At 71.5% G+C, this 56,911-nt stretch carries 51 protein-coding genes and 1 tRNA gene (1 of these 52 cut by a window edge); 27 read left to right on the top strand and 25 right to left on the bottom strand.

What is annotated here, in order from left to right; translation table 11 throughout:
- The first annotated feature begins 228 nt into the window (after positions 1 to 228).
- The 7 genes from RR3_RS05300 to RR3_RS05325 are packed head-to-tail and all read left to right on the top strand — an operon-like array spanning position 229 to position 6,174.
- The gene (locus tag RR3_RS05300) at positions 229 to 1,326 is read left to right on the top strand and encodes an acyl-CoA dehydrogenase family protein (protein WP_040273911.1); all 1,098 of its coding nucleotides are present in this window, start codon (positions 229 to 231) and stop codon (positions 1,324 to 1,326) included.
- Between the two features lie 37 nt (positions 1,327 to 1,363).
- Entirely contained in the window at positions 1,364 to 3,022 is a 1,659-nt protein-coding gene (locus tag RR3_RS05305) for an AMP-binding protein (RefSeq protein ID WP_064066167.1), read from the top strand.
- 16 nt (positions 3,023 to 3,038) lie between these two features.
- A complete protein-coding gene (locus RR3_RS05310) occupies positions 3,039 to 3,890 on the top strand; it encodes an acyl-CoA thioesterase (RefSeq protein WP_040273916.1) in 852 nt (283 codons plus the stop codon).
- Positions 3,887 to 4,540 carry an HAD family hydrolase gene (locus RR3_RS05315; protein ID WP_040273918.1) on the top strand — a complete coding sequence of 218 codons (654 nt, stop codon included), beginning with the start codon at positions 3,887 to 3,889 and terminating at the stop codon, positions 4,538 to 4,540. Before RR3_RS05310 ends, RR3_RS05315 begins: the two co-directional genes overlap by 4 nt.
- Before the next feature lie 28 nt (positions 4,541 to 4,568).
- A complete protein-coding gene (locus tag RR3_RS24615; RefSeq protein WP_108754913.1) occupies positions 4,569 to 5,201 on the top strand; it encodes a nucleotidyltransferase family protein in 633 nt (210 codons plus the stop codon).
- Positions 5,198 to 5,464 (top strand): BON domain-containing protein, encoded by a 267-nt coding sequence (locus RR3_RS24620; protein WP_029539982.1) that lies wholly within the window; start codon positions 5,198 to 5,200, stop codon positions 5,462 to 5,464. Before RR3_RS24615 ends, RR3_RS24620 begins: the two co-directional genes overlap by 4 nt.
- Positions 5,461 to 6,174: a metallophosphoesterase family protein gene (locus RR3_RS05325; RefSeq protein WP_017682258.1), complete on the top strand. Its 714-nt coding sequence runs from the start codon at positions 5,461 to 5,463 to the stop codon at positions 6,172 to 6,174. Before RR3_RS24620 ends, RR3_RS05325 begins: the two co-directional genes overlap by 4 nt.
- A gap of 46 nt (positions 6,175 to 6,220) precedes the next feature.
- Here the strand turns inward: RR3_RS05325 and RR3_RS05330 are convergent, their stop codons facing one another.
- On the bottom strand, positions 6,221 to 7,237 hold the full coding sequence (locus tag RR3_RS05330) for an NADP-dependent oxidoreductase (RefSeq protein ID WP_017682257.1): 1,017 nt from the start codon (positions 7,235 to 7,237) through the stop codon (positions 6,221 to 6,223).
- A gap of 199 nt (positions 7,238 to 7,436) precedes the next feature.
- Positions 7,437 to 8,600: an RNA-guided endonuclease InsQ/TnpB family protein gene (locus RR3_RS05335; protein ID WP_064066171.1), complete on the bottom strand. Its 1,164-nt coding sequence runs from the start codon at positions 8,598 to 8,600 to the stop codon at positions 7,437 to 7,439.
- Between the two features lie 116 nt (positions 8,601 to 8,716).
- Between RR3_RS05335 and RR3_RS05340 the strand changes: the two genes are divergently transcribed.
- The 3 genes from RR3_RS05340 to RR3_RS05350 all read left to right on the top strand — a co-directional run bounded on the left by RR3_RS05340 (position 8,717) and on the right by RR3_RS05350 (position 12,212).
- Positions 8,717 to 10,441 (top strand): AMP-binding protein, encoded by a 1,725-nt coding sequence (locus tag RR3_RS05340; protein WP_017682255.1) that lies wholly within the window; start codon positions 8,717 to 8,719, stop codon positions 10,439 to 10,441.
- Positions 10,442 to 10,584: 143 nt separating this feature from the next.
- Complete coding sequence (locus RR3_RS05345; protein ID WP_017682254.1) at positions 10,585 to 11,976, top strand: lysine N(6)-hydroxylase/L-ornithine N(5)-oxygenase family protein; 1,392 nt, start codon at positions 10,585 to 10,587, stop codon at positions 11,974 to 11,976.
- Positions 11,973 to 12,212, top strand: coding sequence for an MbtH family protein (locus tag RR3_RS05350; protein ID WP_003936798.1), 240 nt, complete (start codon positions 11,973 to 11,975; stop codon positions 12,210 to 12,212). The genes RR3_RS05345 and RR3_RS05350 overlap by 4 nt, the downstream gene beginning before the upstream one ends.
- Positions 12,213 to 12,239: 27 nt before the next feature.
- Here the strand turns inward: RR3_RS05350 and RR3_RS05355 are convergent, their stop codons facing one another.
- Positions 12,240 to 13,703: a threonine/serine exporter family protein gene (locus tag RR3_RS05355; protein ID WP_010593736.1), complete on the bottom strand. Its 1,464-nt coding sequence runs from the start codon at positions 13,701 to 13,703 to the stop codon at positions 12,240 to 12,242.
- A gap of 129 nt (positions 13,704 to 13,832) precedes the next feature.
- Between RR3_RS05355 and RR3_RS05360 the strand changes: the two genes are divergently transcribed.
- Positions 13,833 to 13,907, top strand: a tRNA-Thr gene (locus tag RR3_RS05360).
- Between the two features lie 86 nt (positions 13,908 to 13,993).
- On the opposite strand, the gene RR3_RS05365 is transcribed toward RR3_RS05360, so the two are convergent.
- The 4 genes from RR3_RS05365 to RR3_RS05385 all read right to left on the bottom strand — a co-directional run bounded on the left by RR3_RS05365 (position 13,994) and on the right by RR3_RS05385 (position 17,223).
- Positions 13,994 to 14,227: a hypothetical protein gene (locus tag RR3_RS05365; protein WP_225222260.1), complete on the bottom strand. Its 234-nt coding sequence runs from the start codon at positions 14,225 to 14,227 to the stop codon at positions 13,994 to 13,996.
- Between the two features lie 73 nt (positions 14,228 to 14,300).
- Positions 14,301 to 14,822 carry a winged helix-turn-helix transcriptional regulator gene (locus RR3_RS05370; protein ID WP_010593738.1) on the bottom strand — a complete coding sequence of 174 codons (522 nt, stop codon included), beginning with the start codon at positions 14,820 to 14,822 and terminating at the stop codon, positions 14,301 to 14,303.
- A gap of 444 nt (positions 14,823 to 15,266) precedes the next feature.
- Complete coding sequence (locus RR3_RS05380) at positions 15,267 to 16,628, bottom strand: serine/threonine-protein kinase (RefSeq protein ID WP_017680573.1); 1,362 nt, start codon at positions 16,626 to 16,628, stop codon at positions 15,267 to 15,269.
- A gap of 130 nt (positions 16,629 to 16,758) precedes the next feature.
- Positions 16,759 to 17,223, bottom strand: a complete 465-nt coding sequence (locus tag RR3_RS05385; RefSeq protein ID WP_010593740.1) for a hypothetical protein — start codon at positions 17,221 to 17,223, stop codon at positions 16,759 to 16,761.
- A gap of 144 nt (positions 17,224 to 17,367) precedes the next feature.
- On the opposite strand from RR3_RS05385, the gene RR3_RS05390 reads away from it, so the two are divergent.
- A complete protein-coding gene (locus RR3_RS05390) occupies positions 17,368 to 18,150 on the top strand; it encodes a nuclear transport factor 2 family protein (protein WP_017680575.1) in 783 nt (260 codons plus the stop codon).
- Between the two features lie 5 nt (positions 18,151 to 18,155).
- Here the strand turns inward: RR3_RS05390 and RR3_RS05395 are convergent, their stop codons facing one another.
- The 3 genes from RR3_RS05395 to RR3_RS05405 form a co-directional block, all read right to left on the bottom strand.
- On the bottom strand, positions 18,156 to 19,010 hold the full coding sequence (locus RR3_RS05395; RefSeq protein WP_010593742.1) for a hypothetical protein: 855 nt from the start codon (positions 19,008 to 19,010) through the stop codon (positions 18,156 to 18,158).
- 64 nt (positions 19,011 to 19,074) lie between these two features.
- A complete protein-coding gene (locus RR3_RS05400; protein WP_017680576.1) occupies positions 19,075 to 19,284 on the bottom strand; it encodes a hypothetical protein in 210 nt (69 codons plus the stop codon).
- Positions 19,285 to 19,422: 138 nt separating this feature from the next.
- Positions 19,423 to 20,607, bottom strand: coding sequence for an Ig-like domain-containing protein (locus RR3_RS05405; protein WP_064066166.1), 1,185 nt, complete (start codon positions 20,605 to 20,607; stop codon positions 19,423 to 19,425).
- A 128-nt stretch (positions 20,608 to 20,735) separates the two neighbouring features.
- Here RR3_RS05405 and RR3_RS05410 point away from each other — a divergent pair, with 128 nt between their 5' ends.
- From RR3_RS05410 to RR3_RS05420, 3 genes are read left to right on the top strand one after another with little or no spacing between them, the layout of a single operon-like run.
- A complete protein-coding gene (locus RR3_RS05410) occupies positions 20,736 to 21,473 on the top strand; it encodes a response regulator transcription factor (protein WP_017680577.1) in 738 nt (245 codons plus the stop codon).
- Entirely contained in the window at positions 21,470 to 22,879 is a 1,410-nt protein-coding gene (locus tag RR3_RS05415; protein WP_017680578.1) for a sensor histidine kinase, read from the top strand. Before RR3_RS05410 ends, RR3_RS05415 begins: the two co-directional genes overlap by 4 nt.
- A gap of 53 nt (positions 22,880 to 22,932) precedes the next feature.
- Positions 22,933 to 24,033 carry an alpha/beta fold hydrolase gene (locus RR3_RS05420; RefSeq protein ID WP_017680579.1) on the top strand — a complete coding sequence of 367 codons (1,101 nt, stop codon included), beginning with the start codon at positions 22,933 to 22,935 and terminating at the stop codon, positions 24,031 to 24,033.
- Here RR3_RS05420 and RR3_RS05425 read toward each other — a convergent pair.
- On the bottom strand, positions 23,995 to 24,420 hold the full coding sequence (locus RR3_RS05425; protein ID WP_026137718.1) for an HIT family protein: 426 nt from the start codon (positions 24,418 to 24,420) through the stop codon (positions 23,995 to 23,997). The genes RR3_RS05420 and RR3_RS05425 overlap by 39 nt on opposite strands.
- A gap of 53 nt (positions 24,421 to 24,473) precedes the next feature.
- Here RR3_RS05425 and RR3_RS05430 point away from each other — a divergent pair, with 53 nt between their 5' ends.
- The 7 genes from RR3_RS05430 (at position 24,474) to RR3_RS05460 (ending at position 31,133) form a co-directional block, all read left to right on the top strand.
- Complete coding sequence (locus RR3_RS05430) at positions 24,474 to 25,169, top strand: nucleoside/nucleotide kinase family protein (protein ID WP_017680581.1); 696 nt, start codon at positions 24,474 to 24,476, stop codon at positions 25,167 to 25,169.
- 109 nt (positions 25,170 to 25,278) lie between these two features.
- Positions 25,279 to 26,535: a phosphoribosylamine--glycine ligase gene (purD, locus tag RR3_RS05435; RefSeq protein ID WP_026137719.1), complete on the top strand. Its 1,257-nt coding sequence runs from the start codon at positions 25,279 to 25,281 to the stop codon at positions 26,533 to 26,535.
- A gap of 146 nt (positions 26,536 to 26,681) precedes the next feature.
- Positions 26,682 to 27,860, top strand: coding sequence for a pyridoxal phosphate-dependent aminotransferase (locus RR3_RS05440; protein ID WP_017680583.1), 1,179 nt, complete (start codon positions 26,682 to 26,684; stop codon positions 27,858 to 27,860).
- Between the two features lie 84 nt (positions 27,861 to 27,944).
- On the top strand, positions 27,945 to 28,562 hold the full coding sequence (locus RR3_RS05445; RefSeq protein ID WP_003936779.1) for a TetR/AcrR family transcriptional regulator: 618 nt from the start codon (positions 27,945 to 27,947) through the stop codon (positions 28,560 to 28,562).
- A 24-nt stretch (positions 28,563 to 28,586) separates the two neighbouring features.
- Positions 28,587 to 30,008, top strand: coding sequence for an adenylosuccinate lyase (gene purB / locus RR3_RS05450; RefSeq protein ID WP_040273944.1), 1,422 nt, complete (start codon positions 28,587 to 28,589; stop codon positions 30,006 to 30,008).
- A gap of 112 nt (positions 30,009 to 30,120) precedes the next feature.
- A complete protein-coding gene (locus RR3_RS05455; RefSeq protein WP_010593755.1) occupies positions 30,121 to 30,699 on the top strand; it encodes a TetR/AcrR family transcriptional regulator in 579 nt (192 codons plus the stop codon).
- On the top strand, positions 30,696 to 31,133 hold the full coding sequence (locus tag RR3_RS05460) for an HIT family protein (protein WP_010593756.1): 438 nt from the start codon (positions 30,696 to 30,698) through the stop codon (positions 31,131 to 31,133). The genes RR3_RS05455 and RR3_RS05460 overlap by 4 nt, the downstream gene beginning before the upstream one ends.
- 17 nt (positions 31,134 to 31,150) lie before the next feature.
- Here the strand turns inward: RR3_RS05460 and RR3_RS05465 are convergent, their stop codons facing one another.
- Positions 31,151 to 31,336, bottom strand: coding sequence for a hypothetical protein (locus tag RR3_RS05465; protein ID WP_010593757.1), 186 nt, complete (start codon positions 31,334 to 31,336; stop codon positions 31,151 to 31,153).
- 324 nt (positions 31,337 to 31,660) lie between these two features.
- Between RR3_RS05465 and RR3_RS05470 the strand changes: the two genes are divergently transcribed.
- Positions 31,661 to 32,860, top strand: coding sequence for a serine hydrolase domain-containing protein (locus RR3_RS05470; protein ID WP_064066170.1), 1,200 nt, complete (start codon positions 31,661 to 31,663; stop codon positions 32,858 to 32,860).
- A 69-nt stretch (positions 32,861 to 32,929) separates the two neighbouring features.
- On the opposite strand, the gene RR3_RS05475 is transcribed toward RR3_RS05470, so the two are convergent.
- Together RR3_RS05475 and RR3_RS05480 are read right to left on the bottom strand one after the other, a co-directional pair.
- Complete coding sequence (locus RR3_RS05475; RefSeq protein ID WP_234420194.1) at positions 32,930 to 34,216, bottom strand: MFS transporter; 1,287 nt, start codon at positions 34,214 to 34,216, stop codon at positions 32,930 to 32,932.
- 257 nt (positions 34,217 to 34,473) lie between these two features.
- A complete protein-coding gene (locus RR3_RS05480; RefSeq protein WP_010593760.1) occupies positions 34,474 to 34,980 on the bottom strand; it encodes a MarR family winged helix-turn-helix transcriptional regulator in 507 nt (168 codons plus the stop codon).
- Positions 34,981 to 35,509: 529 nt separating this feature from the next.
- On the opposite strand from RR3_RS05480, the gene RR3_RS05485 reads away from it, so the two are divergent.
- Positions 35,510 to 36,943 carry a DUF1254 domain-containing protein gene (locus RR3_RS05485; RefSeq protein ID WP_017680587.1) on the top strand — a complete coding sequence of 478 codons (1,434 nt, stop codon included), beginning with the start codon at positions 35,510 to 35,512 and terminating at the stop codon, positions 36,941 to 36,943.
- 58 nt (positions 36,944 to 37,001) lie between these two features.
- Here the strand turns inward: RR3_RS05485 and RR3_RS05490 are convergent, their stop codons facing one another.
- The 3 genes from RR3_RS05490 to RR3_RS05500 all read right to left on the bottom strand — a co-directional run bounded on the left by RR3_RS05490 (position 37,002) and on the right by RR3_RS05500 (position 38,567).
- Positions 37,002 to 37,262 (bottom strand): Ada metal-binding domain-containing protein, encoded by a 261-nt coding sequence (locus tag RR3_RS05490; RefSeq protein WP_017680588.1) that lies wholly within the window; start codon positions 37,260 to 37,262, stop codon positions 37,002 to 37,004.
- Positions 37,259 to 37,981: a 2OG-Fe(II) oxygenase gene (locus RR3_RS05495; protein ID WP_017680589.1), complete on the bottom strand. Its 723-nt coding sequence runs from the start codon at positions 37,979 to 37,981 to the stop codon at positions 37,259 to 37,261. The genes RR3_RS05490 and RR3_RS05495 overlap by 4 nt, the downstream gene beginning before the upstream one ends.
- Before the next feature lie 148 nt (positions 37,982 to 38,129).
- Positions 38,130 to 38,567: a MarR family winged helix-turn-helix transcriptional regulator gene (locus RR3_RS05500; protein ID WP_010593764.1), complete on the bottom strand. Its 438-nt coding sequence runs from the start codon at positions 38,565 to 38,567 to the stop codon at positions 38,130 to 38,132.
- A gap of 76 nt (positions 38,568 to 38,643) precedes the next feature.
- Here RR3_RS05500 and RR3_RS05505 point away from each other — a divergent pair, with 76 nt between their 5' ends.
- The gene (locus tag RR3_RS05505; RefSeq protein WP_064066163.1) at positions 38,644 to 40,479 is read left to right on the top strand and encodes an ABC transporter ATP-binding protein; all 1,836 of its coding nucleotides are present in this window, start codon (positions 38,644 to 38,646) and stop codon (positions 40,477 to 40,479) included.
- Positions 40,480 to 40,486: 7 nt separating this feature from the next.
- On the opposite strand, the gene RR3_RS05510 is transcribed toward RR3_RS05505, so the two are convergent.
- From RR3_RS05510 to RR3_RS05525, 4 genes are read right to left on the bottom strand one after another with little or no spacing between them, the layout of a single operon-like run.
- Positions 40,487 to 41,140: an isochorismatase family protein gene (locus RR3_RS05510; protein ID WP_017680591.1), complete on the bottom strand. Its 654-nt coding sequence runs from the start codon at positions 41,138 to 41,140 to the stop codon at positions 40,487 to 40,489.
- A gap of 28 nt (positions 41,141 to 41,168) precedes the next feature.
- Positions 41,169 to 42,818 (bottom strand): (2,3-dihydroxybenzoyl)adenylate synthase, encoded by a 1,650-nt coding sequence (locus tag RR3_RS05515; protein ID WP_010593767.1) that lies wholly within the window; start codon positions 42,816 to 42,818, stop codon positions 41,169 to 41,171.
- 15 nt (positions 42,819 to 42,833) lie between these two features.
- On the bottom strand, positions 42,834 to 43,604 hold the full coding sequence (locus RR3_RS05520; RefSeq protein WP_010593768.1) for a 2,3-dihydro-2,3-dihydroxybenzoate dehydrogenase: 771 nt from the start codon (positions 43,602 to 43,604) through the stop codon (positions 42,834 to 42,836).
- Positions 43,601 to 44,815 carry an isochorismate synthase gene (locus RR3_RS05525; RefSeq protein WP_174557549.1) on the bottom strand — a complete coding sequence of 405 codons (1,215 nt, stop codon included), beginning with the start codon at positions 44,813 to 44,815 and terminating at the stop codon, positions 43,601 to 43,603. The genes RR3_RS05520 and RR3_RS05525 overlap by 4 nt, the downstream gene beginning before the upstream one ends.
- A gap of 175 nt (positions 44,816 to 44,990) precedes the next feature.
- Between RR3_RS05525 and RR3_RS05530 the strand changes: the two genes are divergently transcribed.
- Positions 44,991 to 52,727 carry a non-ribosomal peptide synthetase gene (locus RR3_RS05530; protein ID WP_064066162.1) on the top strand — a complete coding sequence of 2,579 codons (7,737 nt, stop codon included), beginning with the start codon at positions 44,991 to 44,993 and terminating at the stop codon, positions 52,725 to 52,727.
- Positions 52,728 to 52,979: 252 nt separating this feature from the next.
- Here the strand turns inward: RR3_RS05530 and RR3_RS05535 are convergent, their stop codons facing one another.
- The 3 genes from RR3_RS05535 to RR3_RS05545 all read right to left on the bottom strand — a co-directional run bounded on the left by RR3_RS05535 (position 52,980) and on the right by RR3_RS05545 (position 55,322).
- On the bottom strand, positions 52,980 to 53,444 hold the full coding sequence (locus RR3_RS05535) for a GNAT family N-acetyltransferase (protein WP_010593771.1): 465 nt from the start codon (positions 53,442 to 53,444) through the stop codon (positions 52,980 to 52,982).
- A gap of 165 nt (positions 53,445 to 53,609) precedes the next feature.
- Positions 53,610 to 54,494: a dihydrodipicolinate synthase family protein gene (locus tag RR3_RS05540; protein WP_010593772.1), complete on the bottom strand. Its 885-nt coding sequence runs from the start codon at positions 54,492 to 54,494 to the stop codon at positions 53,610 to 53,612.
- A 39-nt stretch (positions 54,495 to 54,533) separates the two neighbouring features.
- Positions 54,534 to 55,322 (bottom strand): aldolase, encoded by a 789-nt coding sequence (locus RR3_RS05545; RefSeq protein ID WP_010593773.1) that lies wholly within the window; start codon positions 55,320 to 55,322, stop codon positions 54,534 to 54,536.
- 157 nt (positions 55,323 to 55,479) lie between these two features.
- On the opposite strand from RR3_RS05545, the gene RR3_RS05550 reads away from it, so the two are divergent.
- A complete protein-coding gene (locus RR3_RS05550; protein ID WP_048772684.1) occupies positions 55,480 to 56,088 on the top strand; it encodes a helix-turn-helix domain-containing protein in 609 nt (202 codons plus the stop codon).
- Positions 56,089 to 56,424: 336 nt separating this feature from the next.
- On the opposite strand, the gene RR3_RS05555 is transcribed toward RR3_RS05550, so the two are convergent.
- Positions 56,425 to 56,911: the 3' portion of a LysE family translocator gene (locus tag RR3_RS05555; RefSeq protein ID WP_172603549.1), read on the bottom strand. It continues 134 nt past the right edge of the window; only the last 487 of its 621 coding nucleotides appear in the window; the start codon falls outside the window, past its right edge; the stop codon is at positions 56,425 to 56,427.

A 56,911-nucleotide genomic window follows, 5' to 3' on the forward strand; every position in this document is an offset into this window, starting at 1 on the left:
CCTCGTTCCACAGGAACCGGCAGCGATGCCACTCGTCGAGCAGGGCGCGTTCGGCGGCGCGGCCCGGCCGCAACCGGTAGTTGTAGCGCACCACCTCGTCCCCCATGTCCGGCACCGTAGCCGCACCCTCCGACACGTTCGCTCGACACCACCCCAGCCCGCCACCGAGGAAGGAGGACGGCGCTTGCGCTCCCTCGTCTACGAGGCAGTATCCGCGCCGAACACCAGATGACCGACCTGCTGTACTCCGACACCGAGGACGCCCTGCGCGACAGCGTCCGTCGCATGCTCGCCGAGCGTTGTCCTGCGTCCGTCGTGGTGACCGCGTACGACGCCGCGCCCGCCGACTTCTCGGGCGTGTGGAAGACCGTGGCCGTCGAACTCGGGCTGGCGGGGCTGCTGGTGCCCGAATCCCTGGGCGGCGCCGGCGCGGGCACCCGCGAGGCCGCGGTCGTCATGGAGGAGATCGGCCGGGCCGTCGCGCCGGTGCCGTACCTGTCGAGCGCGGTGCTCGCCACCGTCGCGTTGCTGCGTGCCGGCGACACCGGGACGGTGCCGGACCTCGCGGCCGGTGCCGTCACCGGCGCCCTCGCGGTCCCGCTGTCGGTGGGGCCGGACGCCGCGATCACCGGGGTGCGTCGCACCGGCGACGGCCTGACCGGCCGGGTCACCAGCGTTGCCGGAGCACACGAGGCCGACGTGCTCGTCGTCCCCGTCGCGGGGCCCGACGGCCTCGAACTGCACACCGTCCGGTCGGATGCGCCCGCCGTCACGGTGACCCCCGTGCTGTCGCTGGACATGACCCGGCCGATCGCCGACGTCGAGTTCGCCGGGGCCGCCTCCACCCGCATCGACGGCGGCGACGCGGCAGCGGCCGTGACCGAGGCGCTGCGGTGCGGGGCGGTGCTGCTCGCCTCCGAGCAGCTCGGGGTGGCCCAGTGGTGCCTCGAGACGACCGTCGCCTACGTCAAGGAGCGCCGCCAGTTCGGTCGCGCCGTCGGCTCGTACCAGGCGATCAAGCACCGGCTCGCCGACCTGTGGCTCGAGGTGGGCGCGGCGCAGTCCGCCGCCCGGTACGCGGCCGACGCGTACGCGCGCGGCGACGGCGACACCGCGATCGCGACCGCCGTCGCCCAGGCGTACTGCAGCGACGTCGCGGTGCACGCCGCCGAGGAGTGCATCCAGTTGCACGGCGGCATCGGGATGACCTGGGAATACCCGGCACACCTCTACCTCAAGCGGGCCAAGGCCGATCAGCTCGCGCTCGGCGTCCCGTCCCGGCACCGCGCCCGGCTGGCCGAGCTCGTCGACCTGCCGGTCGCATGAACCGCTGCAATCACACGAAAGGACGGGTGTCGCGACGATGAGCTGGTACGACGACAGGCCCTGGATGGCGCAGTACGATCCCCGCGTGGCCGAGGTCGGACCCGTCCCGCGACGGACCACCCTCGAGGTGTTCGCGGACGCCGTCGCGACGGCGCCGGACGGGCCGGCGATCACGTATCTCGGTGCGACGCTGACGTATCGGGAGGTCGACGAGCTCACCGACGGGGTGGCGGCGTACCTGCTCGCGCAGGGCTTCCGCTCGGGTGACCGGCTCGCCGTGTACCTGCAGAACGTGCCGCAGTTCGTCCTCGCGCTGTTCGGTGCGTGGAAGGCCGGCGGCGCGGTGGTGCCGCTGAACCCGATGTACAAGGACGAACTCGACCACATCCTCACCGACGCAGGCGTCGTCGCCGTCGTGTGCGGCGAACAGGCGTGGGCGGACCGGGTGGCGGAGCGGGCCGCCGGGGCGGGCGTGACGATCGCGTTGACGGCGAGCGAGCTGGACCTGCAGACCTCGAACGACGAGCGGCTCTTCGCCGGCGTCGAGCGCCGCCGGACCTCGGGTGTCCCCGATCTGCTCGAGGTCGCCCGCGAGTGGGCTGGCCGCCCCGTCCCCGACCCCGGCCTGGTCCCCGACGACATCGCGCTCGTCTCCTACACGTCCGGGACGAGCGGACTGCCCAAGGGTGCCACCAACACCCACGCGAACCTCACCGTCAACTGCGTACTGCTGCGCCTGTACGACGAGATCCCGGCGGGTTCGCCGATCTTCGCGCTCGCACCGCTGTTCCACATCACCGGAATGGTGGTGCAGCTGCTCACGGCGGTGGATCTGGCCGGTCCGCTGGTCCTGGCCTACCGCTTCGACGCCGGGGTGGTGCTCGACGTCCTGAAGCGGGAGCGGCCCGCTTTCATGGTCGGCCCGTCGACCGCGTTCATGGCGCTGCTGGCACATCCGTCGTTCTCGTCGGACGCGTTCGAGTCGCTGCTGACTCTCAATTCCGGTGGCGCGCCACTGCCGCCGGCCATCGTCGAACGCTTCCGCGAGCGGACCGGCCTCTACATCCGCAACGGGTACGGCCTGACGGAGACCAGTGCGCCCTGCGTCGTCGTGCCTTCCGGTCGTGAGGCGCCGGTGGATCCGGACTCGGGCACACTGTCCATCGGTCTGCCGCTGCCCACCGCGACGGTGCGCATCGTCGACGAGGACGGCAAGGACCTCGGACCGGGCGAGGTCGGGGAGATCGCCGTCGAGGGGCCGATGGTCGTCCCCGCCTACTGGAATCTGCCCGAGGCCACCGCCCAGTCCATTCCGGGCGGACGGTTGCTGACCGGTGACGTCGGCTTCATGGACGCACAGGGCTGGGTGTACGTCGTCGACCGCAAGAAGGACATGATCAACGCCTCCGGGTTCAAGGTCTGGCCCCGCGAGGTCGAGGACGTGCTCTACCGGCATCCGGCGGTCCGGGAGGCCGCGGTCGTCGGCGTGCCCGACTCCTACCGCGGCGAGTCGGTCGCCGCGTTCGTGAGCCTGCGCCCGGACCAGCAGGTCGACCCGGACGAACTGGTGACCTGGTGCCGCGAGCGGCTGGCCGCCTACAAGGCACCCCGGTCGGTCGAGATCCTCGACGAGCTGCCCAAGACCACCAGCGGGAAGATCCTGCGCCGCGAGATGCGCAGGGTCGCATCGTCCTGACCCGAGGAGGAGACACGTGCCGAGCATCGACGAGATCCTGCGCCTGCGCGAGATCGCCCCGGCGACGTTCCGCGCCGACCCGGTGCCGACCGAGATGGAGCGCACCTTCGGCGGTCAGGTCGCGGGGCAGGCGCTCGCCGCGGCGGCACGGACCGTGCCGCGGGAGTTCGGCGTGCACTCGGTGCACGGCCACTTCCTGCGCCCCGGCCGCCCGCTCGAGCCCGCCGACTATCACGTGGACGCCGTGCGGGACGGCGGCAGCTTCCGCACCCGCTACGTCACCGCCGTCCAGGACGGCGAGACGGTGTTCACCCTCACCGCCTCGTTCCACCGCGGCGACGACGGGCACACCCACCAGGCGGCCATGCCGCCCACGACCGGACCGGAGGAGGTCACGGAGAACGGGCGCCCGTGGGCCGCGTGGTACGACTTTCCGGAGTGGGACGACTGGGAACGTCGCTGGCTCCCTGCGGACGAGGCCACACCCGACGTGCCGGCGCGCCGACGGCTGTGGATCCGGCACCGCAGGCCGCTGCCCGACGACCCGGTCCTGCACGCCTGTGCCCTGACTTACTGCAGCGACATGGCGCTGCTCGACATCGCCGTCCTGCCGCACCCCGAACGGCCGATCCAGGGGGCGTCCCTCGACCACGCAGTGTGGTTCCTGCGGCCGTTCCGGGTGGACGAATGGCTGCTGTTCGATCAGGTGTCGCCGTCGTCCGACTCGGGACGCGCCCTGATCCAGGGACAGATCTTCGACACGGCCGGACGACTGGTCGCCGTCGTCACGCAGGAGGGCATGGTGCGGTTCCACGTCGAGCGCGGCGCGGCGGTCGGTGCCGGACGCGCCGAAGGGCGGGATCGATGAACCGCGCCGCGCCCGAACGCACTGCCGTCCTGGTCGACTTCGGAGGCGTGCTCACCACGAGCGTGTTCGCGGCGTTCGAGCAGTTCGGCGCGGCACTCGGCGATCCGGGACTGCCGCTGCGGCTGCTCGGCGGCGACCCGGACTCGCGACGGCTGCTCGCCGACCACGAGTCGGGGCGCATCGACGCGGAGGAGTTCGAGCAGGGCTTCGCCGGACGGCTCCGCGCCCACGGAGCAGCCGTGACCGCGGAAGGACTCGCCGCCCGGATGCAGGCCGGGCTGCGGCGCGACGACCGGACGGTGGCCCTCCTCGACGATCTGCGGGCCGCCGGCGTACCGGTGGCGCTGGTGTCCAACGCCTTCGGACGGGACTGCTACGCGGGCTTCGACCTGACCGCACTCGCGGACGAGGTGGTGATCTCCGCCGAGGTCGGCATCCGTAAGCCGTCGCGCCGCATCTACGCCCTCGCGTGCGAGCGCCTGGGGGTCGCCCCCGAACAGGCCGTCATGATCGACGACCTGCAGCAGAACCTCGACGGAGCGGCGCGGATCGGCATCGCCGGCGTGCTGCACACCGACGCCGACCGCACCCGCTCCGAGCTCGCCGGGCGATTCGGCCTCGTGACGGGAGGGGTGCCCGGTCAGGTGTGAGCCCCGTACGCGCGGGTACCCGCCACCCATGACCAACGCACATCCTCACGGCCTCGATGCCGCGCCGTCCGGCGCTGCGGGCTCGTCGGACGAGTCGGTCAAGGAGAGGCAGCTGCTGCAGGTGCTGACGAAGGCGGTGAACACCCTCGGTGAGGCCGGGGTGCGGTTCGCCGTCGGCGGCGGCTGCGCGGTGTACGCGCGTGGCGGCCCGGCGTCCGACCACGACGTGGACCTGTTCGTCCGCCCGCTCGATGTGGACGCCGCGCGGGAGGCGCTCGTCGCCGCCGGCATGCGTCCCGTCGACCCGCCCGAGAACTGGCTGAGCAAGGTCTACGAGGGTGATCACCTTGTGGACCTGATCTTCCGTCCCAACGACCGGGACGTCGACGATTCGATGCTCGCCCGCGCACAGTGGATGCGCATCGGTCCGACCGCGGCGCCGGTGATCAGCGGCACCGACCTGATGAGCGACAAGCTCAACGTGCTCGACGCCCACCGCTGCGACTTCGCGCCGTTGCTGCGTATCGCCCGCGCCCTGCGCGAGCAGGTGGACTGGGGGCAGGTGGCCACCGCGACGGCCGCGTCGCCGTACGCCCGCGCCTTCCTCGGCCTGCTCGCCGATCTGGGCATCATCGAACCCGACCCGGAGGCCCGACGATGAGTCACGAACACCCGGAGCACCCGCAATACGTGGTCGCGCACCTGCACCGCGCCCTGGCCGAGGACCCCCGCACCGCCGAACAGGGCGTGCGTGTCACGATCCGCGGCACCGACGTCTACCTGACCGGCGAGGTCGCCAGCGCCGCGCGTCGTGACGCGCTGACCGTGGTGGTGCAGGAACAGCTGCCTGGCGTCACCGTCCACAACGACGTGCACGTCGTCGACTCGCGCGACCCCGGAACTTCGGTGGAGGAACTGCGATGAGGATTGCCGCCGTCGGAGACGTCCACCTGGCCGAGGACGCCCGCGGTCATCTGCGGCCCGCCCTCGAACACCTGCACGAGCACGCCGACGTGCTGCTGCTCGCCGGTGACCTCACTCGGCACGGCACCGTCGACGAGGCGCGCGTCGTCGCCGACGAGTTCGGCGATCTACCGGTGCCCGTCGTCGGTGTGCTCGGCAACCACGACTATCACAGCGACGCCGAGGACGAGATCACCGAACTGCTCCGCGACCGGGGCATCGTCGTGCTCGAGGGCGAGTCGGTCGTCCTCGACGTGGACGGGGCCCGGCTCGGCGTGGCGGGAACCAAGGGGTTCGGCGGGGGTTTCGCGGGCAAGTGCGCGAGCGCGTTCGGTGAGCCGGAGATGAAACAGTTCGCCGGGCACACCGTGGAACTGGCCGACAGGTTCCGTGGCGCCGTCGCCGAGCTCGACGGTGCCGACGTCCGCGTGGCGCTGCTGCACTATTCGCCGATCAGCGACACCCTGCGCGGCGAGCCCGCCGAGATCTATCCGTTCCTCGGGTCGTATCTGCTGGGCGAGCCGATCGACGAGTTCCACCTCGATCTCGCGGTGCACGGGCACGCACACGCGGGGTGCGAGCGCGGCACGACCCCGGGCGGTGTGCGGGTCCGCAACGTCGCACAGCCGGTCATCCGCACCGCGTACGCGGTGTATCGGTTCGAGAACTGATCGCGCCCGGCCGCGCCGCGGGGCGACCCGGCCGGGCGCGGGGTTCTCAGGAGTCGGCCGTGGTCTTCAGGACGAGTTTGCCGGTGTTGGCACCGTCGAACAGCATGTTGAGTGTGCGTCCGAATGCCTCGACGCCGCCGGTCTCGACCTGTTCACGGGTCACCAGTTCGCCGCGGCGGATCCATTCCGACACGGCAGCCATGCCCTCGGGGAAGCGGTCGAGGTAGTCGAAGACGATGAACCCGGTCATGGATGCCCGGTTCACGAGCAGGGACAGGTAGCGGGACGGGCCCGGCTGCGGGTCGGTCGCGTTGTAGCCGGAGATGGCCCCGCACAACACGACTCGCGCGTGCTTGCGCAGCACGGCCAGCGCCGAGTCGAGCGTCTCCCCGCCGACGTTGTCGAAGTAGATGTCGATCCCGTCCGGTGCGGCGGCGTGCAGCGCCCGGCCCACGGATCCGGCCTTGTAGTCGATGGCGGCGTCGAATCCCAGCTCGTCGGTGAGCCACGCGCACTTCTCGGGTCCGCCGGCGATGCCGATGACGCGGCATCCGCTCAGTTTCGCGATCTGCCCGGCGATGCTGCCGACGGCCCCGGCGGCGCCCGACACGAGCACGGTGTCGCCGGGCTTCATCCGCCCCACGTCGACGAGCCCGAAATATGCCGTCATGCCGGGGAATCCGAGTGCACCCAGCCACACCGGCGGCGGCGCGAGGGACTCGTCGACCGCGACGACGCCGCTGCCGTCGGAGACGGCGTAGTCGCACACGCCGAAGTGCCCGGAGACGAGCTGTCCTTCCTTGTAGCCGTCGTGGCGGGATTCGTGTACCCGCCCGACGGCGTGGGCGCGCATGACCTCACCGATCCCGACCGGCGGGACGTACGACCGGACGTCGTTCAGCCATCCGCGCATGGCGGGGTCGAGGGAGACGTACTCGACGCGGACGGTGAACTCGCCGTCGGCCGGCTGCGGGACCGGGGCGCTGGTGACCTCCCATGTGGAGTCGTCGGGGCGGCCGACCGGTCGTCGTGCCAGTCGGACCTGCCTGTTCACGGACGCCATACGTCTTCCTTTCGGTTGCAGAAAAGCCCTGCTGCGGTGCGGTGATTCGGATGTGCGGCGGTCGTCCCGGTCAGTTGAATTCGACGCCGGATTCAACTATACACGGTGGGTGACCGGGATCACCCCGTCGCCGCCGGATGCCCCGAGAACGGAAGGTCGACTTAACGCCTCTCCTTCCCGAAGGCAGGAGATTCCCGGCTCAGACCGCAACCGCACCACCACCCGGAGGGAGGTGATCCGCTTGACTCACGTCGTCGACACCGATGTGGCCACGCTCCGCCACAGCCAGAATCACTCTGGCAGCGTTCCGGTCCCGGCACGCGGTATACCCGCACGCCCAGCACCGGAAGATACGTTCCCCGAGTCCGAGGCGTTGCTCGGCTCTCGCGAAACACCTCGAACACGTCATGGTCGTGTACGCGGGCCGCACCGACACCACCTTCCGGCCGGCCCGCCTGCCCCGCTCGAGCAACTCCCGTTTCACCGTCGCGATCGCGGCATCGGCGGCCGTGCGCGCCATCGTCGACCTCGACAGGAATTTGGGTCGGAAATCCTCCACCGCGACCAGATGATGCGCCTCGACCACGGCCCTGGCCCAGATCCGGCCGTCGTGCCGGTTCTGTCGGGCCGCTTTCTTCTGCACCTTCGCGGCCCGGGTGCGGGCCCGGCGATAGCCCCTCGAGGGTGGGTGCCCCGTGCCCCGGCGGCGCCGCGCCATCGTCCGCTGCGCTCTCGCCACCTGCGCCGCACACCGTTTCCGGTGCCCGTGCTGCGGCAGATCGAAACGCTCCTCGGTGGCCGTCGCGGTGCGGGCCACGCCCCAGTCGATCCCGACCGCGCTGTTCGGGTCGGCGGCCGGGATCGGCTCGGCGTCGCGGGTCACCACGAACGAGGCGTACCAGTGCCCCAGGCAATCGCGGGTGATGCGCACACTCGACGGCTCGGACGGCAGTGCCCGCGACCACACCACCGGCACACTCACGCCTTTGGGCAGCACCAACCGGCCGTGGCGGATCCGGAAGCCGCGGCGGGTGTACTCGAGCGAGGGCCGGGTCTTCTTCCGCGCCTTGTACCTGGGCCGGCCTCGGCCCTTGACCGTGCACGACGCGTCGAGCGCCTGCGCGTAGGTGCGCAGCATCTGCTGCTGGGCGACCTGGGAGCCGTCCCGCAACCACGACGAGCGTGCCCGGGCGTCGGTCAACTGCTTGGCCAGCTTCCCGAACGTCGGCCTGCGACCGGCCTTGTGTTGGTGCACCGCCTCGTTCCACAGGAATCGGCAGCGATGCCACTCCTGCATCAGGGCATGTTCGGCGGTGGTGCCCGGCCGCAACCGGTAGTTGTAGCGCACCACCTCGACCCCCATGCCCGGCACGCTGACCGACCCCACCGACAGGTGTGCCCGACACCACCACTCCCCCCGAAAGGAGGACGGCGCTTCCTCTCCCTCGTGAACGAGGGAGTATCCGCGCCGCACATCAGATGACACGCGAGCTCAACACGGTCCCCACCGACTCCGACGCCCTCGAGGCTGCACTCGGCGGGATCCGGCGGGTGCAGGAAGCGCACTGGCCGCCGGAGGTGCCGCGGACGGTGGAGTACCCGATCGACGAGCGCGCGCTCGTGGACTACCTGCGGCACTGGGCGCACGTGCGCCCGCATGCCCCCGCGATCGAGTTCTACGGTCGCACGGTCGGTTACGCCGAGTACGACGACCTCTCCGACCGGTTCGCCGGCTGGCTGCTCGCCCGCGGCGCCCGGGCCGGCGACCGGATCGGTGTCCACCTCGGCAACTGTCCGCAGTTCCACGTCGCGATGCTCGGCATCCTCAAGATCGGCGCCGTCCACGTACCCGTGAACCCGATGCTGCGCGAACACGAACTCGCCCACGAGCTCGCCGACGCCGGCGTCACGATCCTGCTCACGCAGCCCGAACTGCTCCCGCTGGTGGAGGTGGTCCGACCGCGCACGCCGGTGCGCCACGTCGCCGTGACCGCCCTCGGCGACATGCTCGCCGGTGCGAGGCCGGGGGAGGTGCCGCCACCCTTCCCGGTCACCGATCCCGCCGCCGGCGACTGGGCGAGCATCCTCGACAGTCCCCGCGCACCCGCCGTCGCGACGGACCCGGACGCGCTCGCCGCGCTGAACTACACCGGCGGCACCACCGGCATGCCGAAGGGCTGCGAGCACACCCAGTGGCACATGGTCTACACCGCGGCTGCGGCCACCGTCGGCGGCGGCCGGCGGGTGGGGGAGACCACCGTGGTGCTCAACTACCTGCCCGTGTTCTGGATCGCCGGTGAGGTTTTCGGCATCCTCAACCCTCTCGTCAACGGCGGCTCCGTGGTGCTGATGACCCGATGGGACGCGGACGCCGCGCTGGCTCTCGTCGAGCGGCACGGCGTCACCAGCACGGTCGGCACCGTCGACAACTATGTCGAACTCATGGACGCGCCCGGCTTCGACGGGAACCGCGCCGCCACGCTCGACAACGCCATGGCGGTGTCGTTCGTGCTGAAGCTCGACCCGGCGATCCGCCGGCGGTGGCGCGACGCGACCGGCCACACCCTGCGGGAGGCGAGCTACGGCATGACCGAGACGAACACCGCGGACACCTTCACCCTCGGCTTCCAGGACGGCGACTTCGACCTCGCGAGCGAGCCGGTGTTCTGTGGCCTGCCCGTGCCGGGCACCGACATCCTGATCGTCGACGAGGCGGGTGCCCCGGTGCCGCTCGGTGAGACCGGGCAGATCGTCGTGCGCAGCCCCTCGGTGACCACCGGGTACTACCGCAACGCCGAGGCTACCGCGGACGCGTTCCAGGGCGACTGGCTGCGCACCGGCGACGTCGGCCGGTTCGACGAGCGCGGTGCGCTGCACTATCTCGCCCGCAACAAGGAGATGATCAAGACCAACGGTATGAGCGTCTTCCCCGCCGAGGTCGAGGCGCTGCTGCGCATGCACCCGGGGGTCGCGACGGTCGCGGTGGTCCCCAGGTCCGATCCGGACAGAGGGCAGGTCGCGTTTGCGTTCGTCCAGCCGGTCCCCGGCGCGACCGTCACGGCCGGCGAACTCACGGCGTGGGCGCGCGAGAACATGGCGGGTTACAAGGTGCCGATCGTCGAACTCGTCGAGGCGATGCCCATGACGGCCACCGGCAAGATCCGCAAAGGCGATCTGTTTGCGCGGGCGGAGGGGAGTCACTAGGGAGCGGGGTTCCGGGCCGGCGGGTGACGCACCCCAACCGGCTGCAATGATTGGTAGGCTAACCAAACCAAGGGTAGCCTGAGCTATCTTCTTGTGCGATCGATCCATCCGCGGCTGCGGCCCCCGAGCACGGAAGAGCGACCATGACCGACCGCTCCTGCAACGACAGCGGTGACTCGCCGTCGCCGGACGGCGAACCACCGGAACTCCTCGACCTCGTCGGGATCGGATTCGGACCCGCCAATCTCGCATTGGCGATCGCCGTCGAAGAGCACAATGCCGAAGCCCCGCACGACCCCGTGCGGGCCCGGTTCTTCGACCGGCAGCCCGCGTTCGCCTGGCATCCCGGAATGCTCCTCGAGGGCTCGACCATGCAGATCGCCTTCCCGAAGGACCTGGTCACCTTCCGCAACCCGACGAGCCCCTACACCTTCTTCGCCTACCTGCACGACCGGGGCCGGCTCGTCGACTTCGTCAACCACCAGACGTTCTTCCCCACCCGGCACGAGTTCCAGGACTACCTGCAGTGGGCGGCCGCCCGCGTCGACGCCGACGTGCGGTACGGCACCGAGGTCGTCGCCGTCGAGGCCGTACGCGACCCGGCGGGCATCGCCGACCGCCTCGCCGTCCACGCCGCCGACGGCACCGTCGTACACGCCCGCAACATCGTCGTCGGCGTGGGGTTGCGGCCCCGCATCCCCCCGTGGGCCACCGAGACCGTGCGGTGCTTCCACAATCACCGGTTCCTGTTCCATCTGGCCGAGATGCCGGCGCCGGTGCACCAGCGGTTCGTCGTCGTCGGTGCCGGCCAGAGCGCTGCCGAGGTGGTGCAGTACCTGCACAGCCACTACCCGCAGGCCGAGGTGCACAACGTGTTCGCCCGCTTCGGCTACAGCCCCGCCGACGACAGCCCGTACGCCAACCGCATCTTCGATCCGGCCACGGTCGACGAACTGCACGCCGCACCCGCTGCGGAGCGGGAGCGACTGCTGGCCCTGCACCGCAGCACCAACTACTCCGTCGTCGACCCCGACCTCATCGCCGCGCTGTACGCGGCCGAGTACCGCGAGCGCGTCGGCGGCCGGCGGCGGCTGTTCATGCGGCGCGCCTCCGAGGTCGCCGCGGTCACCGAGACTGCCACCGGAATCGAGGTGGACGTGCGCAGCACGCTCGACGGACTCACCGACACCCTGACGTGCGACGCCGTGGTCCTCGCCACCGGATTCGACGCTGCCCCGCTGCCACCGCTGCTCGGCGCTCTCGCTCCCGCCTCGTCGCCGCTGCGTACGGTCGACCGGGACTACCGCCTGCCCACCGCGGGCGACGTCCGTGCGGGGATCTATCTTCAGGGCGGCACCGAGAAGACCCACGGGCTGACGGCCTCGCTGCTGTCGAACGTGGCGATCCGGTCCGGGGAGATCCTCGGATCCGTCCTCGAGCAGCGCGACGGAAAACTACCAGCGGGTCATGACCGGGCCCCGGAGCTTGCTAGGGTACGGGAGCAGCACACCTATGCGACAAGTGAGGCGAGATGAGCACGAATCCTTTTGACGACGAAGACGGCCGCTTCTACGTCCTCATGAACGACGAGGAGCAGTACTCGCTGTGGCCGACTTTCTCCGAGGTGCCGCAGGGGTGGCGCGTGGTGTTCGGGGAGGAGTCGCGTGCAGCGTGCGTCGAGTACGTGGAGAAGAACTGGACCGACATGCGGCCGAAGAGCCTGCGTGACGCCATGGAAGCCGACGAGAAGGCCCGCAACGCCGGCGCCTGACCGTCCGAGGTAACGCGTAGACGAGAGTCACGCCGCGGGTGCGCCACCCGCGGGGTGGCTCTCGTGGCGTTTCGCCCCCCGGTACGGACGGACCAGCCGGACGCGCCGCAACTGCGGCCGGCGCAGCGACCCCGCCCGCAGCACGCTGCGCGGATGCCGGACCGTGCGGGCCAGCCACTCGCCGAGCGTCACCCCCGCCGCCAGCGCGCACCCGATGCCGAACGCCGAGAACAGCGCGGTCAGTCCGAGCAGCAGTTCGTTGCCGATCACCGCATACAGGCCCCGGTACAACGACAGGCCCGGCAGCAACGGGGTGATACCGGCGACCGCCACCACCAACGGTGGGGTCAGCGCCCGTCGCGCCATCAGGCCGCCGGCGAAACCGACCACCGTCGCGGCCGTCGCCGACGAGATGATCGGACCCACCGCGAACTCCATCGACATCAGGAACACGAGGCTGCCCACCGCACCGCCGAGCGCGGCGGCCGTCAGCGCCCGCCGTTCGGCGTAGCACGCCAGCGCATAGAACAGTGCCGACGCCGCACCGGCGAGTACCTTCACCGGCAGGGCGGTCGCCGTGGGTAGCGCATCGTTGCTGATCACCGGCAGCTCCGCGCCCAGCGCCTCCATCACCTTCAGCGCCGTCGCCACGCCGGCGATGATCCCGCCCGTCATCATCACCAGTTCGAAGAACCGCGCCGACGCGGTGATCGGCGCTCCGGTGATCGCGTCCTGCACCGAGCCGACCAGCGACAAGCCCGAGAGCAGTACCGTCACGCCGGCCGCGATGATCAGCCCCGGCGGGGCGTCGACACCCAACGGTTCGCGCAGGTTGAACAACAGGATCGCGGGCGTCGCGGCGATGATGCCGCCGACGACGTGCTGGAAGAAGAACGGCAGACCCATGCCGTTGAGGATGCGGTTCGTCCGGTCGATGACCGCCGTCGACGCGAACGCCATCGCCGCCACGAGCGCGCCACCACCGAGCAGCACCGAGATCGACGCGGCCATCGCCGCCCACGCGAACGTCGCCACCCAGCGGTGATACGGGTGCGGCGCCGTCGTGATCGCCAGCAGATCCTCACGGGCCTGCGCCGGGGAGATCGCCTCCCGCCGGATGCGCCGGGTCAACCGGTCCACCGCGGCGAGCCGCGTGAAGTCCATCGACCGGTACTGCACGACGCGCATCGTGCTCGCCGGCGGCATCGTCGGCCCGCGGTACGCCGAGAGCACGATCGAGTTGTAGGTCACGTCGACGTCGCACTGCGCCAGGCCGTACGTCGCGGCGACGAAACGCACCTGCTCGGAGGTGTCGATCGCGCCGGTGCCCGCGGCCAGCAGCACCTCGCCGACGCGGACGGCGACGTCGAGTGCCTCGGCGACCGTCGCGTCGTCCGTCAGGTCGATCGGCTGCAGCGGCGCCGGCGCCTCGGTGATGGTGTCCAGGGTCGCCCGGCGGTCGAGGACAAGCTTTCCGAAGGCGGCTGCCATCGTTCCCACCGCTGTGCGCTCCCAACTCTGTCGTCGTCGATTGCGGCCGTCGCGGCCACCAATCCACCGTAACGAACCGGGGGGTGGCATGCCGGGCCCGGTGTCTCGGTATGATTGGCGCGCTCGACTGCCTCCTTAGCTCAGTGGTAGAGCACTCGCCTTGTAAGCGAGCGGTCGTCAGTTCAATCCTGACAGGGGGCTCCACCAGCGGCGCGGGGGCATCCGCGCGGTTCTCGGTCGGACGCGACAACAATTGCATTCGCGTCCGGCTGCCCGGATCGCGGATGCGCTCAGGTCTCGCTGTCCGGGTGGATCGGTGAGGCGCGCAACCCGGTCTCGTCGCTCTCGTTCGCGGCGACCTCGAACACCTGCAACGGCGTGTTCGGGGGAGGGGCGTCCTCGGTTCGATCGGGCGCTGCTGCCGCGGAGACGGCGGGCGACGACTCGATCCGGCGGCGGATCTCCGCGAGCAGGGCGTCGGTCGGCACCCGGGTCAGGTCGGGTCCGGCACCGGATTCCGGCATCTCCGTCACGGTGATCACCCCCGGAGCTCGTGACAACGTGTCGACCGATTCTCGCAGAGCGCCCGGCGGTGGGTCACCGGTTTGCGGAGGCGTTGCGCATCGCGCGGCGGGCCTGTTCCGCGGTGAAGTTCGGCGTCACGCGCAGTTCCTCGAGGGGGACTTCGCGTTCGGCGCTGCGGACCTCGACGCGCACGGGATCACCGGTCGTGTCGTCGGACAGGCCGAGAGGAGCGCCGCGCTCGCCCTGGAGGTACTTGTCACCCCACTGCTGCAGCGCGAGTACCACGGGGAGCAGGTCGCGGCCCTTCTCGGTGAGGACGTACTCGTACCGCGTCCGCTGCCCGGGTTCCTTGTACGGCCGACGCTCGAACAGGCCCTCGGCGGTCATCTCGCGCAGTCGGGCTGCCGCGACAGCCTCGGTGACCCCGACGCGGCGGGTGAAGTCGTCGAACCGCCGGGTGCCGTAGTAGGCCTCGCGCAGGATCAGCATCGCCGAGCGGGTTCCCACCGTGTCCATCGCCTTCGCGATCGAGCACTGGGTGGTCTGCCAGGCATCGCGATCGGCGAGAAAGCCCTCCAACCGTGCCGCATCCATGCACCCATCCTAAGTGACTTGCCCGCGACATAGTCAGGCCGACGGTCGGTTCCCGGCACGAAGGCCGTCGGCTGGCTACCCGACGAACCGTGGTGAGGCACATCACAGAGTGCGCTTGTCGAACTGGGGGTAACACCTATCGTGTACCGCTCGATGATCTTGATGATGCCCCCGTCGCGCGCTCAGCGACGTGGAGCGTCGTTCGTCTCCGTCCCCTGCGGAGACGAAGGATCGTCACACGACACCTTGGAGGTAGGAATGGTTCTCGGTTCCCTCGCTGCAACGCTGTTCACTCTGCTCGCCGGTCTCGGCATCCTGCTCTGATCCATCACCCCTCGGGCGCTCCCACCTCGAAGTGGGAGCGCCCGAGGGGTTTCGTGCAGTCCAGCGGTCGAACGCGATCAGCCCTTCCGTTCCGCACCGGCCCGTGTTCCGACTCCCGCATCACCTGCCGCTGTTGCCGTTGCCGCCACCGCCGTTGCCGCCGCCGCTGTTGCCGCCGCCGCTGTTGCCGTTGCCGCCGCTGTTGTTGCCGCCGCCCTCGTTGCCACCTTCGTTGCCGTCACCGCGGCCCTCGTTGCCGCGGCCGTCGTCACCGCTACCGTTCCCCTCGTTACCGTCCTCACTGCTTCCGTTCCCGGACTCCGGCACTACCGGCGGCACGATCGGGGCCGGCGCGGGAACGGTGGTGAACACGGGCGTCGGGCTCGCCTCTGGGGTGCCGGGTGAACTGGGGTTGCCGACCGGAATCGGGATGCTGACGGGAACGCTGCTCGTCCCCGCGACCGACGGCGCATCACCGCCCCGCCCCCAGGCAAGCAGGAGCAGGGCAACCGTTACTGCGGTCGTCACGCCGAGTGCCAGCAGGATCCGGCGACGACCGGGGTCGGGCTCGGGGGTCGCGTCGAACCGCACAGCAGTCGTGGCGGGCGCGAGTGGCACGGCGGCGGTGAACTCCCGTGTCGGCCCGTGAGGCACCGGGCTCACCGGAGCGGCGAAAGGCCGGCCCTGCAGGGCGGCGAGCATGTCCCGGGCACTGGTGAAGCGTTGTCCGGGATCGCGTGCCATCGCCCGCTCGATCACGGCCACGAGTCCGGGGTCGACGTCCGGTCGCGCTGCGGCCAGCGGGGGCGGCGGTCCCTGCGTGATCGCCCGTGCCAGCGCCAGCAGGTTGTCGTAGTCGTAGGGCTTGCGCCCGGTCAGTGCCTCGTACCCCACGGCCCCGAGGGCGTACAGATCGTCGTGCACGCTCGCCGGCGTGCCGGCAAGCCGATCGGGGCTCAGGTAGGCGACGGTGCCGACGAGTTCGCCGGTGCGGGTGTAGTCCTCGCCGGCGCTCTTGGCGATGCCGAAGTCGGTCACCTTCACCGCTCCGGCCTCGGTGAAGAGGATGTTGCCCGGTTTGATGTCGCGGTGGAGGATCCCGGCGTCGTGCGCCGCGGCGACCGCGGCTGCCACGTCGATCAGGATGGCCCGCACCCGGTCCTGTGGCATCGGGCCGAGCGCGATCTCGTCGGCGAGGGTGCCGCCGGGCAGGCGCTCCATCACGATGTAGGGCACTCCGGCGTCCTCGCCGCTGTCGTGCACCGCGACGATGTGCGGATCGTCGAGGGACGCCGCAGCGCGTGCCTCGGCCTCGAAGCGTCGGCGCACGTCGGGCAGGCGTCCGAATTCGCCCCGAAGCACTTTCACCGCGACGGGTCGCCCGAGACGGGTGTCCCAGCCGTCTCTGATCTCACCCATCCCGCCGCAGCCCAGCACGCCGCGCAACTCGTAGCGGCCGGCGAGCAGTTCGGGGACGGGCATGGTTCCAACGCTAGTAGCCTCGGCCGGTCCCGTCGCGCTGGTCCGTCGCGCGGGGCGCCAGCACGGTCCGTTCGCTCGGTGGGGCGAGGCGGTCCTTCGAGCCGGCGTCCAGGGCCGGCTCGGGCACAGTTCAGCGAGACCGGGTCCCTCGAGCCGACGAGCGACCCACCACGCTGCGGACGAAGGTGACGAGGGCGGCGACGATCCCGATGACACTGCCCACGATTCCCAGCCCCAGGACGATGCGCGCCACGAGCGGCCAGTCGAACGAGGCGTCGCCGAAGTCGAACGGGAACACCTGCCAGATCGTCAGCAGCGCCAGCAGCGCAACCGTCGTGGTGACCGCGTCTCCCAGCGCCTTGAACCACACGGGATCCCGCATCAGGTACAGGAGATTGGCGACCAGGCTGACCAGGATCGAGGCGTTGACCCAGCCGATGACGGACCGCGTGTCGTCGGTGAGGAACGGCACCGCCTCCCAGCCCGGCCACACGTTCGCGGCGTACAGCACCACCGCGTTGAGGAGGGCCGCGACGAGATACCCGAATCGTCGGGCGGCGACCGGGGAGCGCGGTCGGGTCGAAGTGGGTGTCATGGCGACCTCCCTCGGTCGGAACCGTCTTTCACGCTAGACCCGGGGGTCCGTGCCGGGGAAGAAGGTCACCGCCCGGCCGATGAGTTTACCGCCGCTCGGCGGTCGGAACAGGTACGGCATCGTTCGCAGTGAGGAGTCAGCACCATGTTGGACCGTTCCTTTTCCAGTTTCGCTGTCGACGACGTGGCGGCGGCCGCGAAGTTCTACGGAGACGTCCTCGGTCTCTCCGTGTCCGAGGAGCACGGGATGTTGCACCTGCACCTCGACGGCGGACGCGACACGTTGATCTATCCGAAGGAGGACCACACTCCGGCCACCTACACCGTCCTCGACTTTCCCGTTCGCGACCTCGAGAAGGTGGTGGACGAACTCGCCGCTCGCGGTGTCCGGTTCGAGCGCTACGACGACGTCGACGACAAGGGCATCTTCCGTCGGGTCGGCCCGCCGATCGCGTGGTTCCGGGACCCGGCCGGCAACATCCTCGCCGTCCTCGAGACGGACGAGGCTCCGGACGAGGAGCGGATTCGTGCGCTGATCGAGGAACACACCGCGGCCCGCAACGCCAAGGACGTCGATCGGCTCGCCGCGTGCTACGTCCCCGGTGCGACGGTGTTCGATCTGGCGCCGCCGCTGCGCAAGTCCGCCCCCGCTCCGCAGGTCTGGGCGTCGTGGTTCGCGGGGTTCGACGGCCCTCTCGACTGTGAGGTGCGGGACCTGCGCGTCGAGACGGCCGGCGACGTCGCGTTCTGCCACGCACTGTCGCGGCTGGGAGCGACACAGCACGGCGGGCCGCGCTTCGACCTGTGGTTCCGCGTCACGTTCGGTCTACGCCGCGTCGAGGGGTCGTGGCGGATCGCACACGAGCACGAGTCCACCCCGTTCCACATGGACGGCACCTTCCGGGCCGTCACGGACCTGCAGGAGTGAGCGGATCAGTCCGGTGCCCGCAGTTCGTGCCTGCCGCTGTTGCCCGAGCCACCCGAGTTGCTGCGCAACCACCGGCCGGGCAGCTTGCCCGCGAGATCACCCAGCGGGCCCACCGCCTCGCGGAGCAGTTCGGCGGTCTCCTGCAGCACGTCGATGCTGGTGCTCATCCGATGGATCGTGGGGGTCAGCTGCACCAGCGTCTCGGACAGCGACACGATCTGGTCGAGCGGTCCGCCCTTGGCGAGCAGGCGTTCGAGGGCGCCCTGTTCGGCGAGCAGGGTGTCGAGCACCCCGCCCTGCTCGAGGGCCCGTTCGACCAGGCCGCCGGGCTGGAGGGCGACGTCGACGATTCCGCCGGGAGCGGTGAGCCGTTCGACGGGCCCGCTCTCGGCGAGCAGACGCTCGAGCGGGCCGCTGGGGGCGGTGAGCCGATCGAGGAGGCCGCCGCTCGACAGCAGGCGGTCCAGGGCTCCGTCCTCGGCGAGGACCTTCTCGAGCGGACCGCCGGGCGCCGTCACCCGGTCGAGGGCGCCACCGGGTTCGAGGAGCCGGTCGAGGGGGCCGCCCGGGGCGGTGAGCCGGTCAACCGGTCCGCCGGGCGCGAGGAGGCGATCCAGCGGTCCGCCGGGACGCAGCGCCTGGCCGAGCGGACGGTCGTCGGCGGCAAGCACGGAGACCTGTTGCAGCAAACCGAGCGGTCCCCGCGGGCTCGCGACGCCGACCGCGTTCAGCCCCGCATACGTCTGGGGGGAGACCGCCAGGCGGACGGTCCCGATGACGCCTTCGGCCACGCCGAGGGCCGAATCCGCCGCAGCGAAGCCGAGACGGACGGGGAACGCGAGCGCGGACGCCAGACTCATGACTGTCACTGTAACCGGCGCAACAGTGCGGCTCGGCGGGACGAGCCGCCGCCGCCGGGGGTCCTCAGGAGACGCGGAGCGTTCCCACCCGGGCATACACCTCGGTGCAGCCGCAGCCCCGAGCGAGTTCGGAGCAGTCGATCACCAGCACGTGCCGCACCCGGGAGGTGTCGAAGCAGTCGGGATCGGTGCATTCCACGGTGGTCGTCGCGTGCACGACGAGGGTGCCGTGACAGTGGTCGAGATCGGATCGGCACGCCCGGCACGTCGTCATGGGCGGGACCTCCTTCGCGGTGGCTGTCTTCGTCCCGTAATAGCATCACGCGCCGACAACGTGGTGGACGTGCGGGGGCGTGTCCGGCCGGATCAGCGCCTCCGGCGGGGCCGGATCACCGCCTCCGGCGGGGCCGGATCAGCGCCTCCGGCGGCGGGCGAGGACGGCAACGGCCAGCACACCGGCGATCGCCCCGACCCCGGCGGCGATCCACCAGCCGCGGGCGTTCCCGGATCCGGGCACCGTCACCGCGACGGGTTCGGAGGTCGCGCCCGCCGCGCCGGGCGCGCCCGAGTAGACCGCGGTGATCGTGTGGCTTCCGGCGCCCGAGAGGCGATGCTCGACGGCGGCCCGGCCGTCGACGACCGCCACCGGCTGACCCAGGTCGGTGCCGCCGTCCCGGAACAGCACCGTGCCGCCTTCGACGTCCGGCGACACCGTCGCCGTGAGGGTGACGACCGTCCCGTCGTCCACCACGTCCGGGGCGTCGACGGTGACCGTCGCGGGCACCTCGGCGACGTCGGAGATCGTGATGACCGCGAGCGGACCGGCGCCGGCGTTGAGGGGGCCGGTCATCGTGTCCCGCGGTGAGCAGCGTGTCGGTCCCCACTGGGTGGAGCCGAGGAACGTGGCCTGGGTGAGCGAGGTGTTGTAGTTGGCGTCGTCGTCGACCAGGCCCGCGTCGCCGGCGGTGCGGAGCATCGGCGTGATCACGCCCGCGTCGCCCGCGATCATGGTCACCTCCACCGCGGGGAGCCGGAACCAGCTGTCGCCGACGGGACTGGGGGTGCCGTCGAGCTGCAACTGTGTCTTGGGCGCCCGGATCCCGGCCTCGCCCTCGGTGCCGGACGTGGGGCTGTTGCCGATGACCTCGTTGTTTCCGGACAGGCGCAGGATCGTGCCCGCCGGGTCGGGGACGCCGTCCTCGTTCACCCGCAGCACGCCGGGCGGCACGTTGTCCAGGTTGAAGGCGGTCCCGGGCACGACCGCGGCGTCGACGAACGTCGCGTTGGCGGGAATCGCGAAGTCGTTCTTCAGGCGGGAGACGCTGCGGGTGGTAGCGCCGCGGCTCGAGTCCGGATACGCGACGGGGGCCGTCTGGATGCGGTAGCTGAACCGTTCACCCGGACGGACCCGGGCGGGCGCGTCCACCGTCGCGGACGATCCGAGCAATTCGTCGACGTCGATCACCGACCGCACCCGGCACGCGAGGCCGAACGAGACCTCGACCTCCTCGGCGGCCCCGGGCGGGCAGGCCACGAGCAGGGACACGGCGACGGCCGCGGCCGACGCCGCCCCGCGGCGCAGCCACTTCGGCGACACGGCGGCTCCTCACGATGCGGATACGTCTCACAGTGCGAACACGTCCATGATCCCCGATCGCCGCACCCCGACGGCCCGGATTCGGCAGGGCCGGCCGTACAGGAAGTTCCCAGGGTTCTCGCAGCGGCATGCCAGAGCACTCCGGGAGAATCGGCGCCGTGACCGACAAGACCCGCGAAGCCCGGATTCTGATCGTCGACGACGAGCCGAACATCGCCGAACTGCTCTCGGTGAGCCTGAAATTCCAGGGCTTCGAGGTCGAGACGGCGAGCAACGGCGCCGAGGGGCTCGACCGGGCCCGGGCGTTCCGGCCGGACGCGGTGATCCTCGACGTCATGATGCCCGGGATGGACGGGTTCGGGATGCTGCGCCGGCTCCGGGCCGACGGCTCGGACGCGCCGGTGTTGTTCCTGACGGCGAAGGACGCCGTGGCGGACAAGGTGTCCGGCCTGACCCTGGGCGCGGACGACTACGTCACCAAGCCGTTCAGCCTCGAGGAGGTCATCGCCCGGCTCCGGGTGATCCTGCGACGGGCCGGCAAGGTCGCCGCGGACGAACGCTCGGCCCGCATCACCTTCGCCGACATCGAACTCGACGACGACACCCACGAGGTGTGGAAGGCCGGCCGGCCGGTGTCGCTCTCACCCACCGAGTTCACCCTGCTGCGGTACTTCATGGTCAACGCGGGCACGGTGCTCAGCAAGCCGCGCATCCTCGACCACGTGTGGAGCTACGACTTCGGCGGCGAGGTCGGCGTCGTGGAGTCGTACGTCTCCTATCTGCGGCGCAAGGTCGACACCGGGGACACCCCGTTGATCCACACCCTGCGCGGGGTCGGGTACGTCATGCGGGAACCCCGCGCGTGAGCCGCGTACGGCCGCTGCCGCTGCGGTTGACGCTGGTCGCGGCGCTGGTGGCGTTGTCGGGCCTGGGACTGCTGGCGTCCGGGGTGGCGGTGACGTCCGCGTTGCAGGGTTCGCTGCTCGCCCGGACCGACCAGGACCTGCGCACCGCGGCGCAGACGTGGGCCAAGCCACCCGGGGCCGGCCGCGAGCTGCCGCCGCCGGACGTTCCGAGTTCGAACCGCCCGCCGAGCCCGTTCTATGTGCGGGTGGTCGACCCGGACGGGCGGGAGCGGTTCGTCGTGAACGACGAGTCCACCGCGCCGGCGCTGCCCGGCGAGCCGGTGTGGGAGCCGCAGACCGTGGGCTCCGCCGACGGGTCCGACGTGCGCTGGCGGGTGGTGTCGACCCGTAGCGCCGCGGGCCTCGTGACCACCGTCGGTGTCACCCTGGTCTCGATCGAGGACACGGTCGATCGGCTCGTCGTGCTGCAGGTCGGCATCGGCGCCGCGGTGCTGCTCGTGCTCGGCGTCGCCGGGTACTTCGTGGTGCGGCGCAGTCTGCGGCCGCTGAAGGAGGTCGAACGCACCGCGGCAGCGATCGCGGGCGGGGATCTGCACCGGCGGGTTCCCGAGCGGGACCCGCGCACCGAGGTCGGTGGGCTGTCGGTGGCGCTGAACGGCATGCTCGGCCAGATCCAGGAGGCCTTCGCGGCGACGGCGGCGTCGGAGGAGTCCGCCCGCAGATCCGAGGAGAAGATGCGACGGTTCGTCGCCGACGCCGGCCACGAGTTGCGCACCCCGCTCACCACGATCCGCGGGTTCGCCGAGCTCTACCGGCAGGGCGCGAGCAGCGACACCGCACTGCTGATGGACCGCATCGAGAGCGAGTCCCGGCGGATGGGCCTGCTGGTGGAGGATTTGCTCGTGCTGGCCCGCCTCGACGCCCAGCGGCCGCTCGAGCAGAATCCGGTGGACCTGCTCGCCCTGGCCGCCGACGCCGTGCACGATGCGCGGGCCGTCGCGCCGGAGCGCACCGTCGAGCTCGAGGTGTTCGACGGCCCCGGGATACCGGAGGTGCTCGGCGACGACGCGCGACTGCGGCAGGTGCTCGGCAACCTCGTCACCAACGCTCTCACCCACACTCCGGCCGACGCGCGCGTCACCGTCCGGGTCGGCACGGCCGGACCCGACGCCGTGCTCGAGGTCGTCGACACCGGCCCCGGCCTGAGTGAGGCGGACCGCGCCCGGGTCTTCGAGCGTTTCTATCGCGCCGACGTCTCGCGCGCCCGTTCGTCGGGCGGCAGCGGTCTCGGGTTGTCGATCGTCGCCGCGCTGGTGGCGGCCCACGGCGGCCGGGTGGAGGTGGAGTCCGCGCCGGGCGCCGGGTCGACGTTCCGGGTGCTGATCCCGCGGATGCCGGTGGAGTGACGGTCCGGCCCTGGGCTACGGTGACGTAACTGACTTTCGAGTAAGGAGACGTCGTGGGACTGTCGGGGACGGCGCAGCGCGCCGTGCGCAACGCGTGGGCGCTGTTCGTCGGCGACGGAATCGAACCACCGCACGCCACCGCGTCGGCCGTCGTCGCCGACGGACCGCACCGTACCCTGCGCCGCTACGGTGAGTCCGACGCGGGCGCCCCGGTCCTGCTCGTGCCGCCGCTCGCCGCGCCCGCGCGCTGCTACGACCTGCGCCCCGGGCAGAGTCTCGTGCAGCACCTCGTCGCCACCGGTCGCAACGTCCACGTCCTCGATTTCGGCACCATGGACCGCTCCGACCGTCATCTCGGGTTCGAACACTGGGTCGACGACATCGTGCCCGAGGCGATCGCGCGGGTCGCCGAACTGTGCGGCGGCCGCGACGTCGACCTGGCCGCCTGGAGCCTCGGCGGAACCCTGTGCCTGCTCACCGCGGCCGCCCATCCCGGGTTGCCGATTCGCTCGATCACCGCGTTCGGCACGCCGATCGACTACGAGCGCATCCCCTTCCTCGGGCCGGCTCGGCACCTCGGCCGCCTCGTGGGCGAACCCGCCCTCACGGCCGTGACCCACCTGCTCGGGGGCGTGCCCGCCCCGCTGGTGCAGCTCGGTTACCGGGCCACCGCCCTCGAACGCGAACTGACCCGGCCGTGGTTCGTCGCCCGCAACCTCGCCGACGCCGGCACCCTCGCCCGGATGGAGGCGATCGACCGGTTCCAGGCGGACATGCCCGGCTACCCGGGCCGGCTGTTCCATCAGATGGCGATGCGCCTCACGGTCGCGAACGAACTCGCGACGGGCCGGGTCCGGTTCGAGGACCGGACGATCGACCTCGCCGACGTCACCGTGCCCGTGCTCGCACTCGCCGGCAGCGACGACGTGCTCGCACCCGTCCCGGCCGTCGAGGCGATCGGCCGGGTACTGCCCGGATCGCCCCACGTGCGGTTCGAGGTCGTGCCCGGCAGCCACCTGGGACTGCTCGCCGGCCCAGCCGCCCGCGGCACGTCGTGGGCGCACTTCACCGGGTTCCTCGACGACCCCGCACCGGTGCCGCCGCGGACCGGAAGGTCAGGCGGGGACGTGGTCCGCGTGCCCGAGTTCCCGTAGCGCGGCCTTCAGCTTCGCCTGGGCCTCGTCGAGCGACTCCGGCGACGGGTCCTTCTCCGCCTTGCTGATGTCGAAGTCACCGAGGTCGTACGCCGGGAAGACGTGCAGGTGCAGATGCGGCACCTCGAGGCCGGCGACGAGCAGTCCCGCACGCGGCGCGCCGAACGCCGAGCACACCGCCCGGCCCATGATGCGGGCGACGTGGTGGACCTTGTCCCACAGGTCGTCGTCGACGTTCTGCCAGTGATCCACCTCCTGCCGCGGCACCACGAGCACGTGGCCCTGGTTCACGGGGTTGATGGTCAGGAAGACGACGACGTCGTCGTCCTGCCACACGAACCGGCCCGGCAGGTCGCCGGCGATGATCATGCTGAACACGGAAGCCATACCGGGGAGAATAGGCGGACCCCCGCAGCCGGCGCCTCTCGTATCCTCGTCGCATGCCGTCGCCGCAGCCACCCCGGACGGGACCGCTGCGCGCGCTCGTCGCCGACCTGATCGACCGGCACCTGCGCACCGTCGCGGCGGGGGAGCGCCGCGTGGTCGGGCTCTGCGGCCCGCCCGGCGCCGGCAAGAGCACCGCCGCCGACCTGCTCGTCGACCTCCTGCGCGACGCCGGCATTGCCGCCGCCGCCGCTCCGATGGACGGCTTCCACCTGTCCAACCACCGGCTCGACGCCCGCGGCACCCGATCCCGCAAGGGCGCGCCCGAGACGTTCGACGTCGACGGATTCGCGGCCCTGCTGCGCCGGATCCGCGACGACCGCACGGAGACCGTGCACGCACCCGAGTACTCGCGCCGCCTCCACGAACCGATCGCCGCGTTCCACGAGATCACCCCCGAGACCCGCGTCGTCGTCACCGAGGGCAACTACCTGCTCCTCGCAGACGGCGGATGGGAACGGATCCGCCCGCTCCTCGACCTCGTCGTCTACCTCGACGCACCCGACGACGAGCTCGAGACCCGCCTGGCCCGGCGTCACCGGGCCACCGGATCGACCGTCGCCCAGGCCGCCGAGTGGGTCCGCACGGTCGACCTGCCCAACGCGTACACCGTTGCGCGGACCCGGGACCGTGCCGACCTGGTGTGGTGCCCGGTCGTGGGAACCGGAGGGGACGCCGGAGCGGCCCGGTAGCGCCGGGCGGTCCCGGTCGTCCGTCCCGGTACCCCGTCGCCCGCGCACGGACGGTGGGGCACCGATGCGTCGGTCCGGGGCCCCGGACCGGTCCCGTAACCTGTCCTGCGTGCGCGTACTCGTTATCGGTTCCGGTGCCCGTGAACATGCCCTCGTCCTGGCCCTGACCCGCGATCCCGGCGTGACGGCCGTGCTGGCGGCGCCCGGCAACGCCGGCATCGGCCGGATCGCCGAGCAGCTCCCGGTCGACGCCGCGTCCGCCGAGGACGTCGTCGCGCTCGCGAAGGCGCAGAATGTCGACCTCGTGGTGATCGGCCCGGAAGTGCCCCTGGTCCTCGGCGTCGCCGACGCCGTGCGCGCCGCGGGCATCGCCTGCTTCGGTCCGTCCGCGGCGGCCGCCCGCATCGAGGGCTCGAAGGCGTTCGCCAAGGACGTCATGAAGACCGCCGGGGTCCGCACCGCGCACAGCGAGGTCGTCGACAATCCCGCCGATCTCGACGAGAAGCTCGACCGCTTCGGCCCCACCTGGGTGGTCAAGGACGACGGGCTCGCCGCCGGCAAGGGCGTCGTCGTCACCGCCGACCGGGCCGCCGCCCGCGACCACGCCGCGGAAATCCTCGAGAACGGGCACCCCGTGCTGCTCGAATCGTTCCTCGACGGCCCCGAGGTCTCGCTGTTCTGCCTCGTCGACGGCGAGACCGTCGTGCCGCTGCTGCCGGCGCAGGACCACAAGCGCGTCGGCGACGGCGACACCGGCCCCAACACCGGCGGCATGGGCGCCTACACGCCGCTGCCGTGGCTGCCGCAGGGCATGGTCGACACGATCGTCGCGGACGTCGTGAAGCCCGTCGCCGCCGAGATGGTCCGCCGCGGATGCGGCTTCTCGGGCCTGCTCTACGCGGGCCTGGCCATCGGCAAGGACGGTCCGGCCGTCGTCGAATTCAACTGCCGCTTCGGTGATCCCGAGACCCAGGCCGTGCTCGCCCTGCTCGAGTCGCCGCTCGGCGAGGTGCTGAACGCGGTCGCGACCGGCACCCTGGCCGAGCTGCCGCCGCTGCGCTGGCGCGACGGCGCCGCCGTCACCGTGGTGCTGGCGGCCGAGTACTACCCGGCCAGCCCCCGCACCGGCGACGTGGTCGTCGGCGCCGACGCGGAGGGGGTGCTGCACGCGGGCACCAGGATCGCCGACGACGCGGTCGTCTCGGCCGGCGGACGCGTCCTCAGCGTCGTCGGCACGGGCGCCGATCTCACCGCCGCCCGCGACGAGGCGTACGCCACGCTCGCCGGCATCAAGCTGCCGGGTGGGCACTTCCGCAAGGACATCGGACTGGCCGCCGTCGAAGGGCGCATCACGATCCCGTCCTAGGGGGGACGTACCCGCGCGGTGCCCGGACACGGGCGCGCTCCGGTCGGCGCGCGGGTGTCCGTCGAGGGAGCTGACGTCGCGACGGTCCGCCGGTGCATGCCCACCGGGAAACATCCGGCCGAGCGCGAGCGGCTAACGTCGAGGTCGTGCGCTTCGAATCCCGACGATCCCGGATCCAGACCTTCCACGTCATGGACGTGTGGAAGGCGGCCACCGAGCGGCAGCGCAGCCACGGCGACGTGCTGAGCCTGGCGGCAGGTCAGCCGTCCACGCCGGCACCCGCCCCGGTGCTGCGCGCCACCCATCGTGCCCTCGACGACGAGCTGCTCGGCTACACCGAGACGTTCGGGATCCTGCCGCTGCGCGAGGCGATCGCCGGCTACCACCGCGACCGCTACAGCGTCGACGTCGGCGCCGACGACGTGGTCGTCACGACCGGATCCTCCGGGGCGTTCACCCTGCTGTTCCTGGCTGCCTTCGACGTCGGCGACACGGTCGTCGTCGCCCGGCCCGGCTACCCCGCCTACCGCAACACCCTCGCCGCCCTCGGTTGCCGGGTGGTCGAGCTGGACTGCGGGCCGCACACCCGTTACCAGCCGACCGTCGAGATGCTCGAGGCCCTCGACGGTCCGATCGCCGGACTCGTCGTCGCCAGCCCCGCCAACCCGACCGGCACCATGATCGAGCCGGCCGAGCTGGCCGCGCTCGCCCGCTGGTGCGACGACCACGACGCGCTGCTCATCTCCGACGAGATCTACCACGGCATCGAGTTCGGAACGCACGGTGCACCCGCCACGAGTTGCGCGTGGGAGACCTCCCGCGACGCCGTGGTGATCGGCTCCGTGTCGAAGTACTTCTCGATGACCGGGTGGCGGCTCGGCTGGATGCTCGTACCGGAGGGACTGCGCCCGCCGTTGCAGCGCCTGGCCTCCAACATGACGGTGTGCCCGCCGGCGATCTCCCAGTACGCGGCCGTCGATGCGTTCGGCGCGGAGGCTCGGGCCGAGCTCGACGGACACGTCACGCGGTACGCGGCCAACCGCGAGCTGCTGCTCCGGGGCCTGCCGGAGCTGGGTGTCACCGAGCTCGCCCCCGCCGACGGTGCCTTCTACGTCTACGCCGACATCGACCACCTGCTCCCGGACGGCGAGAACTCCACCCGCTGGTGTGCTCGGCTGCTGCAGGAGACCGGGGTGGCGCTCGCGCCGGGCGTCGACTTCGACACCGTGCACGGCGATCGGACCGTCCGGCTGTCCTTCGCCGGGGCCACCGCGGACGTGCAGGAGGCGCTGGCACGGCTGCGCACCTGGCTACCCGGATCGTGACGAAACCCGACAGATTGGTCCTACCTGCGAGTATTCGGGCCGTTTCCCTCAGGCGTGACCACGGGGACTGGCACCATGACAAGGGTGTCGATCGCAGCCACCCCCAAGGGCGAACGGCGCCGCCAGGCGCTCGTCGCGGCGGCGGCCGACCTGATCCTCGAGGGCGGGATCGATGCCGTCCGGCACCGCGCCGTCGCGCACCGGGCCGGACTTCCGCTCGCCTCCACCACGTACTACTTCCATTCCCTCGACGACCTCGTCGCGAGCGCGGTCCAGCACAACGGCCGGCGTGAACTCGACGTCATGCGCTCGCGCGTGCAGTGCGTCCCCCCGAGCGACCGCGGACCCGAGTCCACCGCGGACCTGATCGTCGACCTGCTCGTCGGGCCCGGCGGGGTGGGCGAGATCGAACGCGAGCGTCTCATCGCCCGCTACGAGCGGTGCGTCGCCACCGCCCGCCACCCCGAGCTGCGCGACGTCCAGCAGGAGCTGCGCGCGCAGATCGAGCAGCTGCTCACAGACCTGCTGCAACGGTGCGGACGGTCGGTGCACGAGCCGCAGCTGCGGCGGCTCGTCGCGGTCGTCGACGGTGCCGTGCTCGGCGCGCTCAGCGATCTCGACCCCGATCCGCGGGCCCTCGCGCGGTGCATCCTGCCCGGCGTCCTGGAGGGGGTGGCACCGCCTGCCGAACAGGAGGCGTGACGGGGCGCCGTAAACTGATGTCCTGTGAGTCGCATCCCGAACGTCCTTGCCACCCGTTACGCCAGCCCGGACCTGACCGCGCTGTGGTCGCCGGAGCACAAGATCGTGCTCGAGCGCCAGCTGTGGCTGGCGGTTCTGCGGGCGCAGGCGGAGCTCGGGATCGACGTCCCCCGGGAGGCGCTCGCCGATTACGAGCGGGTGCTCGAGCAGGTCGACCTCGAGTCGATCGCGGCGCGGGAGCGCGTCACCCGCCACGACGTGAAGGCCCGCATCGAGGAGTTCAACGCCCTCGCCGGCCACGAACACGTGCACAAGGGCATGACCAGCCGCGACCTCACCGAGAACGTCGAGCAGCTGCAGATCCTGCGTTCGCTCGAGCACGCCCACGCCCACGGTGTCGCGATCGCCGCGCGGCTGGCCGAGCGCGCCGCCGAGTACTCGACGCTGGTGATGGCGGGCCGGTCGCACAACGTCGCGGCGCAGGCCACCACTCTCGGCAAGCGGTTCGCGTCCGCCGCCGACGAGTTGCTCATCGCGCTCACCCGGTTGCGCGAGCTGATCGCCCGGTATCCGCTGCGCGGCATCAAGGGACCCATGGGCACCGCGCAGGACATGCTCGACCTGCTCGGCGGTGACGCCGACAAGCTCGCGCGTCTCGAGGCGAAGGTCGCCGAGCACCTCGGCTTCGCGAACGTGCTCACCAGCGTCGGCCAGGTCTATCCGCGCTCCCTGGACCACGACGTGCTCTCCGCGCTCGTGCAGGTCGCGGCCGGGCCGTCGTCGTTCGCGCACACCATCCGCCTGATGGCCGGGCACGAGCTCGTCACCGAGGGCTTCCAGCCGGGCCAGGTCGGCTCGTCCGCGATGCCGCACAAGATGAACACCCGTTCCTGCGAGCGGGTCAACGGCCTGCAGGTGGTGCTGCGCGGGTACGCGTCGATGGCCGCCGAGCTCGCCGGCGCGCAGTGGAACGAGGGCGACGTGTTCTGCTCGGTCGTGCGGCGCGTCGCACTGCCCGACGCGTTCTTCGCCCTCGACGGACTGATGGAGACCTTCCTGACCGTCCTCGCCGAGTTCGGTGCCTACCCGGCGGTGATCGAGAAGGAACTCAACCGCTACCTGCCGTTCCTGGCGACCACGAAGGTGCTCATGGCGGCGGTGCGCGCGGGCGTCGGCCGCGAGACGGCGCACGAGGTCATCAAGGAGCATGCGGTCGCCGTGGCACTGGCGATGCGTGAGCAGGGCCGCGAGCCGGACCTGCTGGACCGGCTGGCCGCCGACGAGCGGCTGCCACTGGATCGAGCGGCCCTCGACGCCGCGCTGGCCGACCGGTCGGCGTTCGTCGGTGCCGCACAGGCGCAGGTCGCCACCGTTGTCGCGGCGGTGCAGGACCTCGTCGAGCAGTACCCGGACGCCGCGAAGTACACGCCGGCGCCGATCCTGTAGGGATCGTCCGGGACAAGGCTGCCGGGGGGAGTTGTCAGATGGGGGTAGCCGAAATGCAGGGGAGAAGATGTTGGCCGGGAAGCCGGGTAATGCCGTACGGATCCGGGATGCGGTGCGGACGCGAGCCGCGCTGCTCGACGCCGCGACGGAGGTGTTTCTCCGCGACGGGTACGCCGCGGCGGCGACCGAGGAGATCGTCGCCGTCGCGGGCGTGACCCGCGGGGCGCTCTACCATCACTTCGCGAACAAGCGGGATCTGTTCCGCGGGGTCGTGGAGCGGATGCAGGTGGAGACCGAGGAGACGCTCGCGGCGATCGAGGGCAGCGATCCGTGGGAATCGTTCACCGCCGCGGTGCTCGCCTCGCTCGATGTCGTGTACGACCCGGCGATCCGGCGTCTGCTGCTCATCGAGGCCCCCGCGGTGCTGGGCTGGGCGGAGGTCCGGGAGGGGCACCGCAAGAACACCATCATGATCACCGAGCGCGCGCTGCGGGCCATCGCGCGGCGCAGCGGCGAACCGGCACCGCAGTCGTCGGCGCTGGCGCACATGATCGTCGCGGCCGTCGAGGAGGCCATGCTCTACCTCGCCCACAGCGACGACCCCATCCGCGAACGGCCGGAGGTGCAGGCGCAGCTGCTGCAGCTCCTCGAAGGCGTCCGGCGGCCGGCACCCGTTCAGGAGAGTGCGTGAGCGACTGCGTGTTCTGCGCGATCGTCGCCGGCGCCGCGCCGGCGAGCATCGTGTTGGACGAGCCGGATGTGCTGGCGTTCATGGACATTCGTCCGTTCACACCCGGGCACCTGCTGGTGATCCCCAAGCGCCACGCATCCGGCCTCGCGCACCTCGCCCCACAGGACGGCGCGCGGGTGTTCGACGCGGGCCGGCGCATCGCGACCGCGCTGCGCGCGAGTTCGCTTCCCATCGAGGGGGTCAACCTCTTCCTGGCCGACGGCGCCGCCGCCGGCCAGGAAGTGTTCCACGTGCACCTGCACGTCGTTCCGCGCCGTCGCGGCGACGGTTTCGGACTGCGGGCCGTGCCGCGCACCCCGAACCGCGCCGTGCTCGACGGCACCGCCGAGACCGTGCGGGCAGCGCTGGCCGACGCCGGGGGCAGCCCCGGCTGAGACCGAGTCGTCCGGGCTCAGCCGGCCAGGTCGTCCGGACCCACTTCGTCGTCGCGCCACGCCGACGCGCTGACGCCCTGGCTCGACCGCAGCCACCGGATGCCGGCGGCCAGGGCCAGGACGAGCGAGCCGACGAGGAGGACTGCGCGGCCGGACGAACGCCCGCGCAGCAGGATGGCCGGAGAAGGTGAGGAATCGGGCACCGCACCATCCTGCCTCATCTCGGATGCGACGGACCGGTGCCCGCCGCGGGCCGCGACTGTATTGCCCGCATCTCCCGGGTGCGGGAGACTGTCCGGGGGCGATGGCCCGGCGAGTCGCAGGCGTCCGAGGAGGCGGTCGTGCAGTTCGGATCGTGGCGGTCGACGAGCCGGACGACATGAACGTCGTCGTCGGACAGGTTCGTCGCGACCGTCGGGGATCTGCACGAAGCGCTCGTCGGACTGCCGCGCCCGATCGGCTACCCGCGCGGCCCTGTGCCGCATCGCCGGTACCGCGTGTGCCGCACCACGCGAGAGGAGACGACCGTGTCCGCTCGAATATCCCGGCACCCGGGGATCCACGGATACGCGCGCGACGACTTCGCGGCCGTGCGGCAGGCGTTCGCCGAGAACTTCTCCCACCGTAGGGAGTTGGGTGCCGCATGCTGCGTCTACTACCGCGGGGAGAAGGTGGTCGATCTGTGGGGCGGGGTACGGGACAAGACGACCGGCGCGCCGTGGGAACGGGACACCATGACGCTGGTGTTCTCCGCCACGAAGGGGATGACCGCCGTGACCGTCGCGCTGGCCCATTCCCGCGGCTGGCTCGATTTCGACGAGCGGGTCTGCACCTACTGGCCCGAGTTCGCGCAGAACGGCAAGGAACGGATCACCGTCCGCCAACTGCTGGCCCACCAGGCCGGGCTGTTCGGCTTCGACGAGCCGGTGGATGCCGGGGTCATCGCCGACCCGGACCGGCTGGCCGCGATCATGGCCCGCCAGAGACCGGAGTGGGCGCCGGGGGAGCGCCAAGCCTACCACGCGATCAGCCTCGGCTTCTATCAGGGTGAACTCGTTCGCCGGGTCGACCCGCAGCACCGCACGCTCGGGCAGGTCTTCCAGGACGAGATCGCGACCCCGCTGGGGCTGGAGTTCTACATCCGCCTCCCGGCCTCCGTTCCCGACGCCCGACTTGCCCCGCTGGTGATGCGGAACCCCCTCCTGAATCTCGCCGAGCTGTCGCCGCGGCTGTTTCCGGCGTTCCTGAACAAGCGGTCGGTGTTCTACCGCTCGCTGGTCGCCAACCCGGGAACGCTCGTGGCACTGGACCCGGACACGATCTACGCGCGCGATCTGGAGGCGCCGTCCGGCGGAGGCGTGGGCACGGCACGCGCCCTGGCGCACGCCTACGGTGTCCTGGCCACCGGCGGTGCGGAACTCGGCATGCGCCCGGAAACGCTGCACGAACTGACGGCCCCGCCGGTGCCGCCCCGGGACGGTTTCCACGACGCGTGCATGCTCGGGGACATCCGGTTCGACCTCGGTTTCATGCGCCCGAGTCCCGACTGGTCTTTCGGCGGCCCCCGGTCGTTCGGCGCGCCCGGTGCCGGCGGTTCCTTCGGCTACGCCGATCCGGATGCCGGGATCGGCTACGGCTACGTCTGCAACCGCATGGGCAAGTCTCGGAACGATCCGCGCGACGTCGCCTTACGTGCCGCGATGACCGGCGCCGTCACGTCGGCCTGATCCGGGGCGGTCGCCTACCGGGCGCCGGGCGCATCAACCGAAAGACCCCTCCAGAGAGGGGGTTCGGAGTCAGGCCTTCGACAGCGCCGTCGGGCGGGGTTCGGTGTCGACGCCGGGGATCCCACGCCCGCGCAGGGACGCGCCGGCCGTCTCGGCCACGAAGTACAACGCGACGAGACCGACGACGCACGCGCCCATCATGTAGAAGGCGGGGACGAGGTCGTTGCCGGTCCGCTCCACCAGCCACTCGTTCACCGCCGGGGCGGTCCCGCCGAACAGCGACGTCGAGACGTTGTAGGCGATCGCGAAGCCGGCGAAGCGCACGTGGGTGGGGAACATCGCCGGGAAGGTCGCCGAGATGGTCGACAGCTGCAGCACGTACAGCAGGCCCAGGACCGTGAACGCGACGATGGCCCAGGCGAAGCTCACGGTCATGAGCATGTACATCGGAATCGCGAGCAGCAGCAGCCCGCCCATCGAGATCAGCCACATCGGCTTGCGGCCGATCCGGTCGGACAGCGAGCCCGCGAACGGAATGACCGCCATCATGGCGAGCTGCCCGATGACGACGAGGGACAGCGAGGCGGTGCTCGACAGACCGATGCGGTTCTCGAGGTAGGTCGGCATGTAGCTCAGCAGGGTGTAGTTGCAGACGTTGAGCGCGACGACCAGACCCATCAGCGTCACGATCGGCTTCCAGTACTGCGAGAGCAGACTCCTGAACTGCGTGCCGGTGTCCTGCTCGACCTCCCCCTCGGCCTCGAGTTCGCGGAACACCGGGGTGTCCTCGAGCTTCGACCGCAGGTACAGCCCGACGAGGGCGAGGGGTCCGGCGACGAAGAACGGCAGGCGCCAGCCCCACGTGCTCATGAACGCGTCGGTGGAGAGCAGATCGATGGACAACACGATGAGCGCGCCGAACGAGAAGCCGGCGAGAGTGCCGAACTCGAGGAAGCTGCCGAAGAACCCGCGCTTACGGTCGGGGGAGTACTCGGCCATGAAGGTCGCCGCACCACCGTACTCGCCGCCGGTGGAGAAGCCCTGGATCATGCGCAGCAGCACCAGCAGCAGCGGTGCCCAGAAGCCGATGGAGGCGTACGAGGGAATGGCACCGAGCAGGACGGTCGCCGTGCCCATCAGGATGATCGTCAGCGCAAGCACCTGGCGGCGTCCGAGCCGGTCGCCGAGGGGACCCCACACCAGCCCACCGAGCGGACGTACGAGGAAGGACACGGCGAAGACACCCAGGGTGAGCAGCGTGGCCGATTCCAGATCGCCGGGGAAGAACGAGTCGGCGATGTAGGTGGCGGTGTAGGCGTATACGCCGTAGTCGAACCACTCCGTGAAGTTGCCCATGGCCGAGGCGCTGATCGCGCGCCGCAGATGACCGGGTCGGACCTCGGAGTGCACGTCGGTATCGCCGGTGGGTCTCAAGACACATCCCTTCGTTCGGACAACCGTTCCGGCGTACCCGACGGGCGGCCGTCCGATCCATTCGATGTGCAGTGAGAAGTAGTTTGTTACCCTTCCGTAATGTTTTTCCTGCGGGTTCCCGCATGGTGGGAGTGTGGATCTGCCGATCGACCCCCGGGGAAGGCCCGGATCTCGCGTGCCTAGTGTTGATCGAGGGCGCCGGCGCGCAGCGCGGCGGCATTGATGCGGGTCAGCACGTCGTGCAGTTCCTCGAGCTCGGCGAGGCTCACCCCGAGCCGGCGCACCACCGTTTCGGGCACCGTCTCCGCCCGTTTCCGCAGTGCACGTCCCGCGTCGGTGAGGTCGACGACGAGCTGACGCTCGTCCTGGGGGCTCCGGGTGCGGGTGATCAGACCGAGCGACTCCAGTCGTTTGAGAAGCGGGGACAGGGTGGGCGAGTCCAGTTGGAGGGCCCGGCCGATTCCCTTGACCGACATCGGCGCGTCCCCCCACAACGCCAGCATCACGAGGTACTGCGGGTGGGTCAGGCCGAGCGGTTCGAGCACCGGCCGGTACACCGAAAGGACCGCGCGGTTGGTGACGGACAGGGCGAAGCAGACCTGACGGTCGAGGGCGAGGGGGTCGGCCGTCGCCCTCGACGACCCGGCTTCGGCCCCGGTCGAGTGGGGGCGGGCCTCCGTGCTCATGGCCTCGATGCTACCCAACCGGAACCTGCCGGCGACGGTCGCCGGACGGGCCGCGCAGCGACTCCGGCGCCGGTATCGCAGGCCGACGAGAGATTCCGGCCGGTGTGGAGTCCCCGCGAGGTGGCATCGCCCCATGGGTAATGCCTCCGAAAAGGACTGTCGGACCGTCGATTACCGAATGAACGGGGCCCCGGTCGCCTCGATGCGTGAATCGCACTGCATCACAGAGCAATTCGACCTCCGCGGAGAGACGCCGTGAGACGGTCCGGTTGTGATCCTCGACGCCCGGTTCGCGAAGAACGACTGGTTCGCGGACCACTCGGACAGGCGGAGCGGCGCAGCACGGCGGGCGCCGGAACCCGGGAGCGCCGTGCCGCGCACCCGGGATTCGAGGAACTCCCCACCATCCGGGCAGACGACACGCCAGACTGGATACCACCCGAGTTCGAGAAGTGCTACCGGCCGGAGGAATCGAAGAGCGCCGACGGCGACGAGTTGCGGTCTCGGCCGTGAAGGCAGGAGGAAATCGATGACCTCGCATGCGAACACCACACCTATTCCGCCCGGGATCGCGATGCCGGACGAGGTCCGGACCCGGTTGGGCACGTTGCGATTCTTCGACGGGGTCCCCGACGATGCGGCGACCCGGACGCTGTTCGACAACCTGGACTTCCAGCGGGCGGTCCAGGCGTACCTGCTGGGGCTGGCCCCGGTCGCCGTGGCGGCGATGCGTAAGGCGCTGGTGCAGTGGGGGCCGGTGAACGCCACCCTGGTGATGTGGGCGGACCTGGTCCATCCGCGATTCCTCGGCCTTGTCTACAACACGAGCACCTCGTACCACTACGCCTGGCTCGACCTGCGCGACGGGCCAGTCGTCGTCGAGGTCCCCCCGAAGGTATACGGCGCCGCAATCGATCCCTGGTGCCGGTGGGTGGTCGACGTGGGCCTCACCGGACCGGACCAGGGCCGCGGCGGCCGCTACCTGTTCGTGCCGCCGGGCTACGCCGGGCAGGTGCCGGACGGTGACCGGGTGGTGCGGTCACGCACCGTCGGGTTGTGGGTGGGCTGGCGGGGTTTCCGGGACGAACACGGTGATCCGCGCCCGGCGGTGGAGATGGTCGAGGCGCACACCCGGATTCATCCGCTCTCCCAAGCGGACGATCCCCCGTCGACGCGGTTCGTGAACGTCTCCGCCGAGCCGATGTGCGCCGTCGCCCCGGCCGACTTCCGGTTCTGGGAGATGCTCGACGAGGTGGTGCAGTCCGAACCGCCGGAGTCGGCCGACCCGCTCACCCTGGGCATGTTCGCCTCGGTCGGGATCCGTCGGGGCAGGCCGTTCGCCCCGGACGAGCGGATGCGCGCGATCCTGACCGAGGCGGCGACGGTCGGGGACGCGACCGCCCGCGCGCTGACCTACCGGTTCCGCCACCAGGAGGCGTACTACTACCCCGGCCGCGCCTGGCGCTCGGGCTTCCTCGGCGGCTACTCGTGCACGGAGGACGGGGCGTTGCTGCTCGACGCCGCCGCTCAACTCGACTTCTTGTACGGCAGTACCAGCCCGGCCTTCGATCAGAAGGCGGTCGGGACCGGGTCGCAGTACGCCCTCGCATTCGTCGACGCCACCGGCGCACCGTTCGACGGTGACCGGAGCTACCGGTTGCACGTGCCCCCGCACGTGCCCGTGAACAACTTCTGGTCGGTGCTGGTCTACGACACCCAGGCCCGGTCGATGCTGCAGACCGATCAGCAGTGGCCGTCGGTGACCAGCCAGGATGCGGACCTGGCCGTAAACGAGGACGGCTCGGTCGACGTCCACTTCGGGCCCGAACGACCCACCGAGGACTGCAACTGGATACAGAGCCTGCCCGGCAGGGGCTGGTTCGCCATGTTCCGGCTCTACGGGCCTCTGGAGCCATGGTTCGACAAGACCTGGAGGCTCCCGGACATCGAACCGGTCGGGTAGCGACCGGGCCGACGGGCACCGCTTCGGCGGGTACGCGGCGCAGAACGCGAACTGCCGCTCATCCGGCTCGGTCCGCCTTCCATGTCCGGTGGCGATCCGGCAGGCACACCGCGCACGGGCGGTAGCCGGCTGCGACGGCGTCGGATTCGCCGGCAAAGAAGACCCGGTCCCGGACGTAGCCGCCGCGCGCGATCGCCCGCCGCGCCGCGCGGCAGTCGAGTCGTCCGTAGATCCGGCCGCGACGGTGGCCGCCCAGTGTGCCGGGGGCTGCGCTGAGGTGGGGACGTCCGTCGCTCCCGACGAGCGTGTAGTGGGTCACCGTGCGTCGTGCAGGACGAGGCCGAGGGTGTGGCGGACGCCGGCGCGGACGGTGCTGACCCCGTGCCGGACGGGGGAGCGGGTCCAGCCGCGCGTGGATCGGGTGGGCCGGTCGCGGGTCGTGAAGATCAGGGCGTGACCTTGCTGCAGCACCGTGGCGGTGCCCCGGGACTGCGCGCGGGCGCGTTGCTCGACGAGGAGGAACTCGCCGCCGAGGTGGTCGTGGCCGGGCCGGTCGAGGCCGATCACCACCTGCAGCGGGAACACCAGGTCGCCGTAGAGGTCGCGGTGCAGGGCGTTCCAGTCGCCGGCGGTGTAGCGCAGCAGCAGGGGCGTCGGCTCGGTCTGTCCCGCGGCGCGGCAGGCGTCGAGCCAGTCGCCGAACTCGTCGGGCCACGGCGCGGGGTCGCCGAGGCGCTGTGCCCAGTCCCGTGCGACGGGCAGCAGCCGGTGGTAGAACGCCGCGCGCAACCGGGTGATGCCCTCGGGTACGGGACTGCCGAAATAGCGGTAGGTGCCTTTGCCGAAGCGATACCGCGCCATGTCGATCGTGCTGCGGAAGCGGCGTTCGTCGTCCCACATCGCGGTGACGCGTGCGCACTCGTCCGCGGTGAGCAGCGGCCCGGTCTGCGCGCACCCCGTCGCGTCGAGCTCGGCGACGAGCGCCGGCCAGTCCTGAGCCTCGACCCGCGCGGTGAGCGAGTCGGTCCGGTTGGTCATCGTTCCTCCTCCGGCCGGGCAGTCCACCCCGTAGACGCTCGTCGGGCGGGAAACGTGAGATCCGGCCGGGAGGTTCTCGCGGCGAACGGGAGGAAACCGGCGACGCCACTCGCGCGTTGCCGCGACAACCTCCCGCTCGTCGCGGCAGTCACCCGTCGGCGAGCTTGGTGAGCAGGCGGGCGAGTTCGGTGCGTTCGGGGCCGTCGAGACGGGCGAAGAACTCGGTGGCCTCGGCGTCGCGCGCGGCATCGAGTTCGGCGGCGATGCGGCGGCCCTCGTCGGTGAGGTGGACGCACACGGCGCGACGGTCGGCGGGGTCGGCGACGCGGCGGGTCAGGCCGCGGGTCTCGAGCCGGTCGATCACCTCGGTGGCCGAGCGCGGCGCGATGCGCAGCGCCTTGGCGACGTCACCGAGGCGCAGCGGCTCGGGGGAGTGCCCGACGACGTGCAGCGCGCGGTGCTCGTGCGGGGACAGCTCCCACGGACCGAGGGTGGCGTGCCAGCGGCGGCGCAGCGTGCGGGTGGCGGTCATCAGCAGGTCGCGCAGCGCCGGGTCGGTGGGGACGTCGGACATGATGCGGATCATACCTCACTTGACGGTTGCCTCTTAGTGAGGCAACCTCAACAAGTACGTTTCGTGCCTCACGAAGGAGGTGACGGGCATGATGCAGCCTCCGCCCGGCGGCGGGCCGGGACCGATGCGGCACGCCAAGCCCGACCCGCGCGACCGCGCCCAGCTCGAGGAATCCCCCGTGAGCGTGCGCCGCATCGGCGCGCTCTTCGCGCCCTACCGCTGGCAGGTTGCGCTCGTCGTCGGGCTCATCGTGGTCTCGTCGGTGATCACGCTCGCCAACCCGTTCCTCGTCCGCACCCTCATCGACCACGCGATTCCCGACCAGGACGTGCCGCTGCTGCTCGGCGCCGTCGGGGCGATGCTTGCCGTCACCGTCGTCGCCTCGATCCTCGGCGTGGTGCAGACGTGGATCTCCACCACGGTGGGCCAGCACGTCATGCACGACCTGCGCACCCGCGTGTTCGACCATCTGCAGCGGCAGTCCCTCGGCTTCTTCACCCGCACCCGCGGCGGGGAGATCCAGTCCCGGCTGACCAACGACATCGGCGGCATGCAGAACGTCGTCACCTCCACGGCGACCTCGATCGCCTCCAACGTCACCACCGTCGTCGGCACGGCCGTCGCGATGGCGGTGCTCAGCTGGCGGCTGTCGCTGCTGTCCCTGCTGGTGCTGCCGCCGGCGATCTGGCTCACCCGCAAGGTCGCCCTGATGCGCCGCGAGATCACCACCGTGCGCCAGCGTCGGCTCGCCGACATGCAGACCCAGATCGAGGAGAGCCTCTCGCTCAGCGGCGTCCTGCTCGGCAAGATCCTCGGCACCGGTCCCGCCATGTCGGAGCGCTTCGCCCGCACCTCCACCGAACTCGCCGACCTCGAGGTCCGCTCCCAGTTGTCCGGGCGCTGGCGCATGGCCACGATGAACATCGTCTTCGCCGCCATCCCGGCCCTGCTCTACCTCGTCGCCGGCCTGCCCGCGACGTCGGGCGGGATGACGATCGGCACCCTCGTCGCGTTCACCGGCCTGCAGGCCACCCTGTTCCGGCCGCTGATGAGCCTGCTCGACGTGGGCGTGTCGGTCACCGGGTCGCTGGCGCTGTTCAGCCGCATCTTCGAGTACCTCGACTTGACCGTCGAGATCGGCGAACCCGCGAAGCCGGTGCACCTGGACCTCGGGCGCGTCGCCGGCGCCGTGCGGTTCGACGACGTCCGCTTCCGCTACGACGGTGCCGACCGGGACGCGCTCGCCGGCATCACCCTCGACGTGCCGGCGGGCTCGCACGTCGCGCTCGTCGGCGAAACCGGTTCAGGAAAAACAACTCTCGGGTCGCTCGTCGCGCGACTGTACGACCCCACGTCGGGGCGGGTGACGATCGACGGCGTCGACGTGCGCGACCTGCCGCTCGCCGACGTCGCGAGCCTGGTCGGTGTGGTCTCCCAGGAGACGTACCTGCTGCACGCCACGGTCCGGGAGAACCTGCGTCATGCCAAGCCCGACGCGACCGACGCCGAGATCGAGCAGGCCGCGCGCGCCGCGCACATCCACGACCTGCTGTGCTCGCTGCCGGACGGCTACGACACCGTCGTCGGGGCGCGCGGGCACCGCTTCTCCGGCGGCGAGAAGCAGCGCCTCGCCATCGCCCGCACCCTGCTGCGCGCCCCGCGCATCCTGGTGCTGGACGAGGCGACCAGCGCCCTCGACAACGAGACCGAACGCGCGGTGCAGGCCGCGCTGGACGCGGCCCGCCGCGATCGCACGACCCTCACCGTCGCGCACCGCCTCTCGACCGTCCGCGACGCCGACACCATCGTCGTCCTCGACCGCGGCCGCATCGTGGAGCAGGGCAGCCACGACGAACTGCTCGCCCGCGACGGCCGATACGCCGCGCTCGCGGCCCGCACACAACCACAGGAAGTCGGCGTGTGACCGCCGCTCAGCCGGACACCGAAAGGGCGCCGGTCCGCAGGCGCCGCACCGCGTCCGCCGCCGGCACCACGGCGGCGCATCGCGCCGCGAGGTACTGCAGCGCCTCGGTGTGCTCCCGCCGGGAGAAGTCCGCGACCCCGTCCGCGACGACGAAGACCTGCACATCCCGCATGAACCCGTCCAGCGCGGTGCTCAGGCACCCGATGTGGGCGTAGACGCCGGTCACGACGAGCTGGTCCCGGCCCCACGCGTGCATCCGCTCCCGCAGGTCGGTGCGGATGAATGCGCTGTAGCGCCACTTGGTGAGCTGCACGTCGTCCTCGCGCGGCGCGAGTTCGGCGACGACGGACGTCAGAGCCGGGTCGTCGGCCAGGCCGGGACCCCAGAAGTCGGTGAGCAGGGCGCGCTCGGCGGGATCCTGATCGCCCGGCTGGGCGGTGTAGACGACGGGAATGCCCGCCTCGTACGCCGACTGCCGGATCGTATCGATGTTCGGCACCACCGTGGCCAGCGGATCCGCCGTGCGGTCGAACGCGCGGACGAAGTACTCCTGCATGTCGTGCACGAGCAGCACCGCCCGCCGCGGATCGATCGTCCAGTCGACGGTGTTCTCCGGCAGGTCCGTGGGCATCGGATAGGAGACGGACTTCGGCAGGGCCATGGCGGGATTCGCTTTCTGTCGTCGGGGATCAGTGCTGCAGGGTGGCGGCGAGCGCGCGGCGCAGCTCGGCGCGGCTGGTCTTGCCCACTCCGGTGACGGGGAAGGCGTCGACGAGGACCACCTTGTCGGGGATCTTGTACGCGGCCAGGCCCCGTTCCCGCAGGAACGCCTTCAGCGCCGGGGCTTTCGGCGTGGTCCCGTCGGCCACGACGAACACGCACGTGCGCTCCCCGAGGTAGGCGTCGGGCACGGCGACCACCGTGGCGTCCAGGACGTGGGGGTGGGCGAGCAGGTGGTTCTCCACCTCTTCGGCGGCGATCTTCTCGCCGCCCCGGTTGATCTGATCCTTCGCGCGGCCCTCGACGACGACGTAGCCGTCCTCGGTCAGGCGCACGAGATCGCCGGTGCGGTAGAACCCGTCGGGGGTGAACGCCGTCGCGTTGTGCTCGGGCGCGGCGTAGTAGCCGCGGATCGTGTACGGGCCGCGGGTGAGCAGGTGGCCCGTCGCGCCGGGGGCGACGGGCCGATCCTCGTCGTCGACGATCCGGATCTCGTCGTGCGGGCTGATGGGACGGCCCTGCGTGCCGACGACGGTGGTGTCGGGGTCGTCGAGCCGGGTGTAGTTGACCAGGCCCTCCGCCATCCCGAACACCTGCTGCAGGGTGCAGCCGAGTTCGGGCGTCACCCGCGCGGCCGCTTCGGCACCGAACTTCGCCCCGCCGACCTGCAGGACCCGCAGCGACGACAGGTCCCGCTCGGTGCGGGCCCGCGCCGCGAGCCACGCCAGGGCGAGCGGGGGCACGAGCGAGGCCATGGTGATCCCCTCCCGCTCGATCAGCTCGAAGGCGGTGTCGGGGCTCGGGTCCGGGGCCAGCACGACCGTGCCTCCGGCGTGCAGGACGCCGAGGATCCCGGGTGAGCTCATCGGGAAGTTGTGTGCCGCCGGCAGAACCACGAGCATCCGGGTGCCGGCGTCGACGCCGCAGATGCGGGCCGACTCGCGCACGGAGTACAGGTAGTCGGTGTGGGTGCGCGGGATCAGCTTCGGTGTGCCGGTCGTCCCACCCGAGAGCTGCAGGAACGCCACGGATTCCGGGTCGACGTCGGCGCACGCGTCCGGCTCGTGTGCGCGCAGCGCGTCGAGCGCGGTGAACTCCTGCGCGTCGCCGGCGACGATCACGACCGGGGGCCGGTCGAGAGCCGCGCACACCTGCCGGGCCAGCGCCCGGTAGTCGATTCCGCCGTGCTCGCCGGCGATCACGTACGCGGCGGCGTCGGTGAACCGGCAGAAGTACCCGATCTCGGCGCTGCGGTGCGCGGGCAGCGCGAACACCGGCAGCGCACCGAGACGGAACACCGCGAAGACCACCTCGGTGTACTCGACGATGTTGGGTAGCTGCACCAGGACCCGGTCGCCGCGCTGCACCCCGGCCGCCGCGAGGCCCGCGGCGATCCGGTCCGCCGTGTCGGACAGCTCGCGGTAGGTGATCCGTCGCTCGGTGCCGTGGGCGTCGCGGCCGACGAGCGCGACGCGCTCGCCGTGACGGTCGGCCCGGCCGGACAGGAACCGGACGAACGTCTCGTCCGTCCAGTAACCCGCGGCGCGGTAGAGTTCCGCGAACTCCCGCGGGTAGCCGGCGGTGGCGGCCAGGGGAGTCCGGGTGGCGGCGATCGTCACGGGGGTCCTTTCGGGTCAGGCGCGCAGCGTGGCGCCGCCGTCGACGTACAGGGTCTGCATGGTGATGTGGCGGGCGCGGTCCGAGAGCAGGAACGCGACGGCGTCCGCGATGTCGGCGGGCTCGGCGATGCGGCCCAGCGGAATACCCACCTTGAACGAGGTCGCGTCGCCGTCGATCGCGGTGCGGGCACCCGCGTCGTCGCCCGGATCCGGCCACAGGGACCGTTGCATCGCGGTGTCCGTGGAACCGGGCGCGACGACGTTGGCGCGCACCCCGAATCGGGCCAGCTCGAGACCGAGCACCCGGACGATCATGTGGGCGGCGGACTTCGACGCCCCGTAGGCGCCCATCCCGACGCGGGGCACCCCCGCCGAGTTGGAGCCGACCGTGACGATCGCGCCGCGGCGACGTTCGCGCATTCCGCGGCCGACGACGCGCAGCACGTTGACCAGGCCGGTGACGTTGACGTCGAACATCTTCCGCCACTCGGCGGGATCGCAGTCGAGCACCGATCCGGTGGTGAACACACCCGCGACGTGGGCCAGCGCGTCGACCGGCCCGTGCTCGGCTTCCACCCGGGCGACCGCCTCGGCGACGGCGGCCGCATCGCACACGTCGAGACCGTGCACGGGAGCGGGCACGTCGAGCAGCGCGGCGGTCTCGGCCAGGCCGTCGAGATCCCGATCGGCGAGGACGACGCGGTGCCCGGCCCCCGCGAGGGTGCGGGCGGTGGCGCGGCCGATGCCGTGGGCCGCGCCGACGACGAGGGTGACGGACCGGCTCATCGTCGCACCTCGAGCGCGTCGAGCACCGTGCCGAACTTCGTTGTGGTCTCGGCGAGTTCGTCGAGTGGATCCGAACCGGCGACGATGCCGCCGCCGGCGTGGGTGGTGAGCGTGGTGCCGTCGGCGTCGAGGACGGCGCAGCGGATCGTCACCATCCATTCGCCGTCACCGTCCCGGTCGGCCCAGCCCACGGCACCGGCGTAGAAGCCGCGGTCGCCCTCCAGTTCGCGGATCAGTGCCCGGGCCGCGGCGGTCGGCGTGCCGCAGATCGCGGGGGTCGGATGCACGACCAGAGCCAGGTCGAGCGCGGTGACCGACCGGTCCCGCAACCGGCCGGCGATCGGGGTGCCCAGGTGCCAGAGCTGCCGGGTGCTCGTCAGCGTCGGCGTACGGGGGATGTCGAGGTCGGTGCACAGCGGGTCGAGGCTCGCCCGCAGGGCCTCGACGACGTGGGCGTGCTCCGCGTGGTTCTTCTCCGATGCGGCGAGGCGTTGCGCGGTGCGCCCGTCCACCTCGGGGTCCGGATGCCGGGGCGCGGACCCGGCCAGCGGATGGCATGTGACGAGGTCGCCGCGGCGCCGGACGAGCACCTCGGGGCTGGCGCCGACGAGGTGCCGACCGGTCCACGCCCCACCGGCGGCGGTGAGATCGACTACGAAACCGTTTCCGGCGGGATCGTTTCCGGCCAGCCGGGCGAGCAGCGACATCGGGTCGACGGGTGTGTCCGCCCGCAGGAGCAGCGCTCGGGCCAGCACCACCTTCGCCAGGTCGTCGGCCGGGTCGCGGAGTTGCCGCAGCGCCGTGGCCACCCGGTCGAGGTGTTCGTCCTCGGCGGGCAGTGTCGCGGCGATCCGCACCGGCGCGAGCGGGACGGCGCCGTCCCCGACGGGGTCCGGCTCGTGCCGCAGCGCGACGGGCGCCGTGAGCGCGGCGCGGTGATCGGGAGCGAACGGTAGCGCGCCGACGACGGCCGCCACCGAGCCGGCGCGCAGCGCGGCCGCGGCCTCGCCGGCCGAGTCGAACCGGACATCGACGCCCTCCGCCACGACGGTGCCGTGCGGACGCGACAGCACGAACGGGGCGGCGGCCGTGACCTGCCGCGAGGCGGCGGTATCGACTTGCCGCGAGGCGGCGGTATCGACTTGCCGCGAGGCGGCGGTATCGACTTGCCGCGAGGCGGCGGTGCCGCGGGCGGCGACCGGTGCTTGCATGTGCACAGACCTCTCGTAGCGGTGACAGGGGCGGTCGTGGTGCCGTGCACCCGACCCAGCAGAACATATACGGTTAGCCTAACCTTTGGTATCGTCACGTTTCGCGCCGGACCGGCTTCACCGCTCGTGATGCGATACGGCACAGTCGAATTCGACCGTAGAAAGGGGATCGATCGTGCCCACGTCCGGCCTGTCGACCTCGGAGTTTCCGCTGACGCGAGCCCAGTCCGGCGTGTGGTTCGCCCAGCAGCTCGACCCCGCGAACCCCGTCTTCAACACCGCGGAATGCGTCGAACTCCGCGGCGAGGTCGACGTCGCCGCCCTGCTGCGCGCGGTCCGGGAGACCGTCGCCGAAGCCGAGGTGCCGACCGCGGCCTTCGCCGTGCAGGCCGACGGATCGGTCGTCATCCGTCCCGGTGCACACGCGGCGCCGGAGCCTGCCGTCGTCGATCTGCGCCGCGAGCCCGACCCGGAAGCGGCCGCGCAGCACTGGATGCGCGAGGACCATACGCGCGTGCTCGACCCCGCACGGGAACTCTGCCTGCGCGCCGCCGTGCTCCGGCTCGACGACCGGCACACGGTTCTCTACCTGTGCATCCATCACCTGGTGATCGACGCCTACGGCTTCGGCCTGCTCACCCGGCGCATCGCCGAGCGCTACACCGCCGACGTGCTCGGGCGCCCGGTGCCGCCGGCGAGGTTCGCCCCGCTCGCCCCCGTCGTCGCCGAGGAGGCCGCCTATCGCGCGTCCGCGGACTTCGCCGCCGACCGGGACTTCTGGGCCGGCTACCTCGACGGCGCCGAGGACGCCGTGGCCCTCGCCGACGGTCCCGGCGGCATCGCCGTCCGCTGCCGCGGCGTGCGCCTGACCCTGACCGCCGAACAACAGCAGGGACTCTCGCGGCTCGGCAAGGCCACCGGGGCGAGCTGGGGCGACGTCGTCACCGCCGCCGTCGCCGCGTACCTGCGGGCCGCGACCGGACGCGGCGACGTGATCGTGGGATTCCCGGTGATGAACCGGCTGGGCAGCGCCGCGACGACCGTGCCGATGTCCGCGGTCAACGTCGTACCGCTGCGCCTGCGCCCCGAACCCGCCCGCACCCTCGCCGACCTCGTCGGCGACGTGCGCGCCGCGGTGGCGAACTGCCGTCCGCACCACCGCTACCGCGGGGAGGACATCCAGAACGACCTGCGCCTGCCCGCCGGCTCGCGCGGTGTCGTGGGGCCGTCCGTCAACGTCAAACCGTTCGGCGACCGGCTGCGTTTCGCGGACCTGCACGCCGCGGTGCATTCCGTGGCCCGGGGCCCGCTGCAGGACTTCATGGTCACCGCGCGGCCGCTCGACCACACCGGCGGCCTCGAGATCTGGGTGGACGCCGACGCCGACGCCTACACCGCCGACGACCTCGAGCGGCACGCCCGCCGGCTCGAACTCCTTCTCACCCGGGTCGCCGCGCTCACCGACCCGCACCGGCCGCTGGCCCGGCTGCAGATCCTCGACGCCGACGAGCGCCGCCGCCTCCTCGGCGAGCACAGCGGCGACGACCTGCCGGTGCCTGCGGGCCTCACGCTGCCGGACCTGCTGGCCGCCCAGGTGGCCCGCGACCCGGACGCACCCGCGGTGCGCGATGCCGCCACCGCACTGACCTTCGGCGAACTGGCCGCGCGTTCGCGCCGACTCGCCCGGCACCTCCTGAGCGCCGGGCTCGGCCCGCAGCGGCGCGTCGCCGTCGCGCTGCCGCGCCGCACCGACACGCTCGTCGCGCTGTTCGCCGTCCTCGAGGCCGGCGCGACGTGCGTCCCGCTGGACCCCGACCATCCGGCCGAGCGACTCGCGCACGTGCTCGCCGAGACCGCGCCCGGTGTCGTGCTCACCGGCGGCGACGTCGCCGCACGTATCGCCGAGATCGCCTGCGCCGCGAGCCTGCCCGATCCGGTGAACCTCGACGAGCTGGACCTGCCCGGTTACGCCGACGAGCCGCTGACCCGCGCCGAACGCGGCCGACCGCTGCACGAGCTCGACGTGGCCTACCTCATCCACACCTCCGGGTCGACCGGCCGGCCCAAGGGCGTGGAGGTCCCGCACCGCGGGGCCGTCAACCTGTTCCACAGCCACCGCGCGCGCGTCTTCTCCCGGGCCCGCGCCGAGGCCGGCCGCGACCGCCTGCGGGTCGGGCACGTCTGGTCGTTCGCGTTCGACGCCTCGTGGGGCCCGCACCTGTGGCTGCTCGACGGGCACGAGCTGAGCATCGTCGACGAGACCACGCAGCGCGACCCGCACCGGCTCGCCGAACTCGCCCGCAGCGAGGGGTGGCACTTCGTCGAACTGTCGCCCGCGCAACTCGAGCAGATCGTCGAGGCCGACCTGCTGCGCGACGTGCCGACCCTCGGGTTCGGCGGCGACGCCGTCACCGACACCCTGTGGCGACGCCTGCGCGACCGGGACGGCGCCGCGTTCAACTTCTACGGCCCCACGGAGGGCACCGTCGACGTCCTCGTCGCCGAGGTGGGGGACGCGGCGGAACCCGTGATCGGCCGGCCGGTGGCGAACCTGCGTGCCTACGTGCTCGACGCCGCGCTCGAGCCCGTCCCCGAGGGGGTGGACGGCGAACTGTACGTCGCCGGTCCCGGCGTGGTGCGCGGCTACCTCGGCGCGCCCGGCGCGACGGCGGCGCGGTTCGTGGCGAACCCGTTCGGCGACAGCGAAACCCGCATGTACCGCACCGGCGACGTGGTGCGGTGGACCGCGGGCGGCCGCCTCGCCTACCGCGGCCGCCGGGACGACCAGGTCAAGATCCGCGGCTTCCGCGTCGAACTCGGCGAGGTCGAGGCGGCGCTGCAGGAGTTGCCCGGCGTCACGCGGGCCGTCGCCGGGGCGCGTCCCGACGCGACCGGCACCGCGCGGCTCGTCGCCTACCTGGTCGGCGGCGACGGCGACCCGGCGGCGGCCCGCGAGCACGTGGCGCGGCGGCTGCCGGCGCACATGGTGCCGTCGGCGTTCGTGTTCCTCGACGTGCTGCCGCTCACCTCGAACGGCAAGGTGGACCGCACGTCGCTGCCGGAACCGGACTTCGGGACTCTTGTCGGCGGGCGCGCGGCCGCCACCGAACGCGAACGCGTGCTGTGCGCCGCGTTCGCGGACGTCCTCGGCCTCGACACCGTCGGCGTCGACGACGACTTCTTCCTCCTCGGCGGTCACTCCCTCGCGGCGGCCAAGCTGATCGCGACGGTCCGCGACACGCTCGGCGTGGAACTGCCGATCCGCACCGTCTTCGACCACCCGACCGTCGAGGCGCTCGCCGCGCAGTGCCCGGACGGTGCTGCAGCGCTGCGGATCCCGCTGCGACCGGTCGAGCGCGGCGACCGGGCACCGCTGTCGGCGGGGCAGCAGCGGCTGTGGTTCCAGTTCCGCCTCGAGGGGCCGAGCCCGACCTACAACGTGCCGCTGACGCTGCGCCTGCGCGGTGTCCCCGATCCGGCGGCGCTGCGCGACGCGGTGCGCGCGGTCCTCGACCGGCACGAGGTCCTGCGCACCGTGCTCGAGGACCACGACGGCGTCGGCATGCAGCGCGCGCTCGCCGCACCCGAGGTGCCGTTCACCGCCCGCACCGTCCCGGCGTCCGGCCTGGACGCGGCGGCGGCGGCCGAGGCGCGGCACGCATTCGACCTCGAACGCGAGATCCCGATCCGGGTGGCGCTCTTCGACGACGGAGGCGCGGAGACCGTGCTGCTGGTGCTCGTGCACCACATCGCCGCCGACGAGCTGTCCGCCCCCATCCTGCTGCGCGAGCTCGGCGCCGCGTATGCCGCCGCGGCCGCCGGACGCTCCTGGACGCCGGCGCCGCTCCCGGTGCAGTACGCCGACTTCGCGGTATGGCACCGCGAGATCCTCGGCGGCGCAGACGGACTCGCGGACCGGCAGCTGGACTACTGGCGCGCCCGGCTGGACGGGATGCCCGAGGAGCTCGCCCTGCCCACCGACCGGCCGCGTGGGGTGACCGCCTCGTTCGTGGGCGGCACGGTCGAGCAGCCGGTGTCCCCGCACGTCGCCGACGCACTGCGCGCCGTCGCGCGCGCGGCGAACGTCACGATGTTCATGCTCGTGCACACCGCCGTCGCCGTCGCACTCGCACGCAGCGGCGCGGGGGAGGACCTCCCGATCGGCTCGCCCACCGCGGGCCGGCCCGCGGCCGAGCTGGACGGCCTCGTCGGGTTCTTCGTCAACATGGTGGTGCTGCGGACGGACCTGTCGGGTGACCCCACGCTCGCCGACCTGCTCGCCCGGGTCCGCAGCACCGATCTCGACGCCTACGCGCATCAGGACCTGCCGTTCGACCGTCTCGTCGAGGCCCTCGAGCCGGCTCGCAGCGCCGGCCGGCATCCGCTGTTCCAGGTGCTCGTGCAGCATCGCACCCCGCCCGTCGTCGACGCCTTCGCCGGTCTGGAACCGCGCGTGTCCACCGTCGACACCGGCGCCGCCCTGTTCGACCTGACCTTCGACGTGATCGAGGACGTGGACGGTGGCCTACGGGTGCGGGTGGAGTACGCGCGGGACCTGTTCGACCCGACCACGGCCGACGCGCTGGCGGGGCGCGTGGTGCGCGCCTTCGACGCCCTCGGGACGGATCCGCAGACCCGCCTGTCCGCGCTCGACCTGCTCTCCGACGACGAACGCGACCGCCTCCGCTCCGGCAGCCCGTACGTATGTATGGACGAGATCGAGGACGTCGGGGCGGGCACCCTCGGCGACCTGTTCACCCGCCAGGCGCAGCGCACCCCGGAGGCGACCGCGCTCGTCACCGGCACCGAGACGCTGACCTTCGGGCAAGTGCACGCCCGCGCCGGCCGTCTGGCCCGCTACCTGATCGGCCGCGGCGTGGGACCGGAGACCGTGGTCGCGCTGATGCTGCCGCGCGGCACGGACGCGATCGTCGCGGCCCTCGCGGTGTGGCAGGCCGGCGGCGCCTACGTGCCGGTCGATCCCGGGTACCCGGTCGAGCGCGTCGAGCACATGCTCGCCGACTCCCGGCCCGTGCTCGTCCTCGACGAGGCCGCGCTCGCAGCGGTGGACCCCGCGCTCCCGGCCGGTCCGCTCGAGCCGGGCGAGCGTCCCGGCGCCGTCTCCGGCGACGGCGCCGCGTACATCGTCTACACCTCCGGCTCGACCGGCCTCCCCAAGGGCGTCGTGGTGCCGCACCGGGGTGTGGTGAACCTGGTCGCGACGCAGCGTCGCCGGACCGTCGGCCGCGCGGAGGACCGGCCGCTGCGGGTGCTGCTCACCTACGCGCTGTCCTTCGACTCCTCGATCGATCCGTTGCTGTCCATGCTCGCCGGGCACACGCTGTACCTGCCGGACGCCGATCTGCTCGCCGACGCCGCCGCCACCGTGGACTACGTGCGCGCCCACCGCATCGACGCCGTCGACTGCGTACCGTTGCTCATGACCGAACTGCTCGCCGCCGGGCTGGTCGAGCCTGCGGCGCCGCACCGCCCGCGCCTGCTCGCCGTGGGCGGCGAGGCCGTGTCCGCGGACCTGTGGTCGACGCTCGGGTCGATCGACGGGGTGCGGGCGCTGAACATGTACGGCCCCACCGAATGCACGGTCGACGCCACCATTGCCGAGATCCGCGGAGTGCGCCCGCACATCGGGACGCCGATCGACGGTGCCCGGGTGTACGTGCTCGACGACCGCCTGCGCCTCGTACCGACGGGCGTGGCCGGGGAACTGTACGTCGGCGGGCCCGGCGTGACCCGCGGCTACCTGAACCGGCCCGGCCACAGCTCCACCCGGTACGTGGCCGATCCGTTCGGTGCCTCCGGAACCCGGCTCTACCGCACCGGCGATCGGGTGCGGTGGCTCGACGCGGGCGGCGACCGTCCGGTCCTCGAATATCTCGGCCGCAGCGACGATCAGGTCAAGATCCGCGGGTTCCGTATCGAGCTCGGCGAGATCGAGACCGTGCTGTCGGCGCATCCGTCGGTCGCGGGCTGTGTGGTCGTGGCACGCGAGGACGAACCGGGCCGGCGCCGGCTCGTCGGCTACGTCGTCGGCGATGCGACCGACCCGGAGGTGTTGCGGCAGCATATGTCCCGTCGCCTGCCCGAGCACATGGTGCCGGCCGCGGTCGTGGTGCTCGACGAGTTCCCGACCACCCCGAACGGCAAGGTCGATCGGCGGGCGCTGCCCGCTCCGGTCTTCGCGCCCGCCGGTGCGCCGCGCGCCCCGGCGAACGACCTCGAGCGGCGCCTGTGCGTGGTGGTGGCGGAGGTGCTGCACCTGGACGCGGTCGGGCCGGACGACGACTTCTTCTCCCTCGGCGGCGATTCCATCGTCTCGATCCAGCTCGTGTCGCGTGCTCGCGCGGCGGGACTGCGGTTCGCCGCGCGCGACGTCTTCGAACACCGCACCCCGGCGGGCCTGGCCCGGATCGTGCAGGTCGACCCGGTATCGGAGGCGACGGATCGGACCGCGGCCCTGGGTCTCGTCCCCGCGACCCCGATCGTGCACGACCTCCTCGACCGTGGCGGCCCCTACCGGAGATTCGCCCAGTCCCGGCTGCTGATCGCACCCCCCGGCCTCGACCTCGCCACCCTGGCCGGCGCGGTGGGCCGGGTGCTCGCGGGGCACGACGCGCTGCGTGCCGTCTTCGATCCGGTCGCACGGACCTTCGACGTCCGTGCCGCGGACGTCGTAGATCCGGCCGCGCTTGTCAGACGGGTGGACGTCCGGGGACTCGACGAGCGGGCGCGCTCGTCGGTGCTGTCCGAGGAGACCGACGTCGCGTGCGCCGCCCTCGATCCCGAGGCCGGCGCGATGATGCGGCTGGTCTTCTTCGACACCGGGCCGGACCGCCCGGGCCGGGTCCTGGTGGTGATACACCACCTGGTGGTCGACGGGGTCTCGTGGCGGATCCTGGTCCCGGACCTGGCCGCCGCCTGCGAGGGCGTCGAACCGGACGGCGGGGGAACACCGCTGCGGGCATGGGCGCGGGGACTGCTGGAGCAGGTCCCCGCGCGGCGCGGCGAACTGGCGTTGTGGCGCCGCGTCCTCGAACCCGCCGGGTGCGTGCGAATTGCCGGGCGGGACGTGGACCCGGTGCGTGACACGCTGGCCACGGTCGCGCGGGTGCAGGTGGAGGTCCCGGCGTCGGTGACCGAGGCGCTGCTGACCACCGTGCCGGAGCGGTTCCGCGCGGGTGTCGACGACGTGCTGCTGACCGCGTTGGCGCTGACCGTGCGCCGGGCGTGCGGCGGCGGGCCGGTCCCGGTGGACCGGGAGGGGCACGGACGTGAGGAGCAGGTGGTGCCCGGCGCCGACCTGTCCCGCACCGTCGGCTGGTTCACCACCCTGTATCCGGTCCGTCTCGACGTGTCGGCGGTGGACCTCGCCGAGGCCTTCGCCGGTGGGGCCGCCGCCGGTGCGGCGCTCAAGCTCGTCAAGGAGCAACTGCGGGAGATCCCGGACAGCGGAATCGGATTCGGCATGCTCCGTCACCTCGACCCCGACTCCGCGGCCGAGCTCGGGGCCGGACCGGCACCGGAGATCGGGTTCAACTACCTCGGCCGGCTGACCCTCGGCGACGGGACCGGCGCGCCGTGGACGGCGGCTCCGGAAGCCGGCGTGCTCGGTGGCGCCACCGACGAGGCGATGCCGGTGAGCCACGCGATCGAGGTCGGTGCCGTCACCGAGGAGACGCCGGCCGGGCCGGTGCTCCGCGCGACGTGGGGGTACGCCACCGGCGTCGTCACGGCGACCGTCGTCGCCGAGCTGGCACACGGCTGGGTCGCGGCGCTGCGTGCGCTCGCCGACCACGCCGCGCGCGACGACGCGGGCGGCTTCACGCCCTCCGATCTGACGCTGAGTGGTCTGGACCAGTCCGAGATCGACGAGTTCGCCCTGGAGTTCGGGTGAGTGTCTGTGCGCTGGGCCGGCAGGCGCGCCCGCAGGCCACCCCTGGCCGGCCCTGCGCACCTGTTCCTCACGATGCTGCGGTCGACCGACCCCGACACAGCCGGGCAGGACCGACCCCTACGCCGTCGTGCGCGAACTGCGACGCGCACTCGACCGTCGGGTCGGTACCTGCCCGGCCGGCCATCACTGCATCCTGACCGGACGAAGTCCTACCGCAGGACTCCTGGAAGGAACACGCTCATGGTGCAGTGATCACCTCGCCGAGGGCTCGGCTTCGTAGGTGACCCAGTTCGTTCGTGTGGCGAGGGTGTTGTAGAGCGCCTGGGCTCGATGGTTGTCCTCGGCGGTCACCCACTGCACCACGGCGCGGCCCTCGGCGGCGGCCATCTCGGTGAGACGCTCGATCAGTGCACGTCCGACCCCCCGGCCCCGGGCCGCGGGGTCGGTGAACAGATCGTCGAGGAAGAGACCGGTGGTACCGGTGTAGGGCGAGGAGAAACGACGGTGGTGTGCGAACCCGAGGATCTCGCCGTGCGCCTCCGCGACGAGCGCCTTGCATTCGTGTCGGGGATCCATGAACCATCCCCATGCACGGGAGACGATGTCCTCGGACTCGGGCAGCTTGTAGAACGTGCGGTACTCACGGAAGAGGACGCGCCAGCGGGTCTCGTCGGTGGGGGCGAGCGGTCGGACCGTCGGAGTGGTGGTCGTTGTCAATTCGGTTGCTCCTGTGGGTTTTCGAAGGTCTCGGGTGGAGCGGTGCCAGTGCGTAGTGTCCGCGGGCTCTGCGTCTGCGAAGTTCGATGCGGGATGCGCTGCGCTCGGCAGGCGGCAGCGTTCGGCCAGTGCTGCGTGTGAAATACGAGCGGTGGTGGTGTTCCGTCACCGGCAGGCGGCGATGAGCTCCTCGAGTCGGGCGGTTTCGGGTTCATCGAGGGGAAGCAGGGGCCGGCGCGGGGTTCCCGCCTCGACGCCGACGCTGCGCAGGCCCGCCTTGATCGTGGCCGGAAGCCCGCGGCTGACGATCATGTCGAGGAGCGGACGGAGCCGATCGAAGAGTTCGGCCGCCTCGTCCTCCCGGCCCGTGGTGATCGCGCGGTGGAACTCGACGATCCGGTGCGGGATCAGGCACGGCGCCGCGGTGCACCAGCCTGCGGCACCCGCCTGAAAGGCCCTCTGCGCCAGCGGGTTGCTGCCGTTGAAGAACGCAAGTGTGTTGCCGCTGAGTTCGTTCAGGCGGTGCATGCGCGCAATGTCACCGGTGGATTCCTTGACCATCGTGATGTTCTCGACCGTGGCGACGAGGTCGAACAGGAACTCCGCCGTCATGTCGATGCCGGTGGTAGCTGGGTTGTTGTAGACCATCACCGGGATTCCGATCGATTCGGCGAGGGTGGTGAAGTGCAACCGGACCTCTTCCTCGGTGAGGCGCCAGTACGAGGTGGGCAGCGCCATCACCGCCGTGGCGCCGAGGCGCTCGGCGATCTGCGCGCGACGGATCGTGCCGGCAGTGGTCAGGTCCGAGACTCCGACGACCGTCGGCACCCGGCCGTCGGTGTGCTCGATGGTTTCGGTTGCGACGGTGATCCACTCGTTGTGGTCGAGGTAGGCGCTCTCCCCGGTGCTGCCGAGGGGGGCGATCGCATCGACGCCTGCATCGATCATGCGGTCCAGCAGCAGGTGCAGGATGTCCACGTCGATCGTCTCGGGGTCTCGGCTGTCGAACGGTGTGACGGGGTATGCAACGATTCCGCTGATTGTGGTCAAGGTGCACTCCAAGAGAATTCGGATGGTGGGTGGCCGGGGTCAGTGGCAGTCGATCGCGTCCGGGTGGGAGCGCAGGGCCTTGCGTGCGTAGTAGCCGAAGTTGGCTTCGCTGCGGCGTGGGGTGAGGGTCCAGTCGTGGGCCTCACGCGCCAGCCGTGGGGGAAGAGGCTTGATCTCGCCGGCCGCCATCGCGAGCAGTTGCAGGCGGGCCGCCCGTTCGATCAGGTGCGCCAGCGAGCACGCCTCTTCGATGGTCGATCCGACGACGAGTTGCCCGTGGTGGGCGAGCAGGATCGCGCGCTTGTCACCGAGCGCGGCAGAGATGATCTCGCCCTCCTCGTTGCCGACGGGAACTCCCGGCCAGTCCGGCAGGAACGCACAGTCGTCGTAGAGCGGGGCGACGTCCATCTGCGAGACCTGCAGGGGGATCTCGAGCATGGACAATGCCGCCGCGTGCAGCGGATGCGTGTGGACGATGCAGTTCACATCCGGCCGTGCCCGGTAGATCCAGCTGTGGAACCTGTTGGCCGGGTTCGCCATGCCGCTGCCTTCGAGAACCTGAAGGTCCTCGTCGACGAGGAGCAGGTTGCTTTCGGTGATCTCGTCGAAGCCGAGACCGAGCCGCTGCGTGAGGAAGGTTCCCGGTGCCGTGCCGCGCGCGGAGATCTGGCCCGCCAGACCGGAGTCGTGTCCGGCATCGAACAGGGCCCGGCAGGTCAGGGCGATCTTCTGGCGGTCCGTCCACTCGGCCGCCGCGACCTCGGTGAGCATGGTCTTCTTGGCGGTCTCCATCAACTCGGCTTTGCCGAGATTCATCGTTGTCGCCATCCTCGGGGCTCCTTTCACCACGGACAAGTCGATGACACGTAGAGCACTATAGGACACAAAGTGTCCTATAGTGCAACCGGGTGACGTGGTCGGTAGGGTGGGCGTGTGCGGGGACGCCTGTCTTCGCGGGCGCAACCGAGAGGGAGGTGTGGACACGATGGCTGCGCTACTGCGGTCGCATCGACGCCGGGCGGGGTTGACCTTGGAGGCCCTCGCCGAGGGCACCGGGCTGACCAAGAGCTACCTGTCGAAGGTCGAGCGAGGGATCAGTACACCGTCGATCGCGGTGGCGCTGAAGATCGCGCGGGCCCTGGACGCCGATGTCAGTCAGCTGTTCTCCGACAGCCCCGACAACAGCATGATGACGGTCGAGCGGCGAGGTGAGCGCGCGCAGGTCGACGAGCGCGACGGGAGTGCGGTCTACGACGCCGTCGCCACCCGCATGATCGGTAAATCCATGCAGCCGTTCATTGTTCACCCGACGACGCAACCCGGATCCGACTACATGGAGCACCCGGGTGAAGAGTTCATCCTTGTCAAGGAGGGGACTGTCGAGGTGAGCATCCCCGATCAGGTGATCACCCTGGACGAGGGGGACAGCCTCTACTTCGACGCGAATACCCCCCATCGCGTCCGATCGGTGTCGCCGTCACGGGCCGTGCTGATTGTGGTCGTCCACGACCGGGACGGCGACAGTGCCGACGCCGGGCCGGCGTCGAAGTCCGCGCAGCGCTGCGCGCCCACAGCGCCGACGTCCAGCAGCTGAACGCCGCCTCTCCCGAGGGTGCCCCGACCCGAACCGTAGGCATACCGGCCCTCTGACTTCCGCCGATGTCCCCCGTCCTGGGCGGTGAGCCCCTCCGACAGGCCGGAGAACCCGCGCACAGCAGGGTCGTTCAAGCAGCCAACGGGTGACGTGATCCTCTCGGCCTCGTCGAAATGAGGGGTCGCGGGAATCTGGGGATACGCGCCCTGCGGTGAGCCCGTCGCGCAGATGCGGTTGCACGGGAGCAGTGCGCGAAGGTCGTGGGCGTGGCACCCTCCGATTGCTCGGGTGGAGGGGGTGGCCGGGCCGGTGCGCCCGACTCGAGGTCGCCCGGGGTCAGGCGAGTAGTTCTGTTGTGCCCGACCACAGCACGACCCCGGCGAGAATCGTCAGGACCGCGGAGGTGGTGCGGGCGAACGCGCGGGCATGGGACCGCAGCCAGTGGTCGACGACTTTCGCGGATGCGAACCAGGCGAGGGCACCGAACCACGCGGCTTCGGAGGCGATCAGCAACACGGCCACGGTGAGCTTGTCTGCTCCGGAGGCGTGCTGCGGTATCAGTGTGGCGAACACGGCCATGAAGAACACCACCGCTTTCGGGTTGGTGATGTTGGTGGCGACACCGAGCGCGAAGGACGTCGACGGGGATTGCGGCGATGCGCCCGTTGCGGTGTCGGTGAGGGGCCGCGCCCGGAGGGTCGCCACGGCCAGGTACAGCAGCAGCGCCGCCCCGAGGATCTGGACGGCGGCGAGCACCTTCGGTGGTCCGGCCGCCACACCCAGCATCGCTACGGTGACCCAGACCGCGATTCCGGTGGCGATC

Source organism: Rhodococcus ruber NBRC 15591, assembly GCF_001894945.1.
GTDB lineage: Bacteria > Actinomycetota > Actinomycetes > Mycobacteriales > Mycobacteriaceae > Rhodococcus > Rhodococcus ruber.

What these genes read in the sequence shown, in the direction of transcription:
- RR3_RS05345 (WP_017682254.1), top strand. Translation starts at nt 10,585, where the DNA reads ATGACCGACCGCTCCTGCAACGACAGCGGTGACTCGCCGTCGCCGGAC.
- RR3_RS05315 (WP_040273918.1), top strand. Translation starts at nt 3,887, where the DNA reads ATGAACCGCGCCGCGCCCGAACGCACTGCCGTCCTGGTCGACTTCGGA.
- RR3_RS05400 (WP_017680576.1), bottom strand. Translation starts at nt 19,284, where the DNA reads ATGACGACGTGCCGGGCGTGCCGATCCGATCTCGACCACTGTCACGGC.
- RR3_RS05365 (WP_225222260.1), bottom strand. Translation starts at nt 14,227, where the DNA reads ATGCCGGAATCCGGTGCCGGACCCGACCTGACCCGGGTGCCGACCGAC.
- RR3_RS05355 (WP_010593736.1), bottom strand. Translation starts at nt 13,703, where the DNA reads ATGGCAGCCGCCTTCGGAAAGCTTGTCCTCGACCGCCGGGCGACCCTG.
- RR3_RS05505 (WP_064066163.1), top strand. Translation starts at nt 38,644, where the DNA reads ATGATGCAGCCTCCGCCCGGCGGCGGGCCGGGACCGATGCGGCACGCC.
- RR3_RS05480 (WP_010593760.1), bottom strand. Translation starts at nt 34,980, where the DNA reads ATGAGCACGGAGGCCCGCCCCCACTCGACCGGGGCCGAAGCCGGGTCG.
- RR3_RS05550 (WP_048772684.1), top strand. Translation starts at nt 55,480, where the DNA reads ATGGCTGCGCTACTGCGGTCGCATCGACGCCGGGCGGGGTTGACCTTG.
- RR3_RS05545 (WP_010593773.1), bottom strand. Translation starts at nt 55,322, where the DNA reads ATGGCGACAACGATGAATCTCGGCAAAGCCGAGTTGATGGAGACCGCC.
- RR3_RS05485 (WP_017680587.1), top strand. Translation starts at nt 35,510, where the DNA reads ATGACCTCGCATGCGAACACCACACCTATTCCGCCCGGGATCGCGATG.
- RR3_RS05395 (WP_010593742.1), bottom strand. Translation starts at nt 19,010, where the DNA reads ATGAGTCTGGCGTCCGCGCTCGCGTTCCCCGTCCGTCTCGGCTTCGCT.
- RR3_RS05525 (WP_174557549.1), bottom strand. Translation starts at nt 44,815, where the DNA reads ATGCAAGCACCGGTCGCCGCCCGCGGCACCGCCGCCTCGCGGCAAGTC.
- RR3_RS05390 (WP_017680575.1), top strand. Translation starts at nt 17,368, where the DNA reads ATGTTGGACCGTTCCTTTTCCAGTTTCGCTGTCGACGACGTGGCGGCG.
- RR3_RS05380 (WP_017680573.1), bottom strand. Translation starts at nt 16,628, where the DNA reads ATGCCCGTCCCCGAACTGCTCGCCGGCCGCTACGAGTTGCGCGGCGTG.
- RR3_RS05335 (WP_064066171.1), bottom strand. Translation starts at nt 8,600, where the DNA reads ATGGGGGTCGAGGTGGTGCGCTACAACTACCGGTTGCGGCCGGGCACC.
- RR3_RS05500 (WP_010593764.1), bottom strand. Translation starts at nt 38,567, where the DNA reads ATGATCCGCATCATGTCCGACGTCCCCACCGACCCGGCGCTGCGCGAC.
- RR3_RS05300 (WP_040273911.1), top strand. Translation starts at nt 229, where the DNA reads ATGACCGACCTGCTGTACTCCGACACCGAGGACGCCCTGCGCGACAGC.
- RR3_RS05510 (WP_017680591.1), bottom strand. Translation starts at nt 41,140, where the DNA reads ATGGCCCTGCCGAAGTCCGTCTCCTATCCGATGCCCACGGACCTGCCG.
- RR3_RS05475 (WP_234420194.1), bottom strand. Translation starts at nt 34,216, where the DNA reads ATGGGCAACTTCACGGAGTGGTTCGACTACGGCGTATACGCCTACACC.
- RR3_RS05330 (WP_017682257.1), bottom strand. Translation starts at nt 7,237, where the DNA reads ATGGCGTCCGTGAACAGGCAGGTCCGACTGGCACGACGACCGGTCGGC.
- RR3_RS05305 (WP_064066167.1), top strand. Translation starts at nt 1,364, where the DNA reads ATGAGCTGGTACGACGACAGGCCCTGGATGGCGCAGTACGATCCCCGC.
- RR3_RS05425 (WP_026137718.1), bottom strand. Translation starts at nt 24,420, where the DNA reads ATGGCTTCCGTGTTCAGCATGATCATCGCCGGCGACCTGCCGGGCCGG.
- RR3_RS05370 (WP_010593738.1), bottom strand. Translation starts at nt 14,822, where the DNA reads ATGGATGCGGCACGGTTGGAGGGCTTTCTCGCCGATCGCGATGCCTGG.
- RR3_RS24620 (WP_029539982.1), top strand. Translation starts at nt 5,198, where the DNA reads ATGAGTCACGAACACCCGGAGCACCCGCAATACGTGGTCGCGCACCTG.
- RR3_RS05340 (WP_017682255.1), top strand. Translation starts at nt 8,717, where the DNA reads ATGACACGCGAGCTCAACACGGTCCCCACCGACTCCGACGCCCTCGAG.
- RR3_RS24615 (WP_108754913.1), top strand. Translation starts at nt 4,569, where the DNA reads ATGACCAACGCACATCCTCACGGCCTCGATGCCGCGCCGTCCGGCGCT.
- RR3_RS05385 (WP_010593740.1), bottom strand. Translation starts at nt 17,223, where the DNA reads ATGACACCCACTTCGACCCGACCGCGCTCCCCGGTCGCCGCCCGACGA.
- RR3_RS05430 (WP_017680581.1), top strand. Translation starts at nt 24,474, where the DNA reads ATGCCGTCGCCGCAGCCACCCCGGACGGGACCGCTGCGCGCGCTCGTC.
- RR3_RS05495 (WP_017680589.1), bottom strand. Translation starts at nt 37,981, where the DNA reads ATGACCAACCGGACCGACTCGCTCACCGCGCGGGTCGAGGCTCAGGAC.
- RR3_RS05520 (WP_010593768.1), bottom strand. Translation starts at nt 43,604, where the DNA reads ATGAGCCGGTCCGTCACCCTCGTCGTCGGCGCGGCCCACGGCATCGGC.
- RR3_RS05410 (WP_017680577.1), top strand. Translation starts at nt 20,736, where the DNA reads ATGCCAGAGCACTCCGGGAGAATCGGCGCCGTGACCGACAAGACCCGC.
- RR3_RS05325 (WP_017682258.1), top strand. Translation starts at nt 5,461, where the DNA reads ATGAGGATTGCCGCCGTCGGAGACGTCCACCTGGCCGAGGACGCCCGC.
- RR3_RS05350 (WP_003936798.1), top strand. Translation starts at nt 11,973, where the DNA reads ATGAGCACGAATCCTTTTGACGACGAAGACGGCCGCTTCTACGTCCTC.